Genomic DNA, 56,604 nt, shown 5'->3' with positions numbered 1-56,604 from the left:
TGATCGCGCCAAGCCCGGTGCTGCGCGCCGGAAACGCGGTGCGCTCATGGTTGAGTTCGGCCGGTCTGCGATCGCCGCGCGGCGCGGAGATCTGGAACGCGTACTCCTCCTTCAGCGACCGCGAGACCCGTGAGGCGTTCCTGCGCACCCTGCGGTCGGTGGTCGACTACCGCGGTCAGTCCGTCAGCGCGCTCAACCGGCTGAACCTGCGCGAAGGACTGCCCGTGCTGGCCATCTGGGGCGACGAAGACAGCATTATCCCGGTCGAGCACGCCTACTCCGCGTTGAACGCCCGGCCGGACTGCCGGCTCGAAGTCCTGCCCGGCGTAGGCCATTTCGCCCAGGTCGAGCAGCCGGCCAGGGTGATCGAGCTGATCGACGAGTTCATCGCCACGACTCAGCCGGCCGACCAGACCCGCGGCTGATCACTCCGGCGCCGCGAAGAACTCCAAGGCGATACCGTCCGGGTCCCGGAAACTCAGGCCCGAGCCGTAGTGCGCGTCGACGACGCCACCATGGGCGATACCGAGCTCGTCGAGCTTGGTGGCCCATGTCTGCAACTCCGCCCGCGACGCGCAGCCGAACCCCACATGGTCCAACCCGGCCCGGAATTCGGTGAACTCGCCCGGCTCGATGCCGCGCTCGTGCTGGTGGATGCCGAACAGCGTGCCGCCGTCCAACGCCCACACCAGATGCCGGAAGCCGGCATCGGTCTGCTCATCGAGAACCGGGTCGAACCCGATCAGCGCGCGGTACCACGGCCCGCTGACGCCGATATCGCTCACCGTGACCGCCACATGATTCAGTGCCCCAAAAGACATGACTTTCCCCTTTCACACCACCGGTTTTCCCAATCGAGCCCGCACCCGCATATCCCACAGATACAGCCGATAGCCGAACGTCCAAACCTCCCGCGGCACGATCCGGTCGGCGGCACGCAGTCCGGCCAGCAACAGCGCGAACCGGCGCTGGTCGTCCGGGGTCCAGTCCAGCTTCATCAGCGTGCGGAACGGGCTGGACAGAAAACCCTTGGTGGCGAACAGCATCGGCGGTCCGGCCAATTGCCGCAGCGGCGACGGCAAGAACGCCACCGACGCCACCCCGTACAGGTGCGCACGCACCGGCTCGTCCACCCGCAGATCGTCGAGGGTCCGCTTCCAGTACTCGTCGAAAGCCGCCCGGTCCGGCGGCCACATCTCGGCGTGCACCTGCAAGGTGGTCCCCAGGGTTCGGGCGTCGGCGTACACCGCATCAGCGGATTCGTCGTCGAGCGGTCCGTACAGGTACTCGTGCTGGTCGACGAAATACCGGTACAGGCACGCCGCCACCCACAACTGCAGCTTCGGGTCGAAAGCGTTGTAGCGCACGGGGCTCGACCGGGTGGACCGGACCCGGGCGTGCACCCGGTCCACCTCGGAGCGGATCAGCGCGCGATCGGCATCGGTGCCGCAGGTGGCCGCCGCCAGGTAGGTGCCCGTGGTGCGGGCCCTCTTGAACGGGTGCAGGTAGACGTTGCCGCTGTCGACCGGGCTCTCCAGCACGCCGTAACCCACGCCCGGCAGCGACAGCTGCATGATGACGTTGGCGGCCGGGGCCAGCGCGGCGACCGGGTTGAGCAGGTCGATGACGCGGCGCGGACGGCGTGGTGGTCCCAGCCTCATGTCAGTGAGTACAGCACCTTGTGAGACGTTCAGGTGAGGGAACCGACGGGGGAATTATGCTGCCCGTCGTGTTTGGACACACTGCTCGCGCGGCCGGGCTGGCCGCCGGCTACCTCGCCGACCTGTGGTGGGCCGATCCGCAGCGGGCCCATCCGGTGGCCGCATTCGGGACGGCCGCCGCCGCGCTGGAGAAACGCACCTACGCCGACAGCAGGGCAGCCGGCGTCGCGCACACGGCCGCCCTGCTGGGCGGGCTCGCCGCGCTCGGCGCCGCCGCCGAGAAAGCCGCGGCGCGGCGCGGACCGGTGTGGACCTTCGCCGTCACCGCGGTCAGCACCTGGGTCGTGCTGGGCGGCACCTCACTGGCCCGCACCGGCGCGCAGATGGCGGACCGGCTCGGCAGCGCGGACGTCGACGGAGCCAGGACCCTGTTGCCGTCGCTGTGTGGCCGGGATCCCGCGGCGCTGGACGCCGACGGTCTTGCCCGCGCCGCGCTGGAATCGGTCGCCGAGAACACCTCCGATGCACAGGTCGCCCCGATCCTCTGGGGTGCGGTGGCCGGGGTGCCCGGACTGCTGGTGTACCGCGGTGCCAACACCCTCGACGCGATGATCGGGCACCATTCGCCGCGGTACGAGCGATTCGGTTGGGCCGCTGCGCGTTTCGACGACGCGGTCAATTACGTCGGGGCCCGGGCGACCGGGCTGTGCGCCGTCGCGGTCTCGGGTGCGCCGGGCGCGACCTGGCGGGCCTGGCGGCGCGACGCCAAGAAACACCCCAGCCCGAATGCCGGGGTCGCGGAAGCGTCGTTCGCCGGGGCGCTGGGTGTGCAGCTGGGCGGACCGACTCAGTACGCGCACCGGCTGGAGATGCGTCCCCCCCTGGGTGACGGTCCGCCGCCGCGGGTGGACGATCTGCGCCGGGCGGTCCGGTTGTCCCGCGGGGTGCAGGCGCTGGCCACCGTCGCGGCGGTCAGCGTCGCCGCCCGTACCGGTCGGCGAGCTTCTCTTCGGCGGTCTGCGGCGTAGCGGCCGGCGTTTCGGGCGCATTTGCCGCCTTCTCCCGCCGGCGCGCCTTCACCTCGGCGACGATGAAATACCCCAGCCCGATCGGCGCGATGATGCCGAACGCGATCCACTGGATGCCGTAGGACAAGAACGGCCCGGCATCCAGATGCGGCAGCGGGATCACGCCGAGGCCGCCGGGCTGATTGTCCACCAATTGCAGGTAGGACCCGGCCAGCGGGACACCCGTCACCTGCGACACCTGCCCCGGGTTGATCGAATACACCTGCTGGGCACCGTCGGCCCGGAACGGCTCCTTGCCCAGCGCGACGGGCTCGGCATCGCGCAGCCGCGCCTCGATGGTCACCGTTCCGCCCGGCGGTGCGGCGAACGCCGGCAGCGCCGTGCCTTGTTCGGGTTTGACGTATCCCCGGTCCACCAGCACCGTCGGCCCATGGTCGACCGCGAACGGGGTCAGCACCTCATACGCCGGGTCGCCGTCGACCGACCGCAGCCGGGCCACCACCTGCGCTTCGGGCAGATACCGTCCGGTGGCCGTCACCCGGTGCCACTGCTGATCGGGTGCCGACGAATCCTGGTGGGGCAGAACGCTGGTCAGCGGCACCGGGTCGGCGGACAGCGACGCGGCGATCTGTGAGTTCTCCCGGGAGGTCTTGGTGTTCTTGCCCAGCTGCCACGGTGCCAGCACGGTGAAACACAACCAGGCGAACGCCAGCACCACGACGAACAGCGCCAGCCACTGCGGCCGGAACAGGAACGCCCAGCGCTTCATTGCTCGGCCAGCCTCTTGTCCACCCATTCGTGCAGCCCGACCAGCGACGCGTCGATGACGTCGAACACGTCCTGGAAGTCGTGCAGCGATCCGTAGTACGGGTCTTCGACGTCCAGGGCGTAGGCCGCCGAACGCGGATCGAAGGATCGCATCATCCGCAGCCGCTCGGCGGGCACCCCCATGTCCTTGAGCATCCGGGCGTGGTTGCGGCCCATCGCGATCACCATGTCGGCGGCCAGGTGCTGCTCGTCGATCTGGGTGGCGCGATGTGAGGTCGGGTAACCATGCTGGCGCAGCACCTGATTGGTGCGGTGGTCGGCCGGCTCGCCGGCATGCCAGCCGCCGGTGCCCGCGCTGGTCACCCGGACCACGTCGGCCAGGCCGCGTTCGCCGATCTGGTGGGCGAACATCTTCTCGGCCATCGGGGACCGGCAGATGTTGCCCGAGCAGATGAACGTGACGTGCAGGCGGCTAGACACCCAGCACCTCCCGCAGATCCGCGATGGTGTCGACCCGGTGCAGCGGGGCGGGGGCATCGGGACCGTCGAAATCGGCGCTGCCATAACCCCAGCCGACGACGACGGTGTTGATGCCGTGCTGTCCGGCGCCTTCCACATCGTGGGAACGGTCGCCGATCATCAGCACCCGCTCGGGCAGCGGGCTCAACTGCGCCAGCGCGTGGGCGACCACGTCGGCCTTGGCGGCCCGGGTGCCGTCGGAACTCGCGCCGGCGATCACCTCGAAATAGCCGTCCAGGCCGAAGTGCGCCAGGATGCGCTTGGCGGTGGTCTCCGCCTTCGACGTGGCGACGGCCAGCCGCACCCCGGCGGCGCGCAGATCGGCCAGTAGCGCCGGGATGCCGTCGAACAGGCTGTTCATCGCCCAGCCGCGGGTGGTGTAGTCGGCGCGGTAGGCGGTGATGGCGTCGTCGACGCGGTCGCCGAGGCCCATCGCGGCCAGCGTGTGATGCATCGGCGGCCCGACGATCCGGCCGGCCAGGTCCCCGTCCGGCACCGGAGCGCCGACGGTGTCCAGCGCGTACCGGAAGCTGGCGACGATCCCGTCGGCAGAGTCGGTGAGGGTTCCGTCGAGGTCGAAGAGCACCAGCTGGGGGAGACGTGTCACCGTCATATTGTCGCCGATGTACCTGTGCCCCCGGGCAGCGCACTACTGTCGTGCTGTGGTTCACGGGGTTCGGCAGGCGGCGCGCTATCACGGCGATCAGGCCGTCGAGCCCGGGATGCTGGACTTCGCCGTCAATGTCCGCGCGTCGGGCCCGCCGTCGTGGCTGGTCGACCGGCTGAGCGCGCGCCTGGGTGAGCTGGGCCACTACCCGTCCGCGGCCGACACCGACCGCGCCGTGCGGGCGGTGGCCGACCGGCACCGGCGCGGCGTGGACGAGGTCGCCCTGCTGGCCGGCGGTGCCGAGGGGTTCGCGCTGCTGCCCAACCTGGCGCCGACGCTGGCCGCGCTCATCGCGCCGTCGTTCACCGAACCCGAGGCCGTGCTGAGCGCCGCGGGCATCCCCGTCGAGCACGTCGTACTGGCGCCGCCGTTCGCGTTGTCCAGCGCCCAGGTGCCCGAGGCCGCCGACCTGGTGGTCGTCGGCAACCCGACCAACCCCACCTCGGTGCTGCACCCGGTAGACCAGATCCTCTCGCTGCGCCGCCCGGGCCGCATCGTGGTGGTGGACGAGGCGTTCGCCGACGGGGTCCCGGGTGAGCCGGAGTCGGTGGCCGCGCTGTCGCTGCCCGATGTGCTGGTGTTGCGCAGTCTGACCAAGACGTGGTCGCTGGCGGGCCTGCGGGTCGGTTACGCGCTGGGGGCGCCGGAGGTGCTGGAGCGGCTGACCGCCCGGCGCGCGCACTGGCCGCTGGGCACGCTGCAGCTGGAGGCGGTCACGGCGTGCTGCGCGCCCGAGGCGGTGGCCGAGGCGCAGGCCGGTGCGCAGCGGCTGGCGGCGCTGCGCGCCGAGATGGTGGCCGGGCTGCGTGCGGCCGGTGTCGACGTGGTCGACGGTCGCGCCCCGTTTGTGCTGCTGCGCGTCGCCGATGCCGAGTTGGCCCGGAAGAAGCTGGACGCCAAGGGAATCGCGGTGCGTCGCTGCGATACCTTCGTGGGACTGGACGGCGAGTATCTGCGGGCCGCGGTGCGTCTCGAGTGGCCGCTATTGGTGGAGGGCCTGCGTTGACCGTGCGACTGTCCGATGTGATCGAGGTGCTCGACACCGCGTATCCGCCTGCCCTGGCCCATGATTGGGACTCGGTGGGCTTGGTGTGCGGGGATCCGTCCGAGCCGGTTACCTCGGTGACCGTGGCAGTCGACGCCACCGCCGAGGTGGTCGACGAGGTGCCCGACGGCGGCTTGCTGCTGGCACACCACCCGCTGCTGCTGCGCGGTGTCGACACCGTGGCGGCCAGCACCGCCAAGGGGTCGTTGATCCACCGGCTGATCCGTTCGGGCCGGTCGCTGTTCACCGCGCACACCAATGCCGACGCGGCGTCACCCGGCGTCTCCGATGCCCTGGCCGACGCCCTGGGGTTGGAGGTGCGCGACGTGCTGGCACCGGCCGAGTCCCGCGCCGGCCTGGACAAATGGGTGGTCTTCGTCCCGGCCGGTGACGCTGAGAGCCTGCGGGTTGCACTGTTCGCGGCGGGTGCCGGGCAGATCGGTGACTACTCCTGCTGCAGTTGGAGTGTCGGCGGCACCGGGCAGTTCCTGCCGCTCGACGGCGCCGACCCGGCTATCGGCACGGTGGGCACCGTCGAGCACGTGGCCGAGGACCGGGTCGAGGTCATCGCGCCGTCCGCGCGCCGCGCGGCGGTCCTGGCGGCGCTGCGTGCGGCACATCCGTACGAGGAGCCGGCCTTCGACGTGTTCGCCCTGGCGCCGCTGCCCTCCGGCGTCGGGATCGGCCGGATCTGCGCCCTGCCCGAACCGGAATCGTTGGCCGCCTTCGTCTCCCGCGTGCGCGACAGGTTGCCCGCGACCTCGTGGGGGGTGCGGGCGGCCGGCGATCCGGAACAGTTGGTGTCCCGGGTGGCCCTCTGCGGCGGAGCGGGCGATTCGCTGCTGGACGTGGTGGCCCGCACCGGCGCGCAGGTCTACCTGACCGCGGACCTGCGCCACCATCCCGCCGACGAGCATCGCCGCAAGCACGACACTGCCTTGGTGGACGTGGCGCACTGGGCCAGTGAATACCCCTGGTGCAGTCAGGCCGCCACGCTGCTGGCCAATCGTTTCGGCCCGGAACTTCCGGTGCGCGTGAGCACGGTGCGCACCGATCCCTGGAATATCGATGAAGGACATCTGTGATGAAAGCTGCACTTACCCAACAGCGTTCGCTGCTGGCCCTGGCCGAGCTCGACGCCGAGCTGGGCCGGGTCGAGCACCGGGCCCGTAATCTCGCCGAACAGCAGGAACTGGACAAGGCGCAGGCCGAGCACCGCGCCGCCAACGATCAGCTCGCCGTGCTGGGCATCGCCCTGGAGGACCTGGATGGTCAGGTTGCCAAGTTGGAGAGCGAGATCGACGGCGTCCGGCAGCGCGAGGACCGGGACCGGGCGCTGCTGGACGGCGGGTCGGTGAACCCCAAGCAGCTCTCGGAGCTGCAGCACGAACTGGAGACGCTGCAACGCCGCCAGTCCGCGCTGGAGGATTCGATGCTGGAGATCATGGAGCGCCGGGAAGCGTTGCAGGCCCAGCAGTCCGAGCAGCTCACCCGCATCGATGCGCTGCAGAACGAACTGTCGGCGGCCCAGCGGGCTCGCGACGAGGCGCTGGTCGCCATCGACCAGGCCCGCCAGGTCGGCGCCCTGCGCCGCACCGAGCTGACGTCCGCCTTGGAGCCCGACCTGGTGGCGATGTACGAGAAGCAGCGCGCCAAGGGCGGTCCGGGCGCCGGGCTGTTGCAGGGCAAGCGCTGCGGTGCCTGCCGCATCGAGATCGACCGCGGTGAGATGGCCCGCATCTCCGCCGCCGACGACGACGAGGTACTGCGCTGCCCGGAGTGCGGGGCCATCCTGTTGCGGATCAGGCCGTGAAGGTTGTCGTCGAAGCCGACGGCGGCTCCCGCGGCAATCCGGGGCCGGCCGGCTACGGCGCGGTCGTGTTCAGCGCCGACCGGTCGACGATGCTGGCCGAACGCAAGCAGTCCATTGGGCTGGCGACCAACAACGTCGCTGAATACCGCGGCCTGATCGCCGGGCTGGAGGCGGCCGCCGAGGTCGGTGCCACCGAGGTGGCGGTGTTCATGGATTCCAAACTGGTGGTCGAGCAGATGTCGGGCCGGTGGCGCGTCAAACACCCCGACCTGCTGGAGTTGCACCGCGAGGCCACCCAGGCGGCACGGCGCTTCGCCTCGGTGAGCTACGAATGGATTCCCCGGGAACGCAATTCGCACGCCGACCGGCTGGCCAATGAGGCGATGGACGCGGCCCTGGACCCGCCGGCCGAGAAGCCGGCGGCGCCCGGCTGGACCGGTGCCCGCGGCGAGCCCACCCGGTTGTTGTTGTTGCGGCACGGCCAGACCGAGCTGTCGGTGCATCGCCGCTACTCGGGCCGCGGCAACCCGCCGCTGACCGAACTCGGCCGCACCCAGGCCGACGCGGCGGCGCGCTACGTCGGCGAGCAGGGTGGTGTGGCAGCCGTCATCTCCTCACCGCTGCAACGTGCTTACGAGACCGCGGCCGCCGCCGCCAAGGTGCTGGGCCTGGACGTCAGCGTCGACGACGATCTCATCGAGACCGATTTCGGCGCCTGGGAGGGTCTGACGTTCGGGGAAGCGGCCCAACGGGATCCGGAGTTGCACGGACGCTGGCTGCGCGACACCAGCGTCACGCCGCCCGACGGCGAGAGTTTCGACGCCGTGGCGCGGCGGGTGCGCAGCGCCAAGGACCGGATCGTCGCCGAGCATGCCGGGTCGACGGTGCTGCTGGTGTCGCACGTCACGCCGATCAAGACACTGCTGCGACTTGCCTTGGACGGCAACGCCGGAATCCTCTACCGGTTGCATCTGGACCTGGCGTCGCTGAGCGTGGCCGAGTTCTACCCGGACGGACTGGCCTCGGTGCGACTGGTCAATCAGACCGCCTACCTGTAGGCCCGACGTCACGAGCTGTGCAGGTGCATCCGCTCGCCGTGGATGTCGAAGATCATGATCGCCTCGACCGGCCCGTCCACGGTGCCGAACCAGTGCGGTGTCCACGTCGAAAACTCCACGGCCTCACCGGGTTCGATGGTGAAATCACGCTCACCGAGGATCAGCCGCAGCCGCCCGGACAGCACGTACATCCAGTCCTGACCCTCGTGGACCGGTAACTCCGCCGGCGGCTTGTTGCGCCGCGCGCTGACCCGCACCTTGTAGGTGTGCCGGCCGCCGGTGGGCCCGTTCCGGGTCAACGGCCAGTACGTGACGCCGTGCCGGGTGTGCGAACTGCCCCGCACACGCGGGTCCTCGGACCCCGGTTCGCGTAGCAGTTCGTCGGTGCTGACGGCCAGCGCCGCGGCCAGTCGGGGGAGGTGGTCCAGGGCCAGCCGCCGCTTGCCCGACTCCAACCGGCTCAGCGTCGACACGTCAATGCTGGCCCGGGCCGCGACATCCTGCAAGGTCAGGCCCTGCTGATTGCGCAGGTCGCGCAGTCGCTTTCGGACGGTCTCGTCCACCGAGTTTGCCTGCATGGCAAATCAGCTTGGCATCTGACGGCCATCCTCGGCAAGCTCGATGACATGGACATCACCTGGGATTGCATCATCGTCGGCGGCGGCGCGGCGGGTCTGAGTGCCGGCCTCGTACTGGGCCGGGCCCGCCGCCGCACCCTGGTCGTGGATCAGGGCGCACAGAGCAATCTGGCCGCGCACGGGATCGGCGGCCTGCTCGGCCATGACGGTCGTCCGCCCGCGGAGCTGTACGAGATGGGACGGGCCGAGCTGCGGGCTTATCCAAGCGTGGAGGTGCGGCCGGGCACGGTGGTCACCGCCGTGCGCGACGGTGCGGGGTTCGTGCTGACCCTGGCGGATGGTCGCCAGGAGCGGGCGCGGCGGGTGCTGCTGGCCGCCGGCATGCGCTACGAGATGCCGGAAGTTCCCGGAATGGCCGAGCTGTGGGGCCGGTCGGTGTTCCACTGCCCGTTCTGTCACGGCTGGGAGATGCGAGATCAGCCGCTGGCCGTGCTGGCGCAGGGGGAGCGGGCCGTGCACGTCGCCCTGCTGCTGAGAGGCTGGACCGACGACGTCATCGTGCTGTCGAACGGCCCGGCCGGGCTGGGTGCCGAGGAACTCGACCTGCTGGCCGGCGCCGGCATCAAGGTCGACGAGCGCCAGGTCGCCGAATTACGCTCGGAAGCAGGAGAATTGACCGCAGTGGTGTTCGCCGACGGTGGACACCTGCCGCGCCGGGGACTGTTGGCCGCCGTCGGATTGCGGCAGCGCAGTGATCTGGTGGCGCAGCTGGGGCTGGCACTGGCGCCACCCTCACCGGTCGCCGTCGATGCCGTCGCCGTCGACCCCATGCAACGCACCTCGGTGCCCGGCGTGTTCGCCGCCGGTGACGTCTGTGTGGGTATGCCGCAGGTGTCGGCGGCCGTCGCGTCGGGCTCGATGGCCGGCGCTGCGGTGATGCAGAGCCTGCTGGGCGAGGACGTCGGGCTGCCGGGGCTCCCGTGGCCGGTGTTCGATTCGACCGCCGAACAACACTGGGACCGGCATTACGGTGAGCGCGAACGGGTCTGGAGCGGTCGGGTGAACGTGCGGCTGGCCGAGGTTGCCGAGTCGCTGCCGCCCGGTCGTGCCCTGGATCTCGGGTGTGGTGAAGGTGCCGACGCGATCTGGCTGGCCAGCAAGGGCTGGCAGGTGGTTGCCACCGACATCTCGGGCGTCGCGTTGGCGCGGGCCGCCGAGGATGCCGGAGAACTGTTGGAGCGTATCGACTTTCAGCAACACGACCTCGACAAGAGCTTCCCGTCCGGTGAATTCGATCTGGTGTCTGCCCAGTTCCTGCATTCCATGGTCCCATTGGATCGGACCGCCGTGCTGCGCAAGGCGGCGGCCTCGGTCGCCCCGGGCGGGCGGCTGGTGATCGTCGATCACGGTGCCGCACCGCCGTGGTCGAAGCACAAGGACTACCCGTTCCCGAGCGTCGACGAGGTGCTGGCCGGGTTGGACCTGGGCCCCGAGTGGGAGCGGCTGCGCGCCGAACCGGTCGGGCGTGAGGCGGCCGGCCCGGACGGCCAGGCCGGGCACCTGATCGACAATGTGATGGTGTTGCGGCGCCGATCGTAGATACCCTCAGGCGTGTTCGGCGAACTGTTTCGCGTCCTCGACCTGGCCGGTGTCTTCACCAACGCGATCCTCGGCGGCATGGTCGCCCGCGACAAGCGTTTGGACCCCGTCGGTTTCGCGGCGCTGGCGCTGCTGTCCGGGTTGGGCGGCGGCATCATCCGGGACACCCTGTTGCAGCACGGCCCGCCGGTGGCGCTCACGGATTCGTTGTACGCGTTGACCGCCATCGGGGGAGCCGTGGTCGCCTTCGTCCTGCCGGTGCGCGGCCGGGCCTGGAACGTCTCGTTCCTGGTGATCGACGCGTTGGCGCTGGGCTGCTGGGCGACGGTCGGCACGCAGAAGACCCTGTCGCTGGGGCTGGGGTGGCTGCCGGCACTGCTGCTGGGCACCATCACCGCCGTCGGCGGCGGCGCCCTGCGCGACCTGTTCGTGCTTCGGATCCCGCAGATCTTCGGCGGCAACACCTTGTACGCGAGCTGCGCGGTCGTGGCCAGCGCGGTGGTGATCGCGTTCTGGTATGCCGGGCAGCCGACCGTCGGCGCGCTCACTGGCACCGCGGTGGGTGCGGCGATGTGCGTATTGGCCCGCTGGCGGCGCTGGCAACTCGGTGAGGGGCTGGCGTGGGACTACGCGGTGGCGCGGCTGCCCGGACAGCGGCTGCCGCGGGTGACGGTCCGGATCGCGCGCCGGCGCGGAGAGTGAGTTGCCCGCCATACGATCGGTCGGATGGACGTATACGAGGCGGTGACCACCCGGCGGTCGGTCCGCGATTTCCTGGCCCGCCCGGTGAGCCGGGAGCTCATGGCGCGCGTGCTGACGGCGGCGGCGCAGAGCCCGTCGGGTGGCAATCTGCAGCCCTGGCACATCTACGTGCTGTCCGGTGATCGGTTGGCCGAGCTGAAGTCCCGGATCGCCGAGCGGGTGGCCGCCGGTGACACCGGGGATGCGCTGGCCGTGCCGATCTATCCGGAGCCGATGCTCAGCCCGTACCGAGAACGCTTGCAGGAGTTCGGCAGGCGCCGCTACGGGGCGTTGGGTATCGGCCGCGACGATCACGCGGCGCGAGCGCGGGTGCGGGCCCGCAACTGGGACTGCTTCGGCGCGACGACGGCGCTGTTCTGCTACCTGGACCGGGACATGCCCGCCGCACAGTGGGGTGATGCCGGCATGTATTTGCAAACCGTCATGCTGCTGCTGCAGTCAGAAGGCGTCGGCAGTTGCCCCCAGATCGCGTGGGCCGAGTACCACCGGACCGTCGCTGAGGTGATCGATCCGCCAGCGCAGCGCGTGCTGTACTGCGGCATGTCGATCGGCTACCCGGATCCCGGGGTCACCGCGCCGCCCATGCCGCGGGCGCAGCTGTCCGAAACGGTGACGTTTCTCGGCTGAATTTGCGCACGGCGTGTCACGCGGCACGAGTAGAATCGCACACATGTTCGAATCGATCCGGCATCTCGACTCCGCCCGCGCGGCGTTGCGGGCCGAGCGTGCCGCGACCGCGCGGCGGTTGATCGATCTGGGACATTACGCGCGGGAGCGGATGGTCGAGCTGGGCAACACCCACGAGGACTGGGTGGTCGACGACTGGGAGATGGTCGCCGTCGAGGTGGCCGCCGAGCTGGGCATCGGGCGCAAACGTGCTTCCACCGAGATGGCGCACGGGCAGACGTTGATCGAGCGGTTGCCGCGGCTGGCCGAGGTGTTTCTGGCCGGGGACATGGAGTACGGGCATTTCACCGCGGTCGTCGCGCGCACGGCGTTGATCACCGACCCCGACGTGCTGACCGTCCTCGACGATCAGCTGGCCGCCGCGGCACCCGGCTGGTGCGCCCATTCCCGGGATTGGGTCGCCGAGCAGGTCGACTGGATGGTGCACGATGTCGATCCCGAGGCGGTCCGGGTGGCCAAACAGCGCCGCCTCGACCGCCATATCGAGATTCAGCCCGGGGACAACGGGCTGTCCGACGTCTACGGATCGATCGATGCTGCCGATGCCGCGGTGGTGGACAAGCGCCTCAGCCAGATCGCCGGCACCGTCTGCAGTGCGGACCCGCGGACGTTCGCCCAGCGCCGGGCCGATGCCTTGCGGGTGTTGAGCGAGGGCGGCACGCGGTTGCCCTGTCTGTGTGGATCACCGGAGTGCCCCGCCAAGGACGCCGACGCCCCGGCCGCCGGCGTCGTCATCCACGTGGTGGCCGAACAGTCGACGCTCGACGGCACCGGCGACACCCCGGGTTTGGTGCCCGGGTACGGGACGGTTCCCGCCGAGCAGGTGCGGGCCATGGCGTCGCAGGCGCGGTGCCGGCCGGTCGCCGACGCGGCGAGTCTGACCGCCGAGCCGGGCTATCGGCCGTCGGCCAAGCTGGCCGACTTCGTGCGCTGCCGCGACCTGACCTGCCGGTGGCCCGGCTGCGATGTGCCGGCCGAACGGGCCGATATCGACCACACCACCCCGTGGCCGTACGGGCCCACCCACCCGTCCAACACCAAGCTCTATTGCCGGGTCCACCACCTCGTGAAGACCTTCTGCCCGGGCTGGACCGACACTCAGGGCCCCGACGGCAGCGTCACGGTGATCTCCCCCGCCGGGCGCATCTACAAGACCAAACCCGATGGCGCGCTGTTCTTCCCGGCGATGGCCGCGCCCACCGCCGACCTCGCTCCCGCCACCGCGCCACCGCCGAAGGCGACCCGTGGGCTGGCGATGCCGACCCGGAGCCGCACCCGGGCGCAGGCGCGCGCGTATCGCATCGCGCACGAACGCGCCCTCAACCGCGGCGCAGAGTTACCGCCGTAAACGCAGAAAAGGGTACGGTGATCGGCGCGGACGAGTTGGCCGGGCGACCGCGGCGCTCAGGTGTGCCTGGGTGTCGAGGAAAGTCCGGACTTCACAGAGCAGGGTGATTGCTAACGGCAATCCGAGGTGACTCGCGGGAAAGTGCCACAGAAAACAGACCGCCACTTGTCCCATCGGGGCAGGGGGTAAGGGTGAAACGGTGCGGTAAGAGCGCACCAGCATCCCGGGTGACCGGGGTGGCTAGGCAAACCCCACCCGAAGCAAGGCCAAGAAGGCCGCAACCTGGTTGCGGCTGCGCAAGCGTTCGAGGGCTGCTCGCCCGAGCTTGCGGGTAGGCCGCTTGAGGCACCCGGCGACGGTGTGTCCAGATGGATGGTCGCCGCCTCACTTGGTGAGGGACAGAATCCGGCTTACAGGCCAGCTCGTCCGCCCCCTACTTGCCCACCGCCTTGCGCAGTGCCTTCAGCGCGGCGCCGACCTCGTCTTCGGCGTAGAGCGCAACCTCGGCCTCCATCTGGTACAGCAGGCCGTAGGTGAAGGTGTCCTCGCCCGCGGCGTGTGCGGCGTCGGCCTGCGCCAGCAGGTGGGTGCGGCTGACCACACTGTCCTGGTGATCGCCGAGCAACGTCTGGATGGTCTTGGCGCTGTCGGCCACCGCGGTGTCACCGTGTGCGGCGGCGGTGTAGCGAAGCTGCTTGGCGCGCTTGCGGATTCGGTGCAGTGCCTCGTCGGTGCCCTCGGCCTCGGCCGCCTTGGCCGCCTTCTTCACCTTGCGGTAGGCACTCTCCACGGTGACGGGCTGGGACTCCGCGCCGCCGGCGGCGGCGGGGGCGGCGGCGACCACGGCGTCCAGCGCGTCGAGCAGCCGGAAGTACCGCTCGGAGCGCATCGCCGCCACCGACCGGCGCCAGCCGGCCTTGTACTTCTGCTTGGCGCCCTCGACCAGCCGCTCGCGCACCGGACCGCGCACCAGATCGGCGGGCAGCGAATCCAGGGCGCGCTGGTACTTGTCCGCCAACACCTCGGCGTCGCGGGCCACCCCCAGCACCGCGGCCAGTTGCTTGAGCTCGTCCAGGATCCAGGTGTTCTCGGGGCCCGATTCCTCGGCCAGCAGGCTGCGGATCTTGCGGGTGGTGACCCGCATCTGGTGCACCGCGTCCCACGCGTCGGCGCGCACGGCACGGTCCCACACCAGCAGCGCGTCGACGTTCTCGGCGATGGCCCGATGCACCGGGTCCGCCGAGACCGGCGCCGGCTCGGGCACCGCGACGTCGAGCACCTTGGCCAGCTTCGATCCGTGCCCGGCCGGGACGGCGCCGGCGTCCAGCAGCCGGTTGGCCAACCGCTCCAGCACCTCCGGCGAACCGCCGCCGACCAGCTCCAGCTCCCACTCCCGCCACACCTGCGGTTCACTGTCCGGGCGCAGCGCCGAGGCCGTCACGTTGTCGTCGCAGAACTCCGCGAGCGGGGTGCCGTCGGCGCCGAACAACAGCGACACCGAGCGCTGCGTCGTGATCCTGGCCACCGCCTGCAGGGGCCGATCGCGCACGATCGCGGCCACCACGTCGCGAATCTCCTTGGGCACCGCGTCGGCCAGGGCGGCCCGCACCTCGGTGCGGGTGTCGGCACCGGTGGTGGGCAGTTTGATGTGCCAGCCCGCGTCACTGCCTCCGGTGCGACGGCGCAGCGTGATCTTGCGTGCGGCCAGGTCGTAGCCGGCGGTGTCGTAGTAGACCGCCTCCAGCGTCTGGGTCGGTGAATGCTGCACCCGTGTCACGACGGCCAGCCCCTCGAACGAAGGGGACACCGTGGTTTCCAGCAGGTCGAACTTGCGTTCCACCTCGGTATAGCGGGCGGTCTTGGGCTTGGCAGCAGGCATTTTCACCTTTGTCTGGACGAAGTCACTGTCGAAAGTCGTGAACAGGTTGCCACATCCAGGTGAACAAACGGCTCAGCCCGCTCGGCGGAACTCGCCGGCGCGGTCCCAGGCCTGTCGCTCGGCGCCGAACGCGGCGGCCTGCTGGGCGCGGAAGCTCGCGATCGAGTCCGCGTGTGCGGCCAGGAAGTCACGGTACCCACCGAGGTCGAACTGGCTGTCGGCGATCTGCACCTGTCCGCGCCCGGCCGCCATGTCCGCGCGCAGATCGAGTAGCTCGTCCGCGCTCACCGGGTAGAAGCTGATCCGGTCGAAGTAGCGCAGCAACCACGGCGTGCCCGGCTCGAAGGACTGCGAGTCGGCCGGATGCCGGTGATTCCACACCTGGGTGGTGCGTCCGACGAACTGGTAGCCGCCGGGACCCTCCATGCCGTAGACGCACATGTACGCCCCGCCGATCCCCACGGCGTTCTCCGGGGTCCAGGTGCGGGCCGGGTTGTACTTGGTGGTCACCAGGCGATGGCGCGGGTCCAGGGGAGTGGCCACCGGCGCGCCCAGGTACACGTCGCCCAGGCCCAGCACCAGATACTCGGCGTCGAACACGATGTCGTACACCTGTGCCACATCCGCCAGGCCGTTGACCCGGCGGATGAACTCGATATTCCACGGGCACCACGGCGCATCGGCCCGCACGCCGTGCATGTACCGCTGGATGGCCTCGCGGGTGGCCGGATCGTCCCACGACAGCGGCAGCCGTACGGTGCGGCTGGGTACCACCAATTCGGTTGAGGCAGGCAGGCTTTCGTCGGTACGGGCGATCAGGTCGACCACCTCGGCCATGGACAGCACGGCCGGGTCGAATTGCACCTGCAGTGAGCGCACACCCGGCGTCAGCTCGGTGACCCCGGTGACCTGCAGCGCCAGCAGGTGTTCGTAGAGCACGTGCACGCGCGCCCGCAGCACGAGGTCGAGCACCATCTGCCCGTATTCGACGAGGACACCGCCGTCGCCCGCCCGGCGCATCGTCACCTCGGTGCCGTCGGCGGCGCTGAACCGCCCCAACACACCGTCGTCGCCGTCGCCGCCGGTGGATTGCACCCATGGGAACGACGCCCGGCGATCCATGTCGATGCTGCGCAGCGAGGGCGCCCGGTCGGCGCGCACCGGGACGAATCGCACCGTGTCGCCGGGCGCGAGCTGGCCCAGCTTCCAGCGGTCGCCGCCGACGACGGTGACGGGGCAGACGAAGCCACCCAGGCTGGGGCCGTCGGGGCCGAGCAGAATCGGTGTGTCACCGGTGAAGTCGAGCGCACCCACGCAATAGGCGTTGTCGTGGATGTTGGACGGGTGCAGGCCGGCCTCACCGCCGTCGGTGCGGGCCCACTGCGGTTTGGGGCCCTCCAGTCGCACACCGGTGCGGTCGGAGTTGAAGTGCACCGTGTAGTCGGTGCCGATGATGGTGTCGATGTCGGCGCGGGTGAAGAACTCCGGCGCGCCGTGCGGCCCCTCGGTGACCGCGATCTCCCAGCGGTGCCCGATGCTGGGCTGTTCGTCGATGGCCGCCCTGGCGTCGCGGTCCGGCCGGTCCTGGTGCGGCCCGGGGTCGCGTCCGGCGTGTAGCTCGTCACCGGCACGCAACGCCCGACCATCGTGCCCACCGAACGATCCCAGGGTGAACGTCGCTGTGCTGTCCAGGTATTCGGGCTCCACCAACCCGCCGGCCACCAGCACGTAGCAGCGCATGCCGGGCCCGGACAGCGTTCCGACGTCGAGCACGCCACCGGCGGGCACGGTCACCGACTGCCACTGCGGCACCCGCACACCGTCCACCGTCACCGGCACCGGTGCGCCCGTCACACAGACCCGGCCGCCGTCGGGGAAACGCAGCGCGGGCCCGCTGCGGGTGCATTCCAGCCCGGCCAGGCCTTCGGCGTTGCCCAGCACCCGGTTCCCGATCCGGAACGACAGGTCGTCCATCGGTCCGGAGGGCGGGACGCCGATGTGCCAGAATCCGATCCGGCCGGGCCAGTCCTGCACCGTGGTGAGCATGCCGGGGCGCAGCACCTCGACGAGGTTGGTGCTCACGCGATCACCATCTGCACCGGTGTCGGATTGAAACCGTTGCACGGGTTGTTGATCTGCGGGCAGTTGGACACCAGCACCAGCGTGTCGATCTCGGCACGCAGGGTCAGCGACTTGCCCGGCGCCGACAGGCCGTCCACGATGCCCAGGGTGCCGTCGTCCTCCACCGGCACGTACATGAAGAAGTTGACGTTGGACACGATGTCGCGCTTGCCCATGCCCCACCGGGTGGCCTCGGCGAGGAAGTTCTCCGCGCACGCGTGCTGGTGCACGGTGTGGTGACCGTAGCGCAGCGTGTTGGACTCCTTGGAGCAGGCACCCGCGATGGTGTCGTGGTTGCCGACCTCGTCCGCCACGATGGTCATCAGGGCGGTGCCGTCCGAGGCGCGCAGCACCGAGCCGGTGGACAGGAAGATATTGCGTTGGGCGGCAACGGTTGTCTGCGCGTTGTAGCGCAATGCCGGATCGGGCCGGCCCTGCGTGACCCCGTAGAACAGGGTGTCCACGGCCTGGTTGCCGTGCAGGTCGACGATCTGCAGCGTGTGGCCCGCGGGCACGACGGCCGACCAGGGTGCGCGTGCGGGCACCTCGAACGTGGTCATCAGAAGTCTCCGTTTCGTGCTGCGGCCCAAGTACTTTCGGTGTTGAACAGGGCGCGCAGGTATTCGGGGGCGTCGTTGGCGGGGGTGTGCAATTCGTCGTCGGCGCGCCAGGCCAGCACGTCCAGATCGGTCACCTCGGGTTCGGGGTCGAGCGGGTGCGCGCTGTTGGACAACACGACCACCACCGGCAGATGCACCAGCAGGTCGACCGAACCTCCGGGTCCCGCGGTGCCGGTGAAGGCGATGCCGCCGTCGGCTTGCACGTGGGTGCCCTTGAAGAACGACACCGACGGCGCGACGTCGCGGATGTCCAGCCCGTGCTTGTGCACACCCAGCAGTAGCTGCGCCTGCCCGGCCGGCGTCGGTCCGCACAGCGTGTCGTGCCGGTGCGACGTGTCGGCGACGACGGTGGCCAGTACCCGGCCCTGATCGGACAGCAGGGGATGGCCGGTGCCGAGATACGCCTGCCAGGGCACCTTGACGGTATCGGCCACGTTGAGCCGCTCCCACGGGGCGTCGGCGCGGAACAGCAGCAGGTGGGCGCAGGCGCCGCCGGCGGGGTCGGCCAGCCGCAGCCGGGTTCCGCGGCCCAGCACCGCGGTGGCATAAGAGCCTGCCGGGACTACCTCGGCCCACCGCAGCTCCGTCACTCCGTTCGGGGTCTGGGGGACGCGCAGCGCCGCCGTGGCGGCCTGGGCGCGAGCGTGGGACCGCGCACCCTCGGTCGAACTGGTTTCTGCCATCTGCCGGCCTCCTTATCTGTCACTTGAAAGTTTTAGGGCTACGCATTCCGTGCTCGTGACGGCGTTGTTACGTCCGCATGACAATTTCTATCAAACGATAGAAATTAAGGCCAGTGCCACAATGGCCCGATGAGCACCGATGGCCGTGGACGTCCGAGGCTCGAGCAACCCCGCAGGCCGGGGCACACCCCGCGCGACGAGATCCTCGACGCCGCGGCGGAACTGTTCACCGAGCACGGATACGCCAACACCTCCACCCGGCGGATCGCCGACGCCGTCGGGATGCGGCAGGCCTCGCTCTATCACCACTTCGCCACCAAGGACGACATCCTGGACGCGCTGCTGGCGGGCACGGTGGAGGCGCCCCTGCGGCTGGCCGCCGAACTCGACGGCGAAGGTGGCCCCGCGGCGGGGCAGCTGTACACGTTGATCGTCGCGGACGTCACCCAGCTGTGCGGCAGCCGATGGAACCTGGGCGCGCTGTACCTGCTGCCCGAACTCCGGGTGGACCGGTTCGGGCAGTTCCGCCGCCGGCGCGCCGAACTGCGCGAGCGCTATCGCGTCCTGGCCGCGACGGTGATCGCCGAGTACGCGGGGCCCGCCGACGCCGACGATCTGCCGTTCCGGCTGGCCGAGTCGACCATCAACCGGCGGTCCGACGACGGGGCCTGCCCGCCCGACCAACCGTGGATCAGCGCCGACGGCGCGCTGCGCACGCTGGGGTACGACGGCGATTTCGCGGTGCTGCGGGCGGCCGCCGAAACCCGACTCGCATTACAGACCGCGGCGGCGACGTAATAGCGTTTGCGCCATGACCGAATTCGAGACGCTGACGTTCACCCAGTCCGGGCCCGTCACCAGCATCGTGCTGAACCGGCCGGACGCGGCCAACGGGATGAACGACACGATGACCCGCGACCTGGCCGCCGCGGCCACGCTGTGCGATACCGCGGGCACCAAGGTGGTCACCCTGACCGGCGCGGGACGGTTCTTCTGCGCCGGCGGCGATCTCAAGGCGATGGCCGCCGCGCCCGATCCGGGGGTGTTCGTCAAGGGCATCGCCGACGACCTGCACCGCGCGATGTCGACCTTCGCCAGGATGGACGCCGTACTGATCACCGCCGTCAACGGTGTGGCCGCCGGCGCCGGGTTCTCGCTGGGCGTCTCGGGGGATCTGGTGCTGGCGGCCGAATCGGCGTCGTTCACCATGGCCTACACCAAGGCCGGCCTGAGCCCGGACGGCGGCGCGTCCTACGTGTTGCCGCGCCTGGTGGGTCTGCGTCGCACCCAGGATCTGATGATCACCAACCGGGTACTCACGGCGCCCGAGGCGCTGGCCTGGGGTCTGGTCACCGAGGTGGTGCCCGACGCCGAGCTGCCGCAGTGGCTGGAAGCGCTGGCCGCCAAGGTGGCTGCCGGTGCGCGCGGATCCAACGCCTCGGTCAAGAAGCTGTTGCTGAACACCTACTCCGCCGGGTACGAGACCCAGCTGGAGCAGGAGGCGCGCCATATCGCTGCGAATGCCTCCGCTCCGGACGGCAGAGAAGGTGTCGCGGCGTTCCTGGGCAAGCGTGCCCCGGAATTCTCCTAGTAGGAGTGCTCCTGCGCCGGGAAGACCCCGGCGGCCACCTCGTCGGCGTATTGCGTTGCGGCGCTGCGCAGTACGTCGCCGATCTGGGCGAACTTCTTGACGAACTTCGCGGTCTTGCCCGAGGTCAGCCCGGCCATGTCCTGCCACACCAGCACCTGGGCGTCGCAGTTGGGGCCCGCGCCGATGCCGATGGTGGGGATGGTCAGTTTGCCGGTGATCTGAGTGGCCAGCTCGGCGGGCACCATCTCCAGCACCACCGCCACCGCACCGGCCTCGGCCACCGCGATCGCGTCGTGGATGGTCTGGTCGCCGGCGTCACCGCGGCCCTGGACCCGGTACCCGCCCAGGCTGTTGACGCTCTGCGGGGTGAAGCCGATGTGCGCGATGACCGGGATCCCGGCCTGGGTCAGTGTGGCGATCTGCTCGGCCACCCGCTCGCCGCCCTCCAGCTTCACCGCGTGGGCGCCGGTCTCCTTCATGAACCGGGTCGCCGTCGCCAGGGCCTGAGCCGGGCTGGACTCGTAGCTACCGAACGGCAGATCCGCCACCACCAGGGCATGCTCGGCACCGCGGACGACGGCGCTCACCAGCGGGATGAGCTCGTCGACGGTGACCCGCACCGTGGTGTCATAGCCGTACACGACGTTGGCGGCCGAGTCGCCGACCAGCAGCACCGGAATGCCTGCGTCGTCGAAGATGCGGGCGGTGGAGAAGTCGTAGGCGGTGAGCATGGCCCACTTATGGCCTTCGGCCTTCCACTTCTGCAGGTGATGGGTGCGGACCTTGGTCCGCGGGGTGGCAGTGCTCGTGGTGGTCGCACCATAGACAGACTGCTCAGACATCATTGTCCCTCGATGTGTGTTGTCGGGTTGATCCTCGAGGCCGTTGCTCGGTCCCCGGGTCGTCTGACACAGCCAGTCTGCCACCCACGATCGCGAACGTGAACGACGGGTTAAGTGGATTTGCTCACATCGCGGCGGTGCAGACCTACCATCGGCGTCATGCAAAGACTGAGCGGACTCGACGCCAGCTTCCTGTACCTCGAAACCGCGGCGCAGCCCTTGCATGTGTGCTCCATCCTGGAACTGGACACCTCGACGGTGCCGGGCGGCTACACCTTCGACCGGCTGCACGACGAGCTGGCCATGCGGGTCAAGGCGATGCCGGAATTCCGCGAGAAACTCGCCGACAGCCGATTCAATCCGGATCACCCGGTGTGGGTGGAGGACAACGATTTTGACGTGCAGCGCCACCTGCACCGGATCGGGCTGCCCGCCCCCGGCGGCCGCGCCGAACTCGCCGAGATCTGCGGGCACATCGCGTCGCTGCCGCTGGACCGCAGCCGCCCGCTGTGGGAGATGTGGGTCATCGAGAACGTCGCGGGCACCGACGCCCACGCCGGCGGCAAACTGGCGTTGATGACCAAGGTGCACCACGCCGCCGTCGACGGCGTCACCGGTGCCAACCTGATGTCCACGCTGTGCAGCACCGAACCCGACGCGCCGCCGCCGGACCCGGTGCCGGGCGCCGGTGGGGCGTCCGAACTGGAGATCGCCGTCAACGGCGCCATCAAATTCGCGACCCGCCCGCTGAAGTTGATGAACGTGCTGCCCTCCACCGTCTCGACGGTCATCGACACGGCGCGCCGGGCCACCAAGGGCCTCACCATGGCCGCGCCGTTCGCCGCCCCCAAGACGGCGTTCAACGCCAACGTGACCGGGCATCGCAACATCGCGTTCGCCGAGCTGGATCTCGACGACGTCAAGAAGGTGCGGGCCCACTTCGGCGTCAAGGTCAACGACGTGGTGATGGCGCTGGTGTCCGGCGTGCTGCGGCGGTTCCTGCTCGATCGTGGCGAACTGCCCGATTCGTCGCTGGTGGCGATGATCCCGGTGTCGGTGCACGAGAAGTCCGACCGGCCCGGCCGCAACCAGGTGTCGGGAATGTTCTCCTCGCTGCACACCAACATCGAAGACCCGGCCGAGCGGCTGATGGCCATCGCGGCGGCCAATTCAACTGCCAAACAACACAGTTCGGCGATCGGTGCCACCCTGCTGCAGGACTGGTCGCAGTTCGCGGCCCCGGCGGTGTTCGGCATCGCGATGCGCGTCTACGCGCGTAGCAACCTGTCGGCGGCGGTGCCCGTGCACAACCTGGTGGTCTCCAACGTGCCGGGCCCGCAGGTCCCGCTGTATCTGCTCGGCTCCGAGGTCAAGGCGATGTACCCGCTCGGCCCGATCTTCCACGGCTCGGGACTGAACATCACCGTCATGTCGCTCAACGGCAAGCTCGACGTCGGCATCATCTCCTGCCCGGAATTGCTGCCCGACCTGTGGGACATGGCCGACGATTTCGCCGTCGCGCTCGACGAGTTGCTGGACGTCACCGGGTAGCCTCACCAGCCGCGATGGGCACCCATGGCAGCATGGTCAGCCATGAAGTTCACGCGCGGCATTCTCGCGGCCGCCTCGGCGCTGCTCCTCGTCACAGCATGCAGCAATGTCGTCGACGGGCGAGCGGTCATCTCCGCGCCGCGGCCCGGCAGCCCGGTGCAGTGGGCGCCGTGCAAGGCGTCCTCCGGTGAGTCGCGGATCCCGTCCGGCGCCGAGTGCGGCTTCATCTCGGTGCCGGTGAACTACGACAAGCCCGACGGCGACGTCGCGCAGCTGGCGATGATCCGCTTCAAGGCCACCGGGCAGAAGATCGGCACGCTGTTCGTCAATCCGGGCGGGCCGGGGGAGTCCGGCGTCGAATCGGCGGTGTCGCTGGTGGGCACCATGCCCGAGTCGGTGCGCCAGCACTTCGACCTGGTCGGCTTCGACCCGCGCGGCGTCGGGTCCTCCAAGCCGGCGCTGTGGTGCAACTCCGACGAGGACAACGACCGGCTGCGGGCCGACCCGCAGGTGGACTACAGCCCCGAAGGGGTGGCCCACATCGAGGCCGAGACCAAGGACTTCGTGGCACGCTGCCAGCAGAAGATGGGTGACGAATTCCTGGAGAACGTCGGGACCGTCAGCGTGGCAAAGGATCTGGACGCCATGCGGCAGGCCGTCGGGGACGACAAGCTGACCTACCTCGGCTACTCGTACGGCACCCGCATCGGCGGCACCTACGCGGAGCTGTTCCCCGACAAGGTGCGCGCGATGATCCTGGACGGCGCGGTGGACCCGAACGCCGATCCGGTGGAGGCCGACATCCGGCAGGCCAAGGCGTTCCAGACCGCGTTCGACAACTACGCCGCCGACTGCGCGACCAACCCGGACTGCCCGCTGGGCACCGACCCGGCCAAGGCCGTCGACGTGTACCACTCGCTGGTGAACCCGCTGGTGGACAAGCCCGCCCCGACCAAGGACCCGCGCGGCCTGAGCTACAGCGACGCCATCGTCGGCACCATCCTGCCGCTGTACTCGCCGAACCTGTGGCGCCACCTCACCAAGGGGCTGACCGAGCTGAAGAACGGCCGCGGCGACACCATGCTGGCGCTGGCCGACCTGTACATGGGCCGCGACGCCGACGGGCATTACAACAACTCGACCGATGTGCGGGTCGCGGTGAACTGCGTCGACGAGCCGCCGATCACCGACCGCGCGACCGTCGTCGACGAGGACCGCAGGGCCCGCGAGGTCGCCCCGTTCATGAGCTACGGCGACTTCACCGGGCACGCCCCGCTGGGCACCTGCGCCTTCTGGCCGGTGCCGCCGACCTCCACCCCGCATCAACTCAAGGTGTCGGGCCTGCCGCCCACGTTGGTGGTGTCCACCACCAACGACCCGGCGACCCCGTATCAGGCCGGGGTGGACCTGGCCAAGCAGCTCGGCGGCGCGTTGCTGACCTTCGAGGGCACCCAGCACACCGTGGTGTTCCAGGGCAACACGTGCGTGGACGACATCGCCGCGAAATACCTTGTGGACGTGGTGGTGCCGCCGCCCGGCGCCCGGTGCTAGAGATAACGGCCGTATCACCGTCTGATTGCTGATCGTCACCGCGGTGACACTGGGCAAGACCCGTGAGATTCGCTGTGCGAACATGAGCGCCATGTGGCTGGCGGGCAGGGTTTTCGCGGTGCTGCTGGCCCTCCCGATCACGGCCGGCACGTGGTGTGCGCCCGCGCAGGCGGCGCCGGAGTCGAGCTACGGCCAGCCCGCGGTGTGGGGCAGTTGCCAGCGTTTCTTCGCCGCCAGTCCGCTGGTGACCCAGGCGCTGCCGACCGCGCAATGCGCCGACGTGCCGGTGCCGGTGAACTGGGATGCCCCCGATTTGCAAGGGGCGCAAGCACAATTGGCCGTCATCCGGGTGCCCGCCACCGGGCAGCGAATCGGCACGCTGATGGTGAACCCCGGTGGCCCTGGCGCGTCGGCGGTGGACACCGTGGCGGGCATGGCCGCCGCGCTGGACGGCACGGCCATCCGGCAGAGTTTCGACCTGGTCGGCTTCGACCCGCGCGGGGTGGGCTATTCGACCCCGCAGCTGCGGTGCCGCACCGACGCCGAATTCGACGCCTACCGGCGCGAGCCGCTGGCCGACTACAGCCCGGCCGGGGTGGCGCACATCGAGGACGTCTACCGGCAGTTCGCCCAGTCTTGCCTGGACCGGATGGGACGCGAGTTCCTGGCCAATATCGGTACCGCGTCGGCGGCCAGGGACATGGACGTGGTGCGGGCCGCGCTCGGTGACGAGCAGATCAACTATCTCGGGTTCTCCTACGGCACCGAACTCGGCGCCGCCTACGCCGACCGCTACCCCGACCGCGTCCGCGCGATGGTGCTCGACGGCGCGGTCGACCCCGGCTCGGACCCGATCAGCGAGAACGTCAACCAGCTGGCCGGTTTCCAGGAGGCGTTCACCGACTACGCCACCGACTGCGCGCGTTCACCGGACTGCCCGCTGGGCACCGATCCCGCGCAGTTCTCCGCCCGCTACCACCAACTGATCGACCCGCTGGTGCAGCGCCCCGGCGGCACCTCGGACCCGCGCGGGCTCGGCTACGCCGACGCCATCACCGGCACCGCCAACGCGCTCTACACCCAGCGGTACTGGAAGTACCTCACCAGCGGGCTGCTCGGCCTGGCCCGCGGCACCGACGCGGGGGATCTGCTGACGCTGGCCGACGACTACTGGCACCGTGACGAGAACGGGCGCTACGGCAACCAGCAGGATGCGTTCGCCGCGATCCGCTGTGTCGACGCGCCGTACCCGACCGATCCCGCGGTGTGGGCCGAGGCCGACCGGCGGGCGCGGGCGGCCGCGCCGTTCATGGAGTACGGCACCTTCACGGGGTACGCGCCCCGCGACATGTGTGCGTTGTGGCCGGTGCCGGCGACCACCGTGCCGCACCAGGCGTCGCCGCTGGGCGCCGGCAAGGCAGTGGTGGTGTCCACCACCCACGACCCGGCGACGCCGTATCAGGCCGGGGTCGACCTGGCCCGCGAACTGGACGCCTCACTGATCACCTTCGACGGCACGCAGCACACCGTCGTCTTCAACGGCGACGCCTGCGTGGACACCGCCGTGGTGAACTTCCTGGTCGGCCTGACACCGCCACCGGCCGGCCTGCGGTGTTGAGCCGCGCCGCCCAAACCGCGACACGTGTGTAACACGGATTTAACAGCCGCTGCCTAGGCTTCGGTCATGGACCGCCAGAAGGAATTTGTGCTGCGCACGCTGGAGGAACGCGATATCCGGTTCGTGCGGCTGTGGTTCACCGACGTCCTCGGATACCTGAAGTCGGTGGCGATCGCCCCCGCCGAGCTGGAAGGTGCGTTCGAAGAGGGCATCGGCTTCGACGGTTCCTCGATCGAGGGCTTCGCCCGCGTCTACGAATCGGACACCGTGGCGCGCCCCGACCCGTCCACCTTCCAGGTGCTGCCGTGGACCACGAGCGCCGGCAAGCACTACTCGGCGCGGATGTTCTGCGATATCACCATGCCCGACGGATCGCCGTCCTGGGCCGATTCCCGGCACGTGCTGCGCCGCCAGCTGGCCAAGGCCAGCGACCTCGGCTTCTCCTGCTACGTGCATCCCGAGATCGAGTTCTTCCTGCTCAAGCCCGGTGAGGACGACGGCTCGGTGCCGGTGCCGGCCGACAACGGCGGCTACTTCGACCAGGCCGTGCACGACGCCGCGCCCAACTTCCGCAGGCACGCCATCGACGCGCTGGAGCAGATGGGCATCTCGGTGGAGTTCAGCCACCACGAGGGCGCCCCCGGTCAGCAGGAGATCGACCTGCGCTACGCCGACGCCCTGTCCATGGCCGACAACGTGATGACGTTCCGGTACGTCGTCAAGGAGGTCGCGCTGGCCGACGGTGTGCGGGCGTCCTTCATGCCCAAGCCGTTCAGCCAGTACCCGGGCTCGGCCATGCACACCCACATGAGCCTGTTCGAGGGTGAGACCAACGCCTTCCACGACCCCAACGACCCGCTGCAACTCTCCGATGTCGCCAAGTCGTTCATCGCCGGCATCCTGGAGCACGCCAGCGAGATCAGCGCCGTCACCAACCAGTGGGTCAACTCCTACAAGCGGCTGGTGCACGGCGGCGAGGCGCCGACGGCGGCGTCCTGGGGCGCGGCCAACCGGTCGGCCCTGGTGCGGGTGCCGATGTACACCCCCCGCAAGGCGTCCAGCCGCCGCGTCGAGGTGCGCAGCCCCGACTCGGCCTGCAACCCGTACCTGGCATTCGCGGTGCTGCTGGCCGCCGGCCTGCGCGGTGTCGAGAAGGGCTACACCCTGGGCCCCCAGGCCGAGGACAACGTGTGGAGCCTGACCGCCGAGGAGCGCCGCGCCATGGGATACAAGGAGCTGCCCGGCAGCCTGGGCGTGGCGCTGGCCGAGATGGAGAACTCCGAACTGGTCGCGGAAGCGTTGGGGGAGCACGTCTTCGACTACTTCCTGCGCAACAAGCGCACCGAGTGGGAGAGCTACCGCAGCACCGTCACCCCGTTCGAGTTGAAGAACTACCTGTCGCTGTAGCTTAGGGGCGTGCCAAAACCAGCCACCCAGCGCCCGAAGCTGCCCAGCGTCGGACGGCTCGGTCTCGTCGACGCGCCGGCGCGCGACCGGCTGGACCGACTGGGCTGGAACACCGACGAGTACGTCGAACTGTTGTGGTCGCTGTCGCGTGCGCCCGACGCCGACGCCGCGCTGCTCACCATGGTGCGGCTGGCCGACGAACTGGGCGACGGCTGGGATGAGCTGAACCAGGCGCTGCTCAAGGACAAGCCGCTGCGCGGCCGGTTGTTCTCCGTGCTCGGCGGATCGGTGGCCCTCGGCGACCACCTGGTGGCCCGGCCGCAGTCCTGGCATCTGCTGGCCGGCGCGGGCACCCTGCCCGGCGCCGCCCAGTTGCGCGACGAATTCGTCGCGGTCGCGCAGAGCACCAGCGACACCCGCTCGGTGCAGGCCTCGCTGCGCGCCCTGTACCGGGACCGGTTGCTGGTGCTGGCCGGACTGGACCTGGCCCCGACCGTCGAGAACGAACCGGTGCTGGAATTTAGCACCGTCGGCGCACACCTGTCCGACCTGGCCGACGCCGCCCTGGCCGCGGCGCTGGCCGTCGCGACCGCCACGGTGTGCGGTGCGGACACCCCGGCGCCGCGGCTGGCCGTCATCGCCATGGGCAAATGCGGTGCGCGCGAACTGAATTACGTCAGCGATGTGGACGTCATCTTCGTCGGCGAGACCGCCGACGCCATCACCGCCCGGGTGGCCGGGGAGATGATGCGCTTCGCCAGCGACACCTTCTTCGAGGTGGACGCCGCGCTGCGCCCCGAGGGCAAGCGCGGGCAGTTGGTGCGCACCCTGGAATCGCACATCGCCTACTACGAGCGCTGGGCGAAGACCTGGGAATTCCAGGCCCTGCTCAAGGCACGCGCCGCCGTCGGCGATGCCGAACTCGGCGCGCAGTACATCGCCGCAATCCTGCCGATGGTCTGGACCGCTTGTGAGCGTGAGGATTTCGTGCCCGACGTGCAGGCGATGCGGCGCCGGGTGGAAGAACTGGTGCCGGCCGGGGTGCGCTCCCGCGAACTCAAACTCGGCACCGGCGGCCTGCGTGATGTCGAGTTCGCGGTGCAGTTGCTGCAGCTGGTGCACGGCCGCAACGACGAGTCGCTGCACGTGGCGTCGACGGTGGACGCGCTGGCCGCACTCGGATCCGGCGGGTACGTCGGCCGCGACGACGCCGCCAACATGACGGCCTCCTACGAGTTCCTGCGCCTGCTGGAGCACCGGCTGCAGTTGCAGCGCCTCAAACGCACCCACCTGCTGCCCGAGGATGACGACGAGGAGGCGATGCGCTGGCTGGCCCGCGCCGCGCACATCCGGCCCGACGGCCGCCACGACGCCGCGGGGGTGCTGCGCGAGGAACTGAAGCGCCAGAGCATGCGGGTGTCCCGGCTGCATGCCAAGTTGTTCTACCAACCGTTGCTGGAATCGGTTGGGAACCAAGGCTTCGACGTGATGAGCACCGACGCCGCCGAACGGCAGCTCGCCGCGCTGGGCTACGAAGGCCCGCAGAGCGCGCTGACCCATCTGGCGGCGCTGAGCAGTGAGGGCGGCCGGCGCGGGCAGGTGCAGAAGGTGCTGCTGCCCACCCTGCTGGACTGGCTCTCGGACACCCCCGACCCGGACGCCGGGCTGCTGTCCTACCGCCGGATCAGCGAGGAGCTGGGCGATCTGCGGTGGTACCTGTCCACCCTGCGCGACGAGGGCGCGGTGGCCAAACGCCTGATGCGGGTGCTCGGCACCTCGGCATACGTGCCTGATCTGCTGATGCGGGCCCCCGAGGTGATCCAGTTGTACGCGGACGGGCCGCAGGGCCCCAAGCTGCTGGAGGTGGACCCGGACAGCGTGGCGCGTGCCCTGGTCGCCTCGGCCGCCCGGCACGCCGACCCGGCCCGGGCCATCGCCGCGGCGCGCACCCTGCGCCGCCGCGAACTGGCCAGGGTGGCGTCCGCGGACCTGCTCGGCATGCTCGACGTCACCGACGTGTGCCAGGCGTTGACCAGCATCTGGGTGGCGGTGCTGCAGTGCGCGCTGGACGCGGTGATCCGGGACCGGTCGCCGCAGGGCGGGCCGCCGGCCCGGATCGCGGTGATCGGCATGGGCCGCCTCGGCGGCGGCGAACTGGGTTACGGGTCCGACGCCGACGTGATGTTCGTGTGCGAGCCGATGCCCGGGGTCGAGGAGTCCGCCGCGGTGCGCTGGTCGGTCGGGGTTGCTGAACAGGTGCGCAGCCTGTTGGGGATGCCCAGCTCGGATCCGCCGCTGGAGGTGGACGCCAACCTCAGGCCCGAAGGCCGCAATGGCCCACTGGTGCGGACGCTTTCGTCCTACGAGGCGTATTACGCGCAATGGGCGCAGCCGTGGGAGGTGCAGGCGTTGCTGCGCGCGCACAAAGTGGCCGGCGACGCCGAGCTGGGGGAGCGGTTCCTGCGGACGATCGACAAGACCCGCTATCCCGAGGGCGGTATCTCACCGGAGACCGTGCAGGAGATCCGGCGGATCAAGGCCCGGGTGGACGCCGAACGGCTGCCGCGCGGCGCCGATCCGAACACCCACACCAAGCTGGGCCGGGGCGGGCTGGCCGATGTGGAGTGGACGGTGCAGCTGCTGCAACTGCGGTTCGCCGACAAGATCCCGGCGCTGCACAACACCTCGACCCTGCAGACACTGAACGCGATCGGCGCCGCCGAGTTGATCGCCGAGGGTGACGTCGATCAGCTGCGCCAGGCCTGGCTGACGGCCACCCGGGCGCGTAACGCGCTGGTGCTGGTGCGCGGCAAGCCGACCGACCAGCTGCCCGGTCCCGGCCGGCAACTCAACGCCGTCGCCCTGGCGGCCGGTTGGGCCGACGGCGACGGCGGGGAATTCCTGGACAACTATCTGCGCGTTACCCGGCGGGCGAAAGCCGTGGTGCGCAAGGTGTTCGGGGACTAGCCGGCCTCACAGCGCCGAGGCCGTCACGCCCACCGCGTCGAACGCCGTCTTGATCGCCGCGATCTGGCTTGCGGTGAATCCGTTGGCGCGGGCGCTGGCGATCACCGCGTAGCGGGCGTCGACGAACCGGGCCGTCGACGGCATCCGGTACAGCGACTCGTAGAACACCCGCGCCCACTGTTCGCCGGACACCTCGTTCTTGGTGGCGTCCATCATCTTGTACGCGGCGAAGGTGAGGATCCCGCTGTTGCTGTGCACGTAGTCGAAGTCGTCGGTGGTGTTGTCGTGGCAGCCGCAGGGGTCCACGTAGCGGCCGCCGTAGGTCTCGGGCTGACCGTAGGCCGATGGGTCCTGCATGCTGCGGTACGGGTTTCCGGCCGCGTCCTCGGCGAAAAGCCATCGGCCGCTTCCGGTTTTGTTCTCGATGAGGGCGCCCATGATGTCGGCATAGCCCTCGTTCAGCGCCCCGGACTCGCCGAGGTAGGCGAATCCGTTGACGTACTGGATGACCGCGTGGGTGTATTCGTGCCCGACCAGGTCCAGGGCGGCCTGGGTGGCGCCGGAGTCGCCGAACACCAGCTCCGAACCGGTCCAGGCCGCGTTGCGCCAGCCCGTCGCCGCCGATCCGCTCGGGTTGTAGTCGATGCTGAGCACGATGGGCGCACCGTTGTCGTCGAACGAGGTCCGGCCCAGCACCGTCGAGTAGTAGTCGTACACGCGGGTCATGTTGGCCTGCGCCGACACCGCGGCCGTGCCCCAGCTGGAGGTGTAGGCGACGGTGGTGCCGGGGATGCTCGGCAGCCCGGGCCAGCCGCTGCTGACATAGGTGGTGGTGTAGGTGGTGATATTGCGGGTCGGGTCGCTGAGCACCAGGGCCGACCCGGTGTTGCCGGCGCCGACGGTGCGGGTGGCGCCCAGCAGGTCGGTGCCGCTGGACCGCAGCGGGCTCAAAGCCTGTTGCGCACTGGAGAATTCGGAGAAGATCTGGCCGGCGTTGCTGCCGTTGGCGTAGATGAAATAGGTGACGCCCTCGGACGGGTACGGGCTGTCGGGCGCCGAGTCGACCACCACCCGCCAGGCCAGCGCGGCCGGGTGGAACCGGACCAGGGTGTTCAGGTTCTCACTGACATCCTGGTCGTAGATCACCAGATCGGTGGCCAGGTGCAGGGTGGCCAGGAAGGCGTCCTTGGTGGCCTGGCTGGGGGTGCCGGCCAGGCCGGTCAGCAGGTCGTTGCGGACGATGGCCTCGGCGTCGGCGGCGTGACCGAGCGACGGCGTGGGCGTGGTGTTGACGCTGCCGAGCGCGGAGTCGTAGTTGCTCACCAGCCCGGTCACCCGCCCGGTGCTGTCGGTGGCCAGCACCACCTCGCTGCCCAGCACGGCCAGCCCGCCGACCCGTTGGGTGAGCCGGTAGAACACGTCGCCGTTGTAGGCCGTGGTGGACACGGCGATCCGGGCGGCGTCAGCGAAGCCGGCGGGGGCGCCCAGCAGGGTGGCGACCTTGTTCAGCACCGCGGCCGCGGACGCGGCGTCGGACACCGTGGCGACGGTGAACGTGCCGTCGATATTGCGCACGGTGCCGTTGGCGTTCTTGCTGACATCGACGTCGCCGGTGCCGGCCAGGGTCTTCAGTTCGGCGAGGGTGAGGGTGCCGTCGGCGTCCGGGTGCAGTGCGGTGATCGGCACGCTGACATCCACCGGGATGCCGTCCCGGCCGTCGTACGCGGCGACGGTGAAGGTCGCCACGTCGGGCTGCGGGGTGAACCAGGAGTGGTACCGGGCGACGGTGCTCGGGGTGAAGGTGAAGGTGCCGTCGGCGTTGACGACCACCGAGCCGACCGTGCTGGCGATGGTGGAGTCGAGCAGGTAGGTCAGGGCGGTGCTGTCGGTGGCGTTCACCTGGCCGGTGACCACGCCCGTCGATGAATTGGTGTTGGCCACATAGGCATTGGTGACCGCCACGGGCAGGTCGTTGCCCGGGGTGGAGGCGGTCACCGCGACTGTGACGGTGACCGCCCGGCTGCCGCCGTGGCCGTCGCTGATGGTGACGGTGAACGTGTCGGTGCCGGTGCCCGCCGCACGGGCGGCAGCGGTCGGGGTGTAGCTGAACGAGCCGTCGGCGTTGACCACGACGGCGCCCTTGGCCGGGCCGGTGGAGGTGTAGGTGAGGGGGTCGCCGTCGGCGTCGGTGGTGGTGATCCGGCCGGTCACCCGCCCGGTGTAGGCGCTGACGAGCGGCGTGCTCACGGTGGCGGTCGTCGGGGCGGTGTTGCGTGGGTAGACGGTGACGGTGACCGGCACCTGGATCACCGCGCCGTGGCCGTCGTCCACGGTGACGGTGAAGGTGTCCTGGGTGGGGCCGGTGGCCGCCGCGGCCGCGTGCCGCGCGGTGACCGTCGGGGTGTAGGTGAAGGTGCCGTCGGCCTTGACCACCGCGGTGCCCTGCAACGTCGAGACGGTGCCCTCGTAGTAGATCCGGTCGGCGTCGCCGTCGGTGCCCTTCACCGACCCGGTGATCACGCCGGTCGACGTATTCGCCGTCCCCACCGTGGTTTTCACCGTCGGTGCCTTGTTGGCCGGGACGACGGTGACGGTGATGGTCTGCTGCACCACCCCGCGGCGACCGTCGTCGACGGTGAAGGTGAAGGTGTCGGACAGATCGGTGGTCGGCGCCGTGTCGGCGGCCGCCTTGTGCCGAGCGGTGGCGGTGGGGGTGTAGGTGAACGTGCCGTCGGCGCCGAAGCTGACGGTGCCGCGCACCGGTGCGCTGAGCACGGTGATCTTCAGCGGGTCGGCGTCGGCGTCGGTGACCCCAGTGGAACCGCTCACCACACCGGTGACCGTGCTGGAGGTGGTGATCGGCACGGCCACAACGGGTTTGGTGTTGGTGGGCACCAGGGACACCACCCGCATGGCGCTGCCGCCGGCGGTGTAGAGCTGCATGCCGTCGGGGCTGGCGGCGATGCCGTGCACCGTGTCACCGGTGTCCAGCGTGGTGAGCAGGGCGTCGGTCTTGGCGTCGTACACCGTCAACTCGCCGCCGGCCGCGGTGACCAGCAGCAGCGAGCCGTCCTTGTTGACGGTCGCCGCCCGCACCGGCGCGGTGGCCTCGAACTGGTCCACCACCGTGTACTTGGCGGTTTCCACCACCTTGACGGTGCCGCCGTCGGTGACCACGTACAGCCGTGAGCCGTCCTTGGCGGCGGCCACGGCGGTGGGTGAACTCCCCGGAATGGCAAGCACTTTGGCGGAGTTCCACCAGGACGAGGTGGTGTACACGGCGACCCCGGCCGGCGTGGTGGCGTAGAGCTTCTTGCCGTCGGGACTCAGGATCACCGAGGTGGCGCCGACGGTGTTGCTGATCCAGCCGGTGATCGAATTGGTCGACGTGCTGAACTTCGCGACCTTGCCGGTCGCGTTGCCGATGAACAGGGTTCCGCCGGAGGGGCTGATGGCCAGGCTGGTGGGGGTGGCGCTGGTGCCGATCGTGCGCTTGACGGTGTTGGTGGCCGCATCGATCACCGAGATGGTCTTGCTCGCGGTGTCGGCGACATAGACGTACTTGCCATCGGGCCGGACCGCGACCGCCGTGGGGTTGGGGCCGACCGCGATGGTCTTGACCACAGTGCCGTCGAGGGTGTTGACCACCGTCAGTGTGCCGGCCGCGGAGTCGGTGAGGTAGGCGCGCGTGTTGGTTGCCGCGATGGCGGTGGACTGGCCGGTGCCGACCGGACTGAGCAGCTGCACCGGGGTCGGGGCGATCGGAACGGCCACGTCGAACGGCACTTTGGCGGTGCTGCCGTCGTACGCCGTCACACGGAACACGGCGTCGGGAACCGAACCGAGGCCGGCTTGCACCCGCTGCGCGGCGGTGGGGGTGTAGGTGAACGCGCCGATGGAGCTGAACTTGACGGTGCCCAGCGTCGGCGGGGTGACCAGCGCATAGGTCACCGCCTTGCCCTCCGGGTCGACGGCGTGGACCTGACCGGTCACCGCGCCGGTGGTCGGGTCCGCCTCGCCCAGGGTGGTGGTGTCGGGTTGCGGCGGCAGGTTGGTGACCGTGGCGGTGGCCGTGGTGAGGCTCAGTGCGCTGACGGTCTGGGTCTCGGTGCTGCGGGTGGCGGTGTCGGCGGTGGCATCCGAGAGCCCGAGTTCACGGCGGGCGGCGGCCATCAGCACCCACAGGCCGGGGAACTCGAGGTGCGGCACCGACCCGCCGCCGAGGAACGGGGCGGTGAGCGCGGTCAGGAAAGTTTGGACGGCCTTGACCAGCGGTGGCGTGCTGGGCCGGGGTGCGAGCGCCGGGACGGGTTGCTGCACAACGGAACTGACCGCGGCGGTGACGGTGGGGGCGGGCTGCGCGGTGGCGGCCGCGGCTGTGGCCGGGGTGGTGTCGGTCTTGGCCGCCGGCTGATCGGCCGTGCCGGCGGTCCGCGGTTCGGCGGTCGGCGTGGTCTTCTTCGAGGTGTGGGTGCTGGCGCGCGGCGCCGTTTTTCGGTTCTTCTTGGTGGTGGGCTTGTCGGACTTCTGCTCCGGGGTGGTCACCGTCGCCGCCGCGATCTGGGACTCGGAGGCTGCGGTGGCCGCGGTGACAGCAGCGGTGCCCGCGGTGTCGGGGGCGCTCGTGGTGCTGGACGTGCCGGTGCCGGACGTCTCGGTCGACGTCGTCTCGGGTTCGGCCCCCGCCACCGCGGGGACGGCGGTGATACCCACCCCGATACCGAGCGCGACCGCGAGCGCGCCGACCCGGCCCACGTATCGGGCATGACCGCAGATCCGTGCGTCGCTCATGGGGAGACGATAGACGTTGACGCGTGCGTAAGGCGCATTTAGCACCTGATTGCGGCAACGCCGTGCCGGGCTGATAGAACCGGTTGATGGGTGTTCCGTTCGAGGTGATCAGTGCCGACGAGCACGACCGGCTGCAGGAGTTGTACGGGCCCCTGACGGCAGCCGTCCGCAAACTCGTCGACGCCAGCATCCGGACCGGTGTGGACGACGAGACGATCCGGGCAGCGGTGGCGTCGATCGAAGCCGTCACCGCGTCGCTGGAACGCCGGCAGCACGACGGACCGCGCACCCTGCGGCACGAGATCACCGGGCGCCCGGTGGCCTGGGCCGACCCGGCCATCGGGCTGCGCAATGCGATTGCGCCGCCGCTGCAGATCCACCACACCGAGGCGGGCCGGTGCTGGACCGAGTTCACCCTCGGCGCGGCCTACGAGGGCCCGCCGAACCGGGTGCACGGCGGGATCTGCGCCCTGGTGTTGGACCATCTGCTCGGCGAGGCCGCCAGCGAGGGGCTGATCAAGCCGCGGTTCACCGGCACGCTGACCCTGAAGTACCTGCGCGGCACCCCGCTCGGGGCACTGCGCGCCGAAGCCTGGATCGACCGCGTCGAAGGCGTCAAAGCCTTTGCGCGGGGCCAGATCCTGGACGCCGAAGGGGTCACCGTCGAGGCCGAGGGCATCTTCGTGATGCCCGCGTGGGCGCGGGAAGCGGGCTGAGCTCAGCTCTTGCGCCGCAGCGCCGCGTCGACCGCCAGCGCGCCGCCGCCGGTGAACACCAGCAGGAAGAACCCGAAGCAGTACAGCACCGCCAGTTCACCGCCGTTCTCGATCGGCCACAGGCCCGTCGGCTGGTGCTGGGTGAAGTAGGCGAACGCCATCTCCCCGGCGGCGATGAACGCGGCCACCCGGGTGAACAGGCCGGCGATCAGCAGCAGCCCCAGCACCAACTCGATGACACCGGCGTACCAGAACGGCCAGGTGCCGGTGGGGACGGCGCCACCGGGGCCGGGCGGGATCGGCCACGCGAACAGCTTCGAGGTGCCGTGCACGGTGAGCAGCAGGCCGAAGACGATCCGGAACACCGACAGCACCACCGGTGCGAGTCCGTTGAGCTTGGCGTCAATCTGAGGTGATGGCATGCCGCCCATAATAGGACTACGGTCCGCTTATCTCTACGGCTGGGTGGTGCGGTGACGCAGCGCATCGAGCGCGTACGGGCCGCCGCCGGTGAAGACCAGCAGGAAGAAGACGAAGCAGAACAGGATCGCCGACAGGCCGCCGTTGCCGCCGTACTGGGGGTCGACGATGGGCCACAACGCCAGCGGCTGATGCTGCCAGAAGTAGGCGACCGCCATCGCGCCCGAGGCGATGAAGGCCGCGATCCGGGTGAACAGGCCCGTCATGATCAGCAGGCCGCCCACGAACTCGATCAGACCGGCGTACCAGGCCGGCCAGTTGCCCGTCGGAATGCCCATCGCGATGGGCCAGTCGAACAGCTTCGAGGTGCCGAACGCCGTGAACAGGAAACCGAACACGATGCGGACCAGACTCAGCACCGTGGGCGCCAATGCTTCCAAGCGAGTATTCAGGTTGTTCATAGGGTTACCTTACTGAATACGACAAAGGCCCCCGGCGAACCGGGGGCCTCGTCGCGACGGCGGGGATTTAGACGTCGTAATAGAGCGAGAACTCGTACGGGTGAGGGCGGATCTGCACGGGCAGAATCTCGTTCTCCCGCTTGTAGCTGATCCAGGTCTCGATCAGGTCCTCGGTGAACACGCCACCCTCGGTGAGGTAGTCGTGATCCTCTTCCAGGCGGTCGATCACCGCGGCCAGCGAGGTCGGGGCCTGCGGGATGTTGGCGGCCTCGTCCGGCGGCAGCTCGTAGAGGTCCTTGTCGACCGGGGCCTGCGGCTCGATCTTCTTCTTGATGCCGTCGATACCGGCCATCAGCATGGCCGCGAACGCCAGGTACGGGTTGCCCGAGCTGTCCGGGCAGCGGAACTCGAGGCGCTTGGCCTTCGGGTTGTTGCCGGTGATCGGGATACGCACACAGGCCGAGCGGTTGCGCTGGCTGTACACCAGGTTGATCGGGGCCTCGTAGCCCGGCACCAGACGCTTGTAGGAGTTCACCGTCGGGTTGGTGAACGCCAGCAGCGACGGGGCGTGGTGCAGGATGCCGCCGATGTAGTGGCGGGCCAGATCCGACAGGCCGGCGTAGCCGGACTCGTCGTGGAACAGCGGCTTGCCGTCCTTCCACAGCGACTGGTGCACGTGCATGCCCGAGCCGTTGTCACCGAACAGCGGCTTCGGCATGAAGGTGACGGTCTTGCCGTTCGCCCACGCCGTGTTCTTGATGATGTATTTGAACAGCAGCACGTCGTCGGCCGCGGCGAGCATGGTGTTGAACTTGTAGTTGATCTCGGCCTGCCCGGCGGTGCCGACCTCGTGGTGGCCGCGCTCCAGGGTGAAGCCGGCGTTCTGCAGGTTGGTGGCCATCTCGTCGCGCAGATCCACGTAGTGGTCGTACGGAGCGACGGGGAAGTAGCCGCCCTTGGGGCGAACCTTGTATCCGCGGTTGGCGCTGCCGTCGGCCTCGAAGGGCTCACCGCTGTTCCACCAGCCGGACTCGGAGTCGACCTCGTAGAAGGTGCCGTTGATCTTCGAGTCGAAGCTCACCGAGTCGAAGATGTAGAACTCGGCCTCGGCACCGAAGTAGGCGGTGTCGGCGATGCCGGTGCTGGCCAGGTAGTTCTCGGCCTTGCGGGCGACGTTGCGCGGGTCGCGGGAGTAGGCCTCGCGGGTGAACGGGTCGTGGACGAAGAAGTTGAGGTTCAGCGTCTTGGCAGCCCGGAACGGGTCGATGCGCGCGGTGTCGGGGTCCGGCAGCAGCATCATGTCGGATTCGTGGATGGACTGGAAGCCGCGGACCGACGAGCCGTCGAACGCCAGGCCGTCTTCGAACACGCTCTCGTCGAAGGCCGAAGCCGGGATCGAGAAGTGCTGGACGACACCGGGCAGATCGCAGAAACGGATGTCCACGTACTCGACGTTCTCGTCCTTGATCAGCTTGAAGAGGTCGTCCGCTGTCTTTTCTGCCACTGAGTGCTCTCCTTTGACTGGTTACCCGCCGGTGACGCTAGGGAAATGATGTTGCCCCGCGATCAACCATATGTTGCGTGGACGTTACGCAATCGGGTGCGCTCTATGCTTGGGCACATGGCCCGCGAAATCGCGTCCTGGCTGTCCGGACCGGAGCCAGGGTATGAAACCGGAGAGTATCCCGGGCAGCGATTGGGCCTGCCCGAGCGCGGCCCCGGCTCCATCGCCCGGTTCGGCCGGCGCACCGCCGCGCTGCTGATCGACTGGCTGATCGGATACGGGCTGGCCGCACTCGGCATGACGCTGGGCTGGGTCTCGATGACATCGCTGTCCACGGCCGTGCTCGGGGTGTGGTTCGTCCTGGGCGTGCTGTCGGTGCGGCTGTTCGGTTTCAGCCCAGGGCAATTGGTGATGGGGCTGACGGTCGTCCCGATCGACGGCCGGCGCGACTATGTCGGGCTGGGCCGGGCAGTCGGGCGCGGCCTGCTGATCGCGACGGTGGTGCCGCCGCTGTTCACCGACATCGATCTGCGCGGGCTGCAGGACCGGGCGACGGCCACCGCCGTCGTCCGCCGCTGACTGTTCGCGGGAAAGTGTCAGCTCACCTGCGGCGGACCGTGCGCTGCATACCCTTGAGCTTGCCGGCGTTGGGCAGCGGGCCCTTCGGCATGGCCGCCGGGCCGACCTTGGAGCCCAGGGCCACCAGCTTGGACTCCAGCGCATCCATCTGCTTGGCGTTGATATTCGCCGGCAGCTTCATCAGGTGGCGTTCCAGCTTGGACAGCGGCACCTCGCCCTCGCCGTTGCCGACCACGATGTCGTAGATCGGCACATCGCCGACCAGCCGGGCGGTGCGCTTCTTCTCCTGGGCCAGCAGCGGTTTGACGCGCGACGGCGAACCCTCGGCGACGAAGATGACGCCGGGGCGGCCGATCACCCGGTGCACGGCGTCGAAGTTCCCGGTCGCCGCGACCCCGGGGGTGACCCGCCACTTGCCGCGCATGTTGTCCAGCGCCCAGGCCGCCGCACCCGTCTGGCCCTCCGCCTTGCGGTATACCGACTTCTGCGCGCGCCGGCCGAAGATGATGAACGCGACGAGCGCGCCCAGCACGACGCCGAGCGGGATCAGCATGTAGGCGGTGAAGCCGCCGGCGAACAGTCCCAGCGCCACCGACGCGGCCACGATCAGCACGAACGCGCCGATCATGTACGGCAGCAGGCGGCTGTCCTCTTTGCGCTGGATTTGGAACGCCTGCCACAGCTGACTGCGCCGCTGCTTGGACGCCGCCTTGCGGGCGGCCTTGGCCTCGGCCTTGGCGGCCTTGGTCTGGGCGGGGGTACGTGATTGCGCCATAGCCCTGAGGATACGGCTCAGGACACAGGCGGACGCACGCGCGCCGCCTGCTCGTACAACCGGCCGGCCCGGTAGGAGGAGCGCACCAAGGGTCCGGCCAGCACGCCGGCGAAGCCGAGGCTCTCGGCGAAGGCCGACAGCTCGACGAACTCATCGGGGTGCACCCACCGGTCCACCGGGTGATGCCGCGGGGACGGGCGCAGGTATTGGGTGATGGTGACGATGTCGCAGCCGGCCTCGTGCAGATCGGCCAGCGCGGTGCGCACCTCGTCGGTGGTCTCACCCATGCCCAGGATCAGGTTGGACTTGGTGACCAGCCCGTAGGTACGCGCGGCGGTGATGACGTCCAGGCTGCGCTGGTAGCGGAACGCCGGGCGGATCCGCTTGAAGATGCGCGGCACCGTTTCGACGTTGTGCGCGAATACCTCTGGGCGCGAGGCGAAGACCTCTTCGAGTTGTTCGGGGATCGCGTTGAAGTCCGGGGCCAGCAGCTCGACCCCGGTGTTCGGGTTCAGCGCGTGGATCTGGCGGACGGTCTCGGCGTACAGCCAGGCCCCGCCGTCGGGCAGATCGTCGCGGGCTACCCCGGTCACCGTGGAGTAGCGCAGCCCCATGGCCTGCACGCTCTCGGCGACCCGGCGCGGTTCGTCGCGGTCCAGCTCGGCGGGCTTGCCGGTGTCGATCTGGCAGAAATCACAGCGGCGGGTGCACTGCTCACCACCGATGAGGAAGGTGGCCTCGCGGTCCTCCCAGCATTCGTAGATGTTGGGGCAGCCGGCCTCCTCGCACACCGTGTGCAGACCCTCGCGGCGGACCAGGTTCTTCAGTTCGGTGTACTCCGGGCCGGTGCGCAGCCGGGTCTTGATCCACGGCGGTTTCCGCTCGATGGGAGTCTCGGCATTGCGCACTTCGAGGCGCAACAACTTACGGCCTTCGGGTACGACGCTCACTGGGCCAATGCTACGCGGATGTGTCCATCCAAAGCGCCGGCGACCGCTTCGGCGACGGCGTCCGTGACATCTCTCACGCCGACGTGGCGGCCCAGCTCGGCGGTCAGGGACGTGACACCGGCATCGGAGATGCCGCACGGGATGATGCCGCCGAACGCACCGAGGTCGCAATCGCAGTTCAGCGCGAAGCCGTGCAATGTCACCCCGCGGGCAACCCGGATACCGATGGCGCCGACCTTGCGTTGCGGTTGGCCGGGCACCCACACACCCGATCGGCCCTCGACCCGGCCCGCCTCGAGGCCGAGGTCGGCGCACACCGTGATGAGTGCTTCCTCAAGGCGCCGAACGAAATTCACCACATCGAGCGGTTCGGTCAGCCCGATGATCGGGTAGCCGACCAGTTGGCCGGGCCCGTGCCAGGTGATCTTGCCGCCGCGGTCGGTGTCCACCACGGGAACGCCGGCCGTACTGGGTCTTTCTTCGGGCAAGGTCCGCTTGCCGGCGGTGTACACCGCCGGATGCTCCAGCAACAGCAGGGTGTCGGGCCCGCCGGCCACCCGGGCGTCGGCGATCTCCCGCTGCAACGCCCACGCGTCGGCGTAGTCCACCGTCCCCAGCTGCCTGATCTCAAGCGGTGTGGTCGACGATCGGATGGAGGACATAGCAGCCAAGTTACCCGGTCGGGGCGGTGCGGGTGGCATACGCAAGGGCCTCACCGACGGTGTTGTGGTGGAACCGGAATCCCGCCCGTTCCAGTGCGGCCGGGATGGCCCGCTGGCCGAACAACAAGCCCTCCTCGGCGAACTCGCCGAGCACCGCCCGCAACGCGATACCGGGGACGATCATCGGCGTCGGGCGGTTGAGCGCCCGGCCCAGCGCCGTGGTGAACGCGCCGTTAGTCACCGGCGCCGGCCCGGTGAAGTTGACCGGCCCGGCCAGCTCGTCGTGGGTCATGGCGAACAGCAGCGCCCGCACCTGGTCTTCCAGCGTGATCCACGGGAAGTACTGGCGGCCACTGCCCAACCGGGCCCCCAGGCCCAGGCCGAACAGCGGCCGCAGCCGGCCGAGCACCCCGCCGGACGGCGACAGCACCAGGCCGGTGCGGACCAGCACGACGCGCGCCCCGCCCTCGGCGGCGGGTTCGGTGCCCGCCTCCCAGTCCGCGCACAACTGGGCCAGGAAACCCTGACCCTGGGGCGCGGTCTCGTCGGCGACCTTGTTGCGGGTATCGCCGTAGAACCCCACGGCGCTCGCGTTGAGCAGGACCGGGACCTGCGCGTCGGCGACGGCGCCGGCCAGCACCTCGGTCGGCCCGATCCGGCTGTCGCGCAGGCTCTGTTTGAACGACCCCGACCACCGCCGCGAGCCGACGTTGACGCCGCAGAGATTCACCACCACGTCGACGCCGGCCAGCCTGTCGATGTCGAAGTCGCCGGTCGCCGGGTTCCAGAACAGCTCGTCGGCGTTGCCCGGTGCGCGGCGCACGATGCGGATCACCCGGTGATCGGCGGCGCGCAACGCCGTCGTCAACGCCGATCCGATCAGCCCCGATGACCCGGCGATCGCGATCACGCCGGGTCCCTGCACCGACATTAGAGACCCAGGTCGGCCTCGAACGCGCCCTCTTCAAGCCGCCGCTTGATGGTGGTGAGGAAGCGGCCGGCATCGGCGCCGTCGATGAGGCGGTGGTCGTAGGTCAGCGGCAGGTAGGCGACAGACCGCACGCCGATCGACTCGTTGCCGTTCTCGTCGACCACCACGCGCGGACGCTTGACGATGGCGCCGGTGCCCAGCATCGCGGCCTGCGGCGGCACCAGGATCGGCGTGTCGAACAGGGCGCCCTGGCTGCCGATGTTGGTGATGGTGAAGGTGCCACCGGACAACTCGTCGGGCTTGAGGTTGCCCGAGCGGGCGCGGGCGGCGATATCGGCGATGGCCCGGGCCAGCCCGGCCAGCGACAGGTCGCCGGCGTTGTGCACGACGGGTGAGAGCAGACCCTGTTCGGTGTCGACCGCGAAGCCGAGGTGCTCGGCGTCGTAGTAGGTGATCTCCTTGGTGTCCTCGTTGTAGCTGGCGTTGACGTTCGGGTGCGCCTTGAGCGCGTCGACGACCGCGACCGCGAAGAACGGCAGGAAGGTCAGGTTGACGCCCTCGCGCTCGGCGAAGCTCTTCTTGGCCTTCGCCCGCAGCGCCACGATCTTGGTCAGGTCGACCTCGTGTGTCTGCGTCAATTGCGCTGTGGTCTGCAGGCTTTCGCGGGTCTTCTTCGCCGTGATCTGACGGATCCGGTTGGCCTTCTGCGTGGTGCCGCGCAGGTGGGCCAGTGCCGGTGCCGGGGTCGCGGCGGCCGCGGGCTGGGGGGCCTTGGCGGCAGGGGCCGCGGGGACGGCGGGCGCCGGAGCCTTCTTGGCTTCGGCGGCGGCGAGCACATCCTGCTTGCGGATCCGGCCGCCGACCCCGGTGCCGGTGACCGACGCCAGGTCGACGCCGTTGTCGGCGGCGAGCTTGCGCACCAGCGGGGTGACGTACGGGCTGGCGTCATCGCTCTGGGCAGCCGCCGGTGCGGGCTTCGCGGCCGGAGCCGGGGTCGCGGCCGGCGGCGGCGACGGAACCGGCGGCGGGGTGGCGGCGACCGGCTCGGGCTTGGGCTCCGGTTTCGGCTCGGGCTTGGGTTCCGGCTTGGGCTCGGGGGCCGGTGCGGCGGGTGCGGACCCTTCGGCGCCGATCTTGGCCAGCTCGCCGCCGACGGCGACCACGTCGTCCTCCTCGGCGGTGATGGCCACCAGCACGCCGGCCACCGGGGACGGGATCTCGGTGTCGACCTTGTCGGTGGACACCTCGACCAGCGGCTCGTCGACCGCGACGGTGTCGCCGACCTTCTTCAGCCACCGGGTGACGGTGCCCTCGGTGACGCTCTCGCCGAGCTCGGGCATCTTCACGGAAGTGGACTCGCCGCTCGCGGCGGAAGTCGATTCGCCGCTCGCGGCGGGCTTGGCGGGCTCGGGCTCCGGCTGGGCCTGTTCGGCAGCCGGCTCCGGCTCGGGTTCGGGCTGGGCCTCCTCGGCGGGAGTGGCATCGCCGGTCGGGGCGGACTCGCCGGCCTCACCGATCAGCGCCAGGTCGCCACCGACCTCGACGACATCGTCCTCCGCCGCGATGATCTTCGTCAGCACGCCCGAGGCCGGCGCCGGGATCTCGGTGTCCACCTTGTCGGTGGACACCTCCAGCAGCGGCTCGTCGACCTCGACGGTGTCCCCTTCTTGTTTGAGCCACCGCGTGACGGTCCCTTCGGTCACGCTCTCACCGAGTGCGGGCATCTGGACGGAGATGGCCATGGGTTTTGACTCCTCGAGCAGTCGTCGTCACGGGGGGAATGCGATGCAGGACCCATCCTGTCACGTCCGCTCCGCTCGGTCGTCGCAGACGTCCGGACTTGTCGCTCTGGCACCATCGAAGGTGACAAAGAGAGGAGTTACGCCACGTGGGACTTTTCGATAAATGGCGTGGCTCGGGTGGCGGGTCGCAGACCGCCGCCGACCTGGATTACCTGCGGCAGTGGGTGGCCACCCATCACGGCGTCGAGGCCTTCGTCGAACCCAAGACCACCGTCACCGATGTGACCGTGGTGCTCGTGGCCGCCGATGGCGAGTGGACCCGACGCCGCACGGGCGGCGACGCCGGGGCCCGGCGGCTGAGCCGCCAGCTCGACATCCCGGTCTACGACGTGCAGAAGGTCGGCTATCCGCAACGCATGCGCGACTACGACGCCCGCCGTCGCATCGAACGGCAGCGAGCGCTGCGCAGTGAACTCGATGAGTGAGGCGCCCGTGCATCGCCGTCGCGTACCCAGTGCCGACGGCACCGGGATCGCCGTGTACGAGCAGGGCAACCCCGACGGACCCACGGTGGTGCTGGTGCACGGCTGGCCCGACTCGCATGTGCTGTGGGACGGGGTCGTACCGCTGCTCGCCGACCGGTTCCGGGTGATCCGGTACGACAACCGCGGGGTCGGTGGATCCGATGCCCCCACACCGGTTTCGGCGTACACCATGGCCCATTACGCCGACGACTTCGCCGCCGTCACCGCGGCGGTCAGCCCCGGCACCGCCGTGCACGTGCTGGCCCATGACTGGGGTTCGGTGGGGGTGTGGGAATACCTTGCCCGCCCCGAATCGGCCACGCGGGTTGCGTCATTCACCTCGGTGTCCGGGCCGAGCGCCGACCACCTCAACCGGTTCGCCGTGACGAGTCTGAAACGGCCGTACCGGCTCAAGGCCTTCGCCAGGGCGGTCGACGGGCTGGCCCGGCTGGCGTACATGGGCGCGTTCTCCATCCCGGTGCTCGCGCCGGCGGCCATCCGGTTCGCCTTCGCCCGCGGCGCCATGCGGCGCCAGTTGCTGCGCGACGGTATTGCGCCCGAGTCGATCCACCACGCCGACGGTTTCGCGCGCGACGCCGCCCGCAGCATGAAGGTGTACCCCGCCAACTACTTCCGCGCCCTGTCCTCGGGCCGCACCGACCATTACGTCGGGGTGCCGGTGCAGCTGATCGTCAACACCGACGATCCGTTCGTCCGGCCTTACGTGTTCGACGCGGTGGCCCAATGGGTCCCGACGTTGTGGCGCCGCGACCTCAAGGCCGGGCACTGGGCCCCGATGTCGCACCCGCACGTCTTGGCCAGGGCGGTCACCGAACTCGTCGACCACCTGGACGGGCAGCCGGCGGCCCGCGAGCTGGCCAGGGCCCGCGTCGGCGGCAGCCGGCCGTCGTTTGCCCACACGTTGGTGTCGGTGACCGGGGCCGGTGATGGGATCGGCCGGGCCACCGCCCTGGAATTCGCTTCGCAGGGAGCCGAAGTGGTGGTCAGCGATATCGACCAGGTCGGCGCCGAACAGACCGCGCGGCTGATCGCCGCCGCCGGCGGGGTGGCGCACGCCTACCGGCTGGACGTCGCCGACGCCGACGCGGTGGCCCGCTTCGCCGAGACGGTCCGCGGCGCGCACGGCGTCCCCGACATCCTGGTGAACAACGCCGGTGTCGGGCACGGCGGCTATTTCCTGGACACCCCGGCCGACGAGTACGACCGGGTGCTGGACATCAATTTCGGCGGAGTCGTGAACTGCTGCCGGGCGTTCACGCCCGCGATGGTCGCGCGGGGTTCCGGCGGCCACGTCGTGAACGTCGCCTCGATGGCGGCCTTCACTCCCATCGCCGCCGTGAACGCCTATGCCACCAGCAAGGCCGCGGTGTTCATGTTCTCCGACTGCCTACGGGCCGAATTGAGTTCCGCCGCAATCGGTGTGACGACGCTGTGCCCCGGCGTCATCCAGACCGGCATCGTGGACCGCACCCACTTCGACATGCCCGCCGCCAAGCGCCGGGAGCTGGAGGTCAGACGGGCACAGGCCAAGCGGGCCTTCGCCGCGCGCGGCGACGGTCCCGAGAAGGTGGCTCGGGCGATCGTCGCCGCGGTGCGCACCGACAAGGCGGTCGCACCGGTGACCCCCGAGGCACACGTGGCGTACGGCCTGGCTCGGGTGGCGCCGGCGGTGTTGCGCCGGGCCGCCCGCGGCCGGCTGCTCTAGCGTCAGCCGGATCAGCCGTTGCGCGCGATGTCCTCCAGGACGGCGAACATGGTCCTGGTCGGCACGCCGGTCCCACCCTTGGGGGTGTAGCCCCACGGCCCGCCGGTGTTGTAGGCCGGCGCGGCGATGTCGATATGCGCCCACTGCACCCCGTCGGCGACGAACTCGCGCAGATAGGTGCCGGCCACCAGCATGCCCGCGTAGCGCGAGGCGCTGACGTTGGCCAGATCGGCCACCGTCGACTTGAGGTCGTCCTTGAGTTCCTCAGGCAGCGGCATGGGCCAGGCGTTCTCGCCGACCTCCTGGGAGAGTTCGGCGACCCGGTCGCGGAACTCGTCGCTGCCCATCACGCCGGGGGTGCGGGCGCCGAGGGCGACGGTCTGCGCACCGGTCAGCGTGGAGGTCTCGATCAGGTAGTCGGGATCGTCCTCGCAGGCCCGCACGATGGCGTCGGCCAGGATGAGCCGGCCCTCGGCGTCGGTGTTGAGCACCTCGACGGTGATGCCGCCGTACTGGGTCAGCACGTCGCCGGGCCGCTGCGCGGTGGCCGACGGCATGTTCTCGGCCATCGGCACGGTGGCGACGACGTCGATGGGCAGGTTCTGCTTGGCGGCCAGCACCACGGTGGCGATGACCGCGGCCGCCCCGCCCATGTCGGAGGTCATGTGGTGCATGTTGGCGGCCGGCTTGATCGAGATGCCGCCGGTGTCGAAGGTGATGCCCTTGCCCACCAGCGCCACCTTCTTGCCTTTACGCCCCGCCCCCTTGTGCGTCAGCCGGACCAGTCGCGGCAGCCGCGACGAGCCCTGGCCCACGCCGATGATGCCGCCGTAGCCGGCCTTGGCCAGCGCCTTATCGTCCAGCACCTCGACCGTGAGGCCGGCTTCCTCGCCCAAAGCCTTTGCGCGCTTGGCGAATTCGGCGGGGAAGAGGTGGCTGGGCGGGGTGTTGACGAAATCGCGGGCGGTCGCCACGGCCGAGGCGATGTCCACCGCGCGCTGCACGGTGGCCTTCGTGGCGGCCTTGGTGTCGGCCGCCAGTGCGACGATCTTGGACAGTCCCTTGTCCTTGGGTGCGGTCTTGTCGCTGCGGAACTCGGTGAACCGGTAGGCGCCCAGGATGAGGCCCTCGAGCACCGCCTCCAGATCCAGGGCGGTCAGCGTGGTGACCACCGTGGCGACCTTGTCCAGTGCGCGGGCCGCGTTGCCTGCCGCCCGACGCAGGCTGTCGGCGGGCCACACATCGCGGTCCTCGCCCAGCCCGACGGTCAGCACGCTGGCCACCGGCAGCTCGGCGATGACCAGCCGGTGCTGCTGACCCTCGCCGCCGGTGCCGCCGAGGGCCGCCAGCGCCGACTCGATGGCGGCCGCGGCGGCGGCATCGAGGTGCTCGCCCAGCACGCGCGGTCCGTCGTCGCCGGCCACCACGCCGACGACGAGGACGGCATCGGCGGTGCCCCGGCGGGGCAGGGACGTGCTGAGGGTGACGGACGGGGCCTGGTATCCGGATGCGCTGCTCACGGTGTTCCACCCTAGAGACACAGCAGCGGATGCGCCGTGACCGGTGCGTCGAAACCTTTCAGCGTGAACGACCGCGACGGCGCGAAATCGTGTCCGGACAGTTCGTCGTACAGCGCGGATGACACCAGGATCTGGCCCGGCTCGGCGGTGGCGACCAGCCGGGCCGCCAGATTCACCGGGTTGCCGAAATAGTCACCGCTGATCGCCAGCACCTCGCCGTACCCCAGGCCGGCGCGCACCCGCAGCCCCGCCTCACGCGCCTTGGTGTTGCCGACCAGGGCGATGGCGGCGTCCATCAGCAACTCCGGGGTGGAGCTCACCCACATCACCGCGTCGCCGATGAACTTCACCACGCGACCGTTGGCCGCGTGCACGACATCGGCCGCGGTGGCCCCGAAATCGTTGAGCAGGTCCGTCAGTTCGGCGGCGCTGAGCAGTTGGGTCAGGGCGGTGAACCCGGACAGGTCGGCAAAACCGATGCCGCACACCACCGTCGGTGACGCGTCCCGCACGACGTGTTCGAAATAGGTGCGCGCGCTCATCAGATGCTGGCGGTGCACCGCGTCGATGGCCGCACCGATGCGCGGCAGGTAGGAGACCGCTTCCCGGTACGCCCGAGCGGTGGCGAACTCGTCGTGACTGACCTCGATCTGGACATCCGGTGAGGTGGCCCGCATCATCGAGGACTCCGCCTCGGCCAGCCGCGCCATGCCCGATCCGATGACGCGCAGCAGGCCGGTGGCGGCGACATCACCGACCACCAGCCGCATCTCGGCCCACGTGCGCAGGGCCTCCACGTCGGCCCGGCTCAGCGACTTGGTGGAGCAGTCGGTGACGGTCAGGCCCAACGCCGCCCAGGCGTGCTCGACATCGGCCAGCGACACCCCGATCTCGGCGGCGGCGTCGGCCAGGCAGTACTCGGGCGGGCCCGACCACTGCAGGACATCGCCGGCCAAGCCGAACAGCCGGCCCCTGGCTTCGGCCTCCACCATCTGGTCGGCGGTGAAGCCCAGCCCGTCCAGATATTCGATCAGCGGGGCGCGCCGGCGCGCATCGGCGATTCCCGCTGCCTCGAGTGCGTCGAAATCGACCACCGTGCAAGTGTGCCAGCGCGATCCCCTCTAGGGTGGGGGATTGTGACTGAGACAGTGCTGCAGGGCCCGTTGGAGGATCGCCACCGCGCGCTCGGCGCCAGTTTCGCCGAGTTCGGCGGATGGTTGATGCCGGTGTCCTACGCGGGCACCGTCGCCGAACACAATGCGACCCGCACCACCGTCGGGCTGTTCGACGTCAGCCATCTGGGCAAGGCGCTGGTGCGCGGACCCGGCGCGGCGGCCTACGTCAATTCCGCACTGACCAACGACCTCACCAGGATCGGACCGGGTAAGGCCCAATACACGTTGTGCTGCAACGAATCCGGCGGGGTGATCGACGATTTGATCGCCTACTACGTGGCCGACGACGAGATCTTCCTGGTGCCCAACGCGGCCAACACCGCGGCCGTGGTCGCCGAGCTGCAGCGGCACGCCCCGCCCGGGCTGACCATCACCGACGAGCACCGCTCCTATGCCGTGCTGGCCGTGCAGGGCCCCAAGGCTGCCGACGTGCTCGGCGCGCTGGGGCTGCCGACCGAGATGGACTACATGGGCTATGCCGACGCCGAATACGCGGGGGTGCCCGTGCGGGTCTGCCGCACCGGCTACACCGGTGAGCACGGGTACGAGTTGCTGCCCGAATGGGATCGCGCCGGCGTGGTGTGGGATGCGCTGCTGGAGCAGGTGCGCGCCGAAGGTGGTGAACCGGCCGGGTTGGGTGCCCGCGACACCCTGCGCACCGAGATGGGCTATCCGTTGCACGGCCACGAGCTGTCGCTGGACATCTCGCCCGTGCAGGCCAGGGCCGGCTGGGCCGTCGGTTGGAAGAAGGAGGCCTTCTGGGGCCGCGACGCGCTGCTGGCCGAGAAGCAGGCCGGCCCGCGGCGGACCCTGCGCGGGCTCAAGGCGCTGGGCCGTGGGGTGCTGCGGGCCGACTTGACGGTGCTGGCCCCGGGGGATCAGCCCGGGGGTGTCCCTGTCGGTGTCACCACGTCCGGGACGTTCTCGCCCACGTTGAAGGTCGGTATCGCGCTGGCGCTGCTCGACACCGCGGCCGGGATCGCCGACGGGCAGACCGTCATCGTCGACGTCCGCGGCCGGCCGCTGGAATGCCAAGTCGTCGCGCCGCCGTTCGTGCCGGCACGCACCCGATAACACGCGGTCGGCGGGCGAAAAGGGCTAGCCACCGGGTTATACAATCGGAACATGACAGACGGTCCCCTCGAATTCACGCTTGCCCGCAACACGTCACCGGCAAGCGACGAGGTACGGGCCGGCATCCTGGCCGATCCCGGTTTCGGCCGCTATCACACCGACCACATGGTCTCCATCGACTACAGCGTGGCCGACGGCTGGCACAACGCGGCGGTGCTGCCGTACGGGCCGCTGCAGCTGGACCCTTCGGCCATCGTGCTGCACTACGCGCAGGAGATCTTCGAGGGCCTCAAGGCCTACCGCTGGGCCGACGGATCGGTGGTGTCGTTCCGGCCGGAGGCCAACGCGGCGCGGCTGCAGGCCTCGGCGCGCCGGCTGGCCATCCCGGAGCTGCCCACCGAGACGTTCCTGGAATCGCTGCGGCAGTTGATCGCCGTGGACCACCAATGGGTGCCGCCGGCCGGCGGTGAGGAATCGCTGTACCTGCGGCCGTTCGTCATCGCCACCGAGCCCGGGTTGGGGGTGCGGCCCGCCAACGCCTACCGCTACCTGGTGATCGGATCACCCGCGGGGGCGTACTTCAAGGGCGGCATCAAGCCGGTCAGCGTGTGGTTGTCGCACGAGTACGTGCGCGCCTCGCCGGGCGGTACCGGGGCCGCGAAGTTCGGCGGCAACTACGCGGCGTCGCTGCTGGCGCAGGCGCAGGCCGCCGATCAGGGCTGTGATCAGGTGGTGTGGCTGGACGCCCTCGAACGCCGCTATGTCGAAGAGATGGGCGGGATGAACCTGTTCTTCGTGTTCGGCAGTGGCGGCACGGCCCGGCTGGTCACCCCGGAGCTGTCCGGTTCGCTGCTGCCCGGCATCACCCGGGATTCGTTGCTGCAGTTGGCAACCGACGCTGGCTTCGCCGTCGAGGAACGCAAGATCGACGTCGAGGAATGGCAGAAGAAGGCCATCGCCGGCGAGATCACCGAGGTGTTCGCGTGCGGCACCGCCGCGGTGATCACGCCGGTCTCGCACGTCAAGCACCGCGACGGGGAGTTCACCATCGCCGACGGCCAGCCCGGCGAGGTGACCATGGCGCTGCGCGACACCCTCACCGGGATTCAGCGCGGCACCTTCGCCGACACCCACGGCTGGATGGCCAAGCTCGGCTAGACCGGTGCGGTGGCGCTGCTGCGCGGGTCGACCAGGATCTTGGCGTGCTTCTCCGGGTCGCCCAGCTCGTCGAAAGCCGTTGCCACGCCGTCGAGTCCGACGGTGCCGGTGATCAGTGGCGCGGCGTCGAGCTTGCCGTCGGCCAGCAGGTGCAGGGTGTCGCGGAATTCCAGCGGGGTGTAGCCGAACACGAACCGCAGGTCGATCTCCTTGCCGATGGCCATCGACGGGCGCAGCTTGTCATCACCCATGCACAGCCCGACGACCACCACCCGGGTGCCCAGCGGGGCCGCGGCGATCACGCCGTCGATCATGCCGGGCACGCCGACGCACTCGAACACGATGGGGCGCTTGGGGTTTGCCCCGCCCAGCGAGTCGACCAGGCGGTACAGGTGCACCCAACCGGGCACCTTGCGCAGTTTCTCCATGGACCCGACGGCCAGCTCGAACAGGGCCGGCGCCTCGGTGATCATGCCCTTGGCCGCGGCCGCGTCATAGGGTGAGTCCACCGCCGGGTCGACCACCACGTCGGCGCCGCAGCGTTTCGCCAGTGCCCGCCGGCCGGGGGAGAAGTCGCTGGCGACGATCGTGCCGACACCCCTGGCCTTGAGGTGACAGATGACGGCCAGCCCCAGCGGGCCGCAGCCGATGACCACGGCGGTGTCCCGGCGGGAGATGTCGCTGCGCCGTACCGCGTGCAACGCGACCGCCATCGGTTCGGTCAGGGCTGCGATGTCCATCGACAGCCCGTTGGGCACCGCGAACGCCATCGACGCCTCGGCCAGCGCCTGCTCGGCGAACCCGCCGGGCGCCAGCGGCGACAACCCGGTCATGTGCACCCCGCCGTGCGCCCGCAACATCGGGAACACCGCCACCGGCGTGCCCACCTTCAACGCCCGCGGGGTGCCCTTCCCCCGTTCGGCGATCTCGCCGCAGAATTCGTGGCCCAGCACCACGGTGGCGGCGCTGTTGATGAAATCCGGATAACCGATCTCGTCCATCACGCCCTTGAGTTCGTCGGCGTGCAGGCGGGCGTGCAGGTCCGAGCCGCAGATGCCGGCCCTGGCGACGTCGATGACGAGTTGGCCCTTGGCCGGCCGCGGTGCCGGCAGGTCGACGACGTCGAGCGCGCCGGCGTGACAGGTCACGGCGCGCATGGTCGGTGTGGTCGTCCCCGTGGTGGTCATCCCTGCATTATGCGGTACCGCCGGTTCCGCACGACGGGTGGTCAGGTGCCGCAGAACGTTCGATAGTCGGCGGCGAACTCGGCCGGGGCCGGCTCGGCGTAGCGGGCCAGGCCGGGGCGCTCGGTGAACGGCTCCCGCACGGCGGCGACCAGGTCGCGCACCGGCCCGGGATCGCCGGCGGTGGCCGCGGCCAGCGCCTCCTCGACCAGGTGATTACGCGGGATGTAGACGGGGTTGACCCGGTCCATCGCCGCGGTGTCCGGGTCCAGTTCCCGCCACCGGCCGGCCCAGTCGGCGAACCCATCCGGGACCGTGCCGCGGCTCAAGCCGCGGAAGAAGGAGGTGAAATCCGGGCGGTGCTGCTGCAGCAGGGCCAACAGATCGGCGATGAGTTGCGGATCTGCTTGCCCGACACCGAGTTTGGCGCTCATCCGGGCGTCGAACTCGCGCTCGTAGCTGTCCTTGAAGGTGCCCAGTGTGTCGGTGGCCGTGGCGATCGCGCGGTCGGTGTCGGCGTCGATCAGCGGTAGCAGCGTCTCGGCGAACCGGGCCAGATTCCAGGCGGCCACCGCCGGCTGGTTGCCGTAGGCATAGCGGCCCCAGCTGTCGATCGAGCTGAACACCGTCACCGGGTCGTAGGCCTCCATGAACGCGCAGGGCCCGTAGTCGATGGTCTCGCCGGAGATGGTCATGTTGTCGGTGTTCATCACGCCGTGGATGAACCCGACGGCCATCCACCGCGCGATCAGCGCCGCCTGCGCGGCGATCACCGCCTCCAGCAGCGCCAGATAGGGGTTGGCGGCGGCGGCCGCCTGCGGGTGGTGGCGGGCGATGGCGTAGTCGGCCAGCCGACGCACCAGCTCACCGTCACCGGTCAGCGCCGCGTACTGGAAACTGCCGACCCGCAGATGACTGCCGGCCACCCGGGCCAGCACCGCGCCGGGTTGCGGGGTCTCCCGGTGCACGGTCGTCCCGGTGGCCACCACCGCCAGCGCGCGGGTGGTGGGGATGCCCAGGGCGTGCATCGCCTCACTGATCACATACTCGCGCAGCATCGGTCCGACCGCGGCCAGGCCGTCACCGCCACGGGCGAACGGGGTCCGTCCGGAACCCTTGAGGTGCAGGTCGCGGCCATCGGGCAGTTCACCGAGCAGCAGCGCCCGGCCGTCACCCAGTCGGGGGACCAGACCGCCGAACTGATGACCGGCGTAGGCCTGGGCCACCGGCACGGCGCCGTCGGGCAGCGTGGTGCCGGTCAGGAACCCGAGTCCAGCGGCACTGCGCAGCCACTCGGGATCCAGGCCCAGCTCGGCGGCCAGCGGTTCGTTGAGCACCAGCAGTGCCGGGGCGTCGGGGGCTTGGGCCTGCCAGGCGATGGACAGTTCCGGCAGCGTGCGGGCGAATTGGTCACCCAGCGCAATCACCATTCCAACTGTACTCACGCCGCCGCGAGGCCCAGCGCGACCAGCGTGGTGGTCAGTTCGCACGCCGCGCCCAGCACGTCACCGGTGATGCCGCCGAACCGCCGCACGCAGTGGGCCACCAGCGCCGCGGTGAGGGCCAGCGCGGCCAGCACCACGATCGGGCCCAACCACGGCAGCGGGGTGGCCGGCACCGCGGCCGCGGCCAGCACCAGCGCCCAGGCCGCCACCACCCACCGCGGCTGCGAACCGGCCACCAGCGCACCCAGCGTGCTGCCCTGTGCGGCGGGCACCCCGCGCCGGCAGGTCATCACGATGGCCACCCGCCCGGCCGTCACCGCGATCACCACGGCGCCACCGCCGGCCATGCCGAAAGTCAAGCCCTGCACCACGATTGCCACAACCACGGCCGCCACCCCGAACGGGCCCGCGGTGCCGCCGCGCATCACGGCCAGCGCACGCTCGGGCGGGCCGTAACACCCCAATCCGTCGACGGTGTCCGACAGCCCGTCGATATGCAGGCCGCGGGTGCCCAGCAGCAGCACGGCCACCGCGAGCACCCCGGGCAGCGCCCCGGCGCCGTAACACTGCGACGCGCCCCACACGGTCAGGGCCGCCAGCCCGCCCAGTGCGGCGCCGACCACCGGCAGCGCGGTCAGCGCGCCCCGGCCGAACGGGTGACTCACCCGCAGCGGCAGCACCGTGCCGAATGCGAAAGCCGAAGCGAGCGAACGGATCACGCGCCGGATACTTGAGCTTCGTCGAAGGTGGCCATCGACGCCAGCGTCGCGACCGCGGCGCGCACGATCGGCAGGGCCACCGCCGCGCCGGTGCCTTCGCCCAGCCGCATGCCCAGATCGACGATCGGCGCCAGGCCCAGATGGTCCAGGGCCAGCGTGTGCGCCGGTTCGGTGGAGCGGTGCCCGGCCTGCCACCACGCCCGCGCGCCGGGGGCCAGCAGGTCGGCGATCAGCGCCGCCGCGGTGACCACCACACCGTCCAGCAGCACCGGGGTGCGCCGCACCGCGGCCTGGGCCAGGAACCCGGCCATCGCGGCGAGATCGGCGCCGCCGCACACCCGCAGCAACGCCTCGGGATCGGCGGTGACGCCACGGGCCCGGTAGAGCGCATCACGAATGGCCGACACTTTGCGGGCCCAGCCGGCGTCGTCGATGCCGGTGCCGCGGCCGGCCACCACAACTGGCTCCGACCGCGTCACCGCGGCAATCAAAGTGGTTGCCGCGGTGGTGTTTCCGATGCCCATATCACCGGCGATCAGCAGATCGGCGCCGCCGTCGACCTCCTCGTCGGCGATGGTGCGGCCGGCCTGGATGGCCGCCGCGGTGTCCTCGGCGCTCAGCGCGTCCTCGACCGCGATGTTGCCGCTGCCACGGCGCACCTTGTGCGCGCCGATCGCCGCGCTCAGCGGTTCGGCGTCCACGGCGATGTCCGCGACGCGCACCGATGCCCCCGCCGCGTCGCCGATGACGTTGATGGCCGCGCCGCCGGCCGCGAAGTTGGCCACCATCTGCGGGGTGACTTCCGGCGGGAAAGCCGACACCCCGGACGCGGTCACCCCGTGGTCACCGGCGAACACCACGATCCGGGCGCGCTCGAACTGCCGTGGCGGGCAGACACCCTGACACGACGCCACCCACACCGACAGGTCCTCCAGCCGGCCCAGCGCGCCCGGCGGTTTGGTCAGCGTGTTCTGCCGGGCCTGCGCCGCCCGCAGCGCGTCCGCGTCGGGTGCGACGATCCCGGGGAAAGCGGTCACCTGATCGTCTCCTTCACCACTAGAGGCTGGCCCGCGACCACCAGCACGACTCGGTCGCACCGCGCCGCCAACCGCTGGTTCAGCGTGCCCAGTTCATCGGCGAACAGCCGGCCGCCCGCGGTCGCGGGCACCACGGTGAGCCCCACCTCGGGGCTCACCAGCGTCAGCTTCCCATCGAATCCTGTGACCGCTGCGCAGAGTTCGTCGACGTCGGCGTGCACCGACCCGCCGGTCCAGGCGTGGCGCCGGTCCATCGTCGCGGTCAACCAGCCGCCGATGTCGTCGACCAGCGTGGCGGTGCGGGTGTCGGCGCGCAAAGCGGCTGCCACATCGGCGGTTTCGACGGTGGACCAGTGGGCGGGCCGGCGGCTGCGGTGGGTGTCGACGCGCCGGGTCCAGTCCGGGTCACCGGTGTCGGTGCGGCCGGTGGCCAGGTAGCGGACCGGGGCGGTGCCCATGCCTGCGGCGATACCGGCCTCGGCCCACTGCGATTTGCCCGAACGGATCCCCCCGAGGACCAGTACCCGCACGCGTGTCAGACGTCGTCGCCGCGGTTGACCATCGGTCGCGGCGCGCGCATCCGGCGCAGCTGCGAGGCGCGGCTGGCGGCGTAGAAGCCGAGCTTGAAACCGCTCTCGGTGTTCGACGGGAACTTCGCGTCGACCATGCGGTTCACCCGGCGGCCCACCAGCACACCGTCGATGGCCATCACCACCAGCAGCACCGGCATCCCGTAGGACACCCAGCGCTGCACCTCGACCGCGGGCACCGCCAGCGTGATGAGCACCAGGGCCAGCGCCACCGGCATGAACAGGCCGAGCAGGTTGCGGCGGGAGTCCACGATGTCGCGGGCGTACCGGCGCACCGGGCCCTTGTCGCGGGGCAGCAGGTAGGCGTCGTCACCGGCCATCATCCGCTCGCGGCGCTCGGTCATGGCGGCCCGCCGGGCCACCTTCTCGGCCTTGCGTTCCTCCCTGCTGAGCTTGGGCTTGGACGCGGCCAGTTCCTTGCGCCGCTTGCGGGCCTCGGCGGTGGTCAGCGGAGCGGGCGCGACGGGCCCGCGCTTGCGGGAGGCCTCGCTGCGTTTGGGGGTGGGCCGGCCCTTGGGGGCGGTCAGTCCGGTGTCACCGGCGGCAGTCGCCGATGCG

The 56,604-nt window shown here is 70.1% G+C and carries 51 protein-coding genes, 1 other RNA gene and 1 pseudogene (2 of these 53 running past the window's edge); 25 read left to right on the top strand and 28 right to left on the bottom strand.

Going from position 1 to position 56,604, the window contains the following annotated elements:
- On the top strand, positions 1-425 hold the final stretch of the coding sequence (locus BN977_RS06510; RefSeq protein ID WP_036396774.1) for an alpha/beta fold hydrolase. The gene continues 439 nt to the left of window position 1, outside the view; the window shows 425 of its 864 coding nt (coding positions 440-864); the start codon falls outside the window, past its left edge; its stop codon occupies positions 423-425.
- Here the strand turns inward: BN977_RS06510 and BN977_RS06505 are convergent, their stop codons facing one another.
- Both BN977_RS06505 and BN977_RS06500 read right to left on the bottom strand, forming a co-directional pair.
- Positions 426-821 (bottom strand): VOC family protein, encoded by a 396-nt coding sequence (locus tag BN977_RS06505; protein ID WP_024454240.1) that lies wholly within the window; start codon positions 819-821, stop codon positions 426-428.
- A 12-nt stretch (positions 822-833) separates the two neighbouring features.
- Positions 834-1,661 (bottom strand): oxygenase MpaB family protein, encoded by an 828-nt coding sequence (locus tag BN977_RS06500; RefSeq protein WP_036396773.1) that lies wholly within the window; start codon positions 1,659-1,661, stop codon positions 834-836.
- A 68-nt stretch (positions 1,662-1,729) separates the two neighbouring features.
- Between BN977_RS06500 and BN977_RS06495 the strand changes: the two genes are divergently transcribed.
- A complete protein-coding gene (locus BN977_RS06495) occupies positions 1,730-2,689 on the top strand; it encodes a cobalamin biosynthesis protein (protein ID WP_234709507.1) in 960 nt (319 codons plus the stop codon).
- Here the strand turns inward: BN977_RS06495 and BN977_RS06490 are convergent.
- From BN977_RS06490 to BN977_RS06480, 3 genes are read right to left on the bottom strand one after another with little or no spacing between them, the layout of a single operon-like run.
- Positions 2,634-3,458: an SURF1 family cytochrome oxidase biogenesis protein gene (locus BN977_RS06490; RefSeq protein WP_036396770.1), complete on the bottom strand. Its 825-nt coding sequence runs from the start codon at positions 3,456-3,458 to the stop codon at positions 2,634-2,636. The genes BN977_RS06495 and BN977_RS06490 overlap by 56 nt on opposite strands.
- The gene (locus BN977_RS06485) at positions 3,455-3,937 is read right to left on the bottom strand and encodes a low molecular weight protein-tyrosine-phosphatase (protein WP_036396769.1); all 483 of its coding nucleotides are present in this window, start codon (positions 3,935-3,937) and stop codon (positions 3,455-3,457) included. Before BN977_RS06485 ends, BN977_RS06490 begins: the two co-directional genes overlap by 4 nt.
- Positions 3,930-4,589, bottom strand: a complete 660-nt coding sequence (locus tag BN977_RS06480) for an HAD-IA family hydrolase (protein WP_109790085.1) — start codon at positions 4,587-4,589, stop codon at positions 3,930-3,932. Before BN977_RS06480 ends, BN977_RS06485 begins: the two co-directional genes overlap by 8 nt.
- A 10-nt stretch (positions 4,590-4,599) precedes the next feature.
- On the opposite strand from BN977_RS06480, the gene cobC reads away from it, so the two are divergent.
- From cobC to BN977_RS06460, 4 genes are read left to right on the top strand one after another with little or no spacing between them, the layout of a single operon-like run.
- Entirely contained in the window at positions 4,600-5,649 is a 1,050-nt protein-coding gene (gene cobC, locus BN977_RS06475; RefSeq protein ID WP_051561465.1) for an Rv2231c family histidinol phosphate aminotransferase CobC, read from the top strand.
- A complete protein-coding gene (locus tag BN977_RS06470) occupies positions 5,646-6,773 on the top strand; it encodes a Nif3-like dinuclear metal center hexameric protein (protein WP_036396767.1) in 1,128 nt (375 codons plus the stop codon). The genes cobC and BN977_RS06470 overlap by 4 nt, the downstream gene beginning before the upstream one ends.
- On the top strand, positions 6,773-7,501 hold the full coding sequence (locus BN977_RS06465) for a zinc ribbon domain-containing protein (RefSeq protein ID WP_036396766.1): 729 nt from the start codon (positions 6,773-6,775) through the stop codon (positions 7,499-7,501). Before BN977_RS06470 ends, BN977_RS06465 begins: the two co-directional genes overlap by 1 nt.
- The gene (locus tag BN977_RS06460) at positions 7,498-8,559 is read left to right on the top strand and encodes a bifunctional RNase H/acid phosphatase (RefSeq protein WP_036396764.1); all 1,062 of its coding nucleotides are present in this window, start codon (positions 7,498-7,500) and stop codon (positions 8,557-8,559) included. Before BN977_RS06465 ends, BN977_RS06460 begins: the two co-directional genes overlap by 4 nt.
- A gap of 8 nt (positions 8,560-8,567) precedes the next feature.
- Here BN977_RS06460 and BN977_RS06455 read toward each other — a convergent pair whose 3' ends face one another.
- A complete protein-coding gene (locus tag BN977_RS06455) occupies positions 8,568-9,137 on the bottom strand; it encodes a type II toxin-antitoxin system RelB family anti-toxin (protein ID WP_036396763.1) in 570 nt (189 codons plus the stop codon).
- A 48-nt stretch (positions 9,138-9,185) separates the two neighbouring features.
- Here BN977_RS06455 and BN977_RS33730 point away from each other — a divergent pair.
- The 6 genes and pseudogenes from BN977_RS33730 to rnpB form a co-directional block, all read left to right on the top strand.
- Positions 9,186-10,040 (top strand): annotated as a pseudogene (locus BN977_RS33730) (NAD(P)/FAD-dependent oxidoreductase); the annotation flags it as partial.
- Positions 10,041-10,124: 84 nt separating this feature from the next.
- Positions 10,125-10,736, top strand: coding sequence for a class I SAM-dependent methyltransferase (locus tag BN977_RS33725; RefSeq protein WP_456093689.1), 612 nt, complete (start codon positions 10,125-10,127; stop codon positions 10,734-10,736).
- A gap of 12 nt (positions 10,737-10,748) precedes the next feature.
- On the top strand, positions 10,749-11,438 hold the full coding sequence (locus BN977_RS06445; RefSeq protein ID WP_234709506.1) for a trimeric intracellular cation channel family protein: 690 nt from the start codon (positions 10,749-10,751) through the stop codon (positions 11,436-11,438).
- 24 nt (positions 11,439-11,462) lie between these two features.
- Positions 11,463-12,125, top strand: coding sequence for a nitroreductase (locus tag BN977_RS06440; protein ID WP_036396760.1), 663 nt, complete (start codon positions 11,463-11,465; stop codon positions 12,123-12,125).
- 43 nt (positions 12,126-12,168) lie between these two features.
- Positions 12,169-13,533, top strand: coding sequence for an HNH endonuclease signature motif containing protein (locus BN977_RS06435; RefSeq protein ID WP_036396758.1), 1,365 nt, complete (start codon positions 12,169-12,171; stop codon positions 13,531-13,533).
- Between the two features lie 31 nt (positions 13,534-13,564).
- Positions 13,565-13,962: RNase P RNA component class A (rnpB, locus tag BN977_RS31485), an RNA gene on the top strand.
- Between the two features lie 4 nt (positions 13,963-13,966).
- Here rnpB and BN977_RS06430 read toward each other — a convergent pair.
- The 4 genes from BN977_RS06430 to BN977_RS06415 form a co-directional block, all read right to left on the bottom strand.
- Positions 13,967-15,412 carry a CYTH and CHAD domain-containing protein gene (locus tag BN977_RS06430; RefSeq protein WP_036396757.1) on the bottom strand — a complete coding sequence of 482 codons (1,446 nt, stop codon included), beginning with the start codon at positions 15,410-15,412 and terminating at the stop codon, positions 13,967-13,969.
- A gap of 72 nt (positions 15,413-15,484) precedes the next feature.
- Positions 15,485-17,458, bottom strand: a complete 1,974-nt coding sequence (locus tag BN977_RS06425; RefSeq protein ID WP_036398544.1) for a 5-oxoprolinase/urea amidolyase family protein — start codon at positions 17,456-17,458, stop codon at positions 15,485-15,487.
- 32 nt (positions 17,459-17,490) lie between these two features.
- On the bottom strand, positions 17,491-18,093 hold the full coding sequence (locus tag BN977_RS06420) for an urea amidolyase associated protein UAAP2 (RefSeq protein WP_036396756.1): 603 nt from the start codon (positions 18,091-18,093) through the stop codon (positions 17,491-17,493).
- A complete protein-coding gene (locus BN977_RS06415; protein WP_036396755.1) occupies positions 18,093-18,836 on the bottom strand; it encodes a DUF1989 domain-containing protein in 744 nt (247 codons plus the stop codon). Before BN977_RS06415 ends, BN977_RS06420 begins: the two co-directional genes overlap by 1 nt.
- 129 nt (positions 18,837-18,965) lie before the next feature.
- Here BN977_RS06415 and BN977_RS06410 point away from each other — a divergent pair, with 129 nt between their 5' ends.
- The gene (locus tag BN977_RS06410) at positions 18,966-19,634 is read left to right on the top strand and encodes a helix-turn-helix domain-containing protein (protein WP_024454262.1); all 669 of its coding nucleotides are present in this window, start codon (positions 18,966-18,968) and stop codon (positions 19,632-19,634) included.
- Between the two features lie 13 nt (positions 19,635-19,647).
- Positions 19,648-20,427 carry an enoyl-CoA hydratase/isomerase family protein gene (locus tag BN977_RS06405; RefSeq protein ID WP_036396754.1) on the top strand — a complete coding sequence of 260 codons (780 nt, stop codon included), beginning with the start codon at positions 19,648-19,650 and terminating at the stop codon, positions 20,425-20,427.
- Here the strand turns inward: BN977_RS06405 and panB are convergent.
- Positions 20,424-21,269, bottom strand: a complete 846-nt coding sequence (gene panB / locus BN977_RS06400) for a 3-methyl-2-oxobutanoate hydroxymethyltransferase (protein ID WP_024454264.1) — start codon at positions 21,267-21,269, stop codon at positions 20,424-20,426. The genes BN977_RS06405 and panB overlap by 4 nt on opposite strands.
- 159 nt (positions 21,270-21,428) lie before the next feature.
- Here panB and BN977_RS06395 point away from each other — a divergent pair, with 159 nt between their 5' ends.
- The 5 genes from BN977_RS06395 to BN977_RS06375 all read left to right on the top strand — a co-directional run bounded on the left by BN977_RS06395 (position 21,429) and on the right by BN977_RS06375 (position 30,363).
- Positions 21,429-22,820: a WS/DGAT/MGAT family O-acyltransferase gene (locus BN977_RS06395; RefSeq protein ID WP_036396752.1), complete on the top strand. Its 1,392-nt coding sequence runs from the start codon at positions 21,429-21,431 to the stop codon at positions 22,818-22,820.
- A gap of 42 nt (positions 22,821-22,862) precedes the next feature.
- Positions 22,863-24,371: an alpha/beta hydrolase gene (locus BN977_RS06390; protein ID WP_191262633.1), complete on the top strand. Its 1,509-nt coding sequence runs from the start codon at positions 22,863-22,865 to the stop codon at positions 24,369-24,371.
- An 82-nt stretch (positions 24,372-24,453) separates the two neighbouring features.
- The gene (locus BN977_RS06385; RefSeq protein WP_024454267.1) at positions 24,454-25,989 is read left to right on the top strand and encodes an alpha/beta hydrolase; all 1,536 of its coding nucleotides are present in this window, start codon (positions 24,454-24,456) and stop codon (positions 25,987-25,989) included.
- A 66-nt stretch (positions 25,990-26,055) separates the two neighbouring features.
- Complete coding sequence (glnA, locus tag BN977_RS06380) at positions 26,056-27,396, top strand: type I glutamate--ammonia ligase (protein WP_024454268.1); 1,341 nt, start codon at positions 26,056-26,058, stop codon at positions 27,394-27,396.
- Between the two features lie 9 nt (positions 27,397-27,405).
- Positions 27,406-30,363 carry a bifunctional [glutamine synthetase] adenylyltransferase/[glutamine synthetase]-adenylyl-L-tyrosine phosphorylase gene (locus tag BN977_RS06375; protein ID WP_024454269.1) on the top strand — a complete coding sequence of 986 codons (2,958 nt, stop codon included), beginning with the start codon at positions 27,406-27,408 and terminating at the stop codon, positions 30,361-30,363.
- 6 nt (positions 30,364-30,369) lie between these two features.
- Here BN977_RS06375 and BN977_RS31350 read toward each other — a convergent pair whose 3' ends face one another.
- Entirely contained in the window at positions 30,370-35,154 is a 4,785-nt protein-coding gene (locus BN977_RS31350; RefSeq protein ID WP_051561106.1) for a cadherin-like domain-containing protein, read from the bottom strand.
- Positions 35,155-35,240: 86 nt separating this feature from the next.
- Here BN977_RS31350 and BN977_RS06365 point away from each other — a divergent pair, with 86 nt between their 5' ends.
- Positions 35,241-35,870 carry a PaaI family thioesterase gene (locus tag BN977_RS06365; protein WP_036396751.1) on the top strand — a complete coding sequence of 210 codons (630 nt, stop codon included), beginning with the start codon at positions 35,241-35,243 and terminating at the stop codon, positions 35,868-35,870.
- Positions 35,871-35,872: 2 nt separating this feature from the next.
- Here BN977_RS06365 and BN977_RS06360 read toward each other — a convergent pair whose 3' ends face one another.
- From BN977_RS06360 to glnA (BN977_RS06350), 3 genes are all read right to left on the bottom strand, one after another.
- Positions 35,873-36,301: a DoxX family protein gene (locus BN977_RS06360; RefSeq protein ID WP_036396750.1), complete on the bottom strand. Its 429-nt coding sequence runs from the start codon at positions 36,299-36,301 to the stop codon at positions 35,873-35,875.
- A 24-nt stretch (positions 36,302-36,325) separates the two neighbouring features.
- Positions 36,326-36,751, bottom strand: coding sequence for a DoxX family protein (locus BN977_RS06355; protein WP_024454273.1), 426 nt, complete (start codon positions 36,749-36,751; stop codon positions 36,326-36,328).
- 67 nt (positions 36,752-36,818) lie between these two features.
- Positions 36,819-38,255 (bottom strand): type I glutamate--ammonia ligase, encoded by a 1,437-nt coding sequence (gene glnA, locus BN977_RS06350; RefSeq protein ID WP_024454274.1) that lies wholly within the window; start codon positions 38,253-38,255, stop codon positions 36,819-36,821.
- A gap of 117 nt (positions 38,256-38,372) precedes the next feature.
- On the opposite strand from glnA (BN977_RS06350), the gene BN977_RS06345 reads away from it, so the two are divergent.
- Positions 38,373-38,834 (top strand): RDD family protein, encoded by a 462-nt coding sequence (locus BN977_RS06345; protein ID WP_036396748.1) that lies wholly within the window; start codon positions 38,373-38,375, stop codon positions 38,832-38,834.
- A gap of 22 nt (positions 38,835-38,856) precedes the next feature.
- Here BN977_RS06345 and BN977_RS06340 read toward each other — a convergent pair whose 3' ends face one another.
- Genes BN977_RS06340 through sucB form a run of 5 tightly spaced genes read right to left on the bottom strand, consistent with a single transcriptional unit; the run spans position 38,857 to position 43,894 of the window.
- Positions 38,857-39,609, bottom strand: a complete 753-nt coding sequence (locus BN977_RS06340; protein ID WP_024454276.1) for a DUF4191 domain-containing protein — start codon at positions 39,607-39,609, stop codon at positions 38,857-38,859.
- A 17-nt stretch (positions 39,610-39,626) separates the two neighbouring features.
- The gene (gene lipA / locus BN977_RS06335; protein WP_024454277.1) at positions 39,627-40,559 is read right to left on the bottom strand and encodes a lipoyl synthase; all 933 of its coding nucleotides are present in this window, start codon (positions 40,557-40,559) and stop codon (positions 39,627-39,629) included.
- The gene (lipB, locus tag BN977_RS06330) at positions 40,556-41,221 is read right to left on the bottom strand and encodes a lipoyl(octanoyl) transferase LipB (RefSeq protein WP_036396747.1); all 666 of its coding nucleotides are present in this window, start codon (positions 41,219-41,221) and stop codon (positions 40,556-40,558) included. The genes lipA and lipB overlap by 4 nt, the downstream gene beginning before the upstream one ends.
- Positions 41,222-41,231: 10 nt before the next feature.
- Positions 41,232-42,152 (bottom strand): TIGR01777 family oxidoreductase, encoded by a 921-nt coding sequence (locus BN977_RS06325; protein ID WP_036396746.1) that lies wholly within the window; start codon positions 42,150-42,152, stop codon positions 41,232-41,234.
- The gene (gene sucB / locus BN977_RS06320; RefSeq protein WP_036396745.1) at positions 42,152-43,894 is read right to left on the bottom strand and encodes a 2-oxoglutarate dehydrogenase, E2 component, dihydrolipoamide succinyltransferase; all 1,743 of its coding nucleotides are present in this window, start codon (positions 43,892-43,894) and stop codon (positions 42,152-42,154) included. Before sucB ends, BN977_RS06325 begins: the two co-directional genes overlap by 1 nt.
- Before the next feature lie 146 nt (positions 43,895-44,040).
- Here sucB and BN977_RS06315 point away from each other — a divergent pair, with 146 nt between their 5' ends.
- Together BN977_RS06315 and BN977_RS06310 are read left to right on the top strand one after the other, a co-directional pair.
- Positions 44,041-44,379, top strand: coding sequence for a hypothetical protein (locus BN977_RS06315; protein WP_024454281.1), 339 nt, complete (start codon positions 44,041-44,043; stop codon positions 44,377-44,379).
- A complete protein-coding gene (locus BN977_RS06310; protein ID WP_036396744.1) occupies positions 44,372-46,144 on the top strand; it encodes an SDR family oxidoreductase in 1,773 nt (590 codons plus the stop codon). Before BN977_RS06315 ends, BN977_RS06310 begins: the two co-directional genes overlap by 8 nt.
- An 11-nt stretch (positions 46,145-46,155) precedes the next feature.
- On the opposite strand, the gene BN977_RS06305 is transcribed toward BN977_RS06310, so the two are convergent.
- Positions 46,156-47,664, bottom strand: coding sequence for a leucyl aminopeptidase (locus BN977_RS06305; protein WP_036396743.1), 1,509 nt, complete (start codon positions 47,662-47,664; stop codon positions 46,156-46,158).
- Positions 47,665-47,675: 11 nt separating this feature from the next.
- Positions 47,676-48,758: an adenylate/guanylate cyclase domain-containing protein gene (locus BN977_RS06300; protein WP_024454284.1), complete on the bottom strand. Its 1,083-nt coding sequence runs from the start codon at positions 48,756-48,758 to the stop codon at positions 47,676-47,678.
- 42 nt (positions 48,759-48,800) lie between these two features.
- Between BN977_RS06300 and gcvT the strand changes: the two genes are divergently transcribed.
- Both gcvT and BN977_RS06290 read left to right on the top strand, forming a co-directional pair.
- Positions 48,801-49,913 carry a glycine cleavage system aminomethyltransferase GcvT gene (gene gcvT, locus BN977_RS06295; RefSeq protein WP_036396742.1) on the top strand — a complete coding sequence of 371 codons (1,113 nt, stop codon included), beginning with the start codon at positions 48,801-48,803 and terminating at the stop codon, positions 49,911-49,913.
- Positions 49,914-49,964: 51 nt separating this feature from the next.
- Positions 49,965-51,071, top strand: coding sequence for a branched-chain amino acid aminotransferase (locus BN977_RS06290; RefSeq protein WP_024454286.1), 1,107 nt, complete (start codon positions 49,965-49,967; stop codon positions 51,069-51,071).
- Here BN977_RS06290 and BN977_RS06285 read toward each other — a convergent pair.
- From BN977_RS06285 to BN977_RS06260, 6 genes are all read right to left on the bottom strand, one after another.
- Positions 51,068-52,228, bottom strand: a complete 1,161-nt coding sequence (locus BN977_RS06285; RefSeq protein ID WP_036398542.1) for a zinc-binding dehydrogenase — start codon at positions 52,226-52,228, stop codon at positions 51,068-51,070. The two genes, BN977_RS06290 and BN977_RS06285, sit on opposite strands and share 4 nt — an antisense overlap.
- 71 nt (positions 52,229-52,299) lie before the next feature.
- Positions 52,300-53,685, bottom strand: coding sequence for a protein adenylyltransferase SelO (locus tag BN977_RS06280; protein ID WP_036396741.1), 1,386 nt, complete (start codon positions 53,683-53,685; stop codon positions 52,300-52,302).
- Positions 53,686-53,696: 11 nt separating this feature from the next.
- The gene (locus tag BN977_RS06275) at positions 53,697-54,419 is read right to left on the bottom strand and encodes an adenosylcobinamide-GDP ribazoletransferase (RefSeq protein ID WP_036396740.1); all 723 of its coding nucleotides are present in this window, start codon (positions 54,417-54,419) and stop codon (positions 53,697-53,699) included.
- Positions 54,416-55,456: a nicotinate-nucleotide--dimethylbenzimidazole phosphoribosyltransferase gene (cobT, locus tag BN977_RS06270; RefSeq protein WP_036396739.1), complete on the bottom strand. Its 1,041-nt coding sequence runs from the start codon at positions 55,454-55,456 to the stop codon at positions 54,416-54,418. The genes BN977_RS06275 and cobT overlap by 4 nt, the downstream gene beginning before the upstream one ends.
- A complete protein-coding gene (locus BN977_RS06265; protein WP_036396738.1) occupies positions 55,453-55,986 on the bottom strand; it encodes a bifunctional adenosylcobinamide kinase/adenosylcobinamide-phosphate guanylyltransferase in 534 nt (177 codons plus the stop codon). Before BN977_RS06265 ends, cobT begins: the two co-directional genes overlap by 4 nt.
- Positions 55,987-55,991: 5 nt before the next feature.
- Positions 55,992-56,604, bottom strand: partial view of a DUF3043 domain-containing protein gene (locus tag BN977_RS06260; protein ID WP_036398541.1) — the 3' portion only. It continues 62 nt past the right edge of the window; only the last 613 of its 675 coding nucleotides appear in the window; the start codon falls outside the window, past its right edge; it ends in the stop codon at positions 55,992-55,994.

Source organism: Mycolicibacterium cosmeticum, assembly GCF_000613185.1.
GTDB lineage: Bacteria > Actinomycetota > Actinomycetes > Mycobacteriales > Mycobacteriaceae > Mycobacterium > Mycobacterium cosmeticum.
This window is presented reverse-complemented; position numbering and strand designations above follow the sequence as displayed.

Coding starts and splice junctions, on each gene's coding strand:
- BN977_RS06405 (WP_036396754.1), top strand. CDS start 19,648: ATGACCGAATTCGAGACGCTGACGTTCACCCAGTCCGGGCCCGTCACC.
- BN977_RS06345 (WP_036396748.1), top strand. CDS start 38,373: ATGGCCCGCGAAATCGCGTCCTGGCTGTCCGGACCGGAGCCAGGGTAT.
- BN977_RS06505 (WP_024454240.1), bottom strand. CDS start 821: ATGTCTTTTGGGGCACTGAATCATGTGGCGGTCACGGTGAGCGATATC.
- BN977_RS06410 (WP_024454262.1), top strand. CDS start 18,966: ATGAGCACCGATGGCCGTGGACGTCCGAGGCTCGAGCAACCCCGCAGG.
- BN977_RS06425 (WP_036398544.1), bottom strand. CDS start 17,458: ATGCTCACCACGGTGCAGGACTGGCCCGGCCGGATCGGATTCTGGCAC.
- lipB (WP_036396747.1), bottom strand. CDS start 41,221: ATGTCCTCCATCCGATCGTCGACCACACCGCTTGAGATCAGGCAGCTG.
- panB (WP_024454264.1), bottom strand. CDS start 21,269: ATGTCTGAGCAGTCTGTCTATGGTGCGACCACCACGAGCACTGCCACC.
- BN977_RS06465 (WP_036396766.1), top strand. CDS start 6,773: ATGAAAGCTGCACTTACCCAACAGCGTTCGCTGCTGGCCCTGGCCGAG.
- BN977_RS06390 (WP_191262633.1), top strand. CDS start 22,863: ATGAAGTTCACGCGCGGCATTCTCGCGGCCGCCTCGGCGCTGCTCCTC.
- BN977_RS06435 (WP_036396758.1), top strand. CDS start 12,169: ATGTTCGAATCGATCCGGCATCTCGACTCCGCCCGCGCGGCGTTGCGG.
- BN977_RS06355 (WP_024454273.1), bottom strand. CDS start 36,751: ATGAACAACCTGAATACTCGCTTGGAAGCATTGGCGCCCACGGTGCTG.
- BN977_RS06415 (WP_036396755.1), bottom strand. CDS start 18,836: ATGGCAGAAACCAGTTCGACCGAGGGTGCGCGGTCCCACGCTCGCGCC.
- BN977_RS06385 (WP_024454267.1), top strand. CDS start 24,454: ATGAGCGCCATGTGGCTGGCGGGCAGGGTTTTCGCGGTGCTGCTGGCC.
- cobC (WP_051561465.1), top strand. CDS start 4,600: ATGTACCTGTGCCCCCGGGCAGCGCACTACTGTCGTGCTGTGGTTCAC.
- BN977_RS06365 (WP_036396751.1), top strand. CDS start 35,241: ATGGGTGTTCCGTTCGAGGTGATCAGTGCCGACGAGCACGACCGGCTG.
- BN977_RS06290 (WP_024454286.1), top strand. CDS start 49,965: ATGACAGACGGTCCCCTCGAATTCACGCTTGCCCGCAACACGTCACCG.
- BN977_RS06420 (WP_036396756.1), bottom strand. CDS start 18,093: ATGACCACGTTCGAGGTGCCCGCACGCGCACCCTGGTCGGCCGTCGTG.
- BN977_RS06430 (WP_036396757.1), bottom strand. CDS start 15,412: ATGCCTGCTGCCAAGCCCAAGACCGCCCGCTATACCGAGGTGGAACGC.
- BN977_RS06440 (WP_036396760.1), top strand. CDS start 11,463: ATGGACGTATACGAGGCGGTGACCACCCGGCGGTCGGTCCGCGATTTC.
- BN977_RS06455 (WP_036396763.1), bottom strand. CDS start 9,137: ATGCAGGCAAACTCGGTGGACGAGACCGTCCGAAAGCGACTGCGCGAC.
- BN977_RS31350 (WP_051561106.1), bottom strand. CDS start 35,154: ATGAGCGACGCACGGATCTGCGGTCATGCCCGATACGTGGGCCGGGTC.
- BN977_RS06490 (WP_036396770.1), bottom strand. CDS start 3,458: ATGAAGCGCTGGGCGTTCCTGTTCCGGCCGCAGTGGCTGGCGCTGTTC.
- BN977_RS06280 (WP_036396741.1), bottom strand. CDS start 53,685: ATGGTGATTGCGCTGGGTGACCAATTCGCCCGCACGCTGCCGGAACTG.
- glnA (WP_024454268.1), top strand. CDS start 26,056: ATGGACCGCCAGAAGGAATTTGTGCTGCGCACGCTGGAGGAACGCGAT.
- BN977_RS06340 (WP_024454276.1), bottom strand. CDS start 39,609: ATGGCGCAATCACGTACCCCCGCCCAGACCAAGGCCGCCAAGGCCGAG.
- BN977_RS06395 (WP_036396752.1), top strand. CDS start 21,429: ATGCAAAGACTGAGCGGACTCGACGCCAGCTTCCTGTACCTCGAAACC.
- BN977_RS06500 (WP_036396773.1), bottom strand. CDS start 1,661: ATGAGGCTGGGACCACCACGCCGTCCGCGCCGCGTCATCGACCTGCTC.
- BN977_RS06325 (WP_036396746.1), bottom strand. CDS start 42,152: ATGTCGGTGCAGGGACCCGGCGTGATCGCGATCGCCGGGTCATCGGGG.
- BN977_RS06310 (WP_036396744.1), top strand. CDS start 44,372: ATGAGTGAGGCGCCCGTGCATCGCCGTCGCGTACCCAGTGCCGACGGC.
- BN977_RS06360 (WP_036396750.1), bottom strand. CDS start 36,301: ATGGGCGGCATGCCATCACCTCAGATTGACGCCAAGCTCAACGGACTC.
- sucB (WP_036396745.1), bottom strand. CDS start 43,894: ATGGCCATCTCCGTCCAGATGCCCGCACTCGGTGAGAGCGTGACCGAA.
- BN977_RS06285 (WP_036398542.1), bottom strand. CDS start 52,228: ATGCGCGCCGTGACCTGTCACGCCGGCGCGCTCGACGTCGTCGACCTG.
- BN977_RS06480 (WP_109790085.1), bottom strand. CDS start 4,589: ATGACGGTGACACGTCTCCCCCAGCTGGTGCTCTTCGACCTCGACGGA.